We start from the raw sequence: 57,671 nt of genomic DNA, 5'->3' as shown, positions 1-57,671 counted from the left end.
CTATGATTAGTGGAATGAACCGGATTGTAAAAGATATTCCTCCTTACGTTTTAGTCTCGCGGGAACCTTTGTCTTATTGTGGTTTAAATGTAGTTGGACTAAAAAGGAGAGGTTTTGAAGTTGATAAGATTAACGAGATAAAAGATATTTACCGAGTCATTTTTCTGGAAAAAAGAAATACCACAAGTGCTTTAAATTTAATTGAACAAAATTTTGAACGAACAATAGAGCGCGATGTTATTCTAAATTTTATTAAAGAATCCAAACGTGGAATTATTAAAGGATTTTTTGATTAGATAAACGCGTTTTAAGTAGCATGAGTAATCTGATTTTCTAAAATCAGAAATCAGATTGAGTCAAAAAAGATTTGCTTGTGCTATTTTGAAGCATCCTGAAGTTAGCTTTTTTCGACAAATTTCACGAAAAGTGTGATAATGTATTAAGTCTAGCCATTTTGGGAAAATTCCACAGAAATATATCTAAAAATATTAATATTAAAATATATTTTTGTAATTGTGTTTTTTACATTTATTTATTTTGAAATAATTTAAAAGAAAATTCTATGAAATTTATAGTATGCGAAAAACCGCAAGAGTTTATTCTAAGAGAGAAGACAATTCCGGAACCAAAAGAAGGTGAAGTTTTATTGAAGATTAAAAGAATTGGAATTTGTGGTACCGATATTCATGCTTTTGGAGGGACACAACCTTATTTCGAATACCCAAGAATTCTAGGCCATGAACTTGCTGCAGAATATATAAAAGGAAATGCAAAAGGTTTTGAACCGGGCGATAAAGTAACTTTTATTCCATACTTTAATTGTGGAAAATGTGTTGCCTGCAGAAACGGACTAACCAATTGTTGTGTTAATATTAAAGTTTTTGGAGTTCATATTGATGGTGGTATGGCAGAATATGTAACCATTCCGGAGCAATATTTACTTCACGGTCAAGGCTTGGATTATGATCAATTAGCATTAGTTGAACCATTAGCGATTGCAGCGCACGGAGTACGAAGAGCAGCAGTCAAACCTACTGATGCCGTTTTAGTAATGGGTGCTGGTCCAATTGGTATCGGATTGATCCAGTTTGCTAAAATTGCCGGGGCTAAAGTAATCGTGATGGATATCAACGAATATAGATTAGGTTTTTGTAAAGACGAACTAAATGCTGATGAAACTATAAATCCATTACACGATGATGTGGCTCAAAAATTAGCAGAAATTACAAATGGCGATATGGCTAATGTTGTGATTGATGCAACCGGAAACCAAAAAGTGATGAACAGCGCTTTTAACTACATTTCTCATGGTGGCCGATTTGTTTTGGTTGGACTTCAAAAAGGTGAATTGAGTTTCAGTCATCCTGATTTCCATAAAAGAGAATCCACTTTAATGAGTAGCAGAAATGCCACCATTGAAGATTTTGAATATGTAATGGAATGTCTTAAAAACGGAAAGATTGATCCGAAAAAATACATTACACACAGAACAAGTTTCTCAGAAATGATTACTGATTTTGGACAATTAATTGATCCAAAAAATAATGTAATTAAAGCGTTGATTGAGATAGAATAAAGTATTATCTACAGGATATCCGACAGATTTTTTATCCCGAGGTTTCGGGACTGTCGGGTTTCACTAGACACCTTAATAACCACAAAAATGGATTTAAATTTAAAAGATAAAATTGTTGTCGTGTCGGGTTCGGCAGGAAAACAAGGCAGTATTGGAGAAACTATTATTAACCGATTGGCTGATGAAGGTGCAATTCCGGTATTAGTAGACAGAAATAGCAGAGGTTTTGGTTATGCTCAAGCTCTTCAAAAGAAAGGAATAGATGCTTTGTTTGTACAAACAGATGTTACCGATCCTGTTGAAATCGAAAACGCTGTTAAAACTATAGTTACAAAATACGGAAGAATCGATGCTGTAATTAACAATGTTGGTGTAAATGACGGTGCTGGTTTAGATTCGACATACGAGGAATTCATGAATTCTTTGAAACTAAATGTAGTAAGTTATTTTCTTTTAGTGAAATACGCACTTCCTTATCTAAAAAAATCAAAAGGAAATATCCTGAATATTGGTTCTAAAGTTGCTTTGACCGGGCAAGGAGGAACTTCAGGTTATGCTGCTGCTAAAGGTGGAGTTTTAGGATTGACCAGAGAATGGGCAGTTGATTTAATTCAATATGAAATTCGTTCCAACGCCATTATTATTGCCGAAAGTTATACTCCAGCATATGAAGACTGGATTAAAACATTACCGGATGGAGAAGTTGTTTTGAAAAAAATCAATAAAAGTATTCCGTTAAAAGGAAGAATGACCCAGACAGAAGAAATTGCAGATACAGCACTTTTTATTATTTCTGATCGTTCATCGCACACAACAGGACAATTTGTTTTTGTTGATGGAGGATACGTGCATTTGGATCGCGCTTTAATCAATGATGTACATTAAATAAGACGAATAATCGAATTGATGCACATTAACATTTTTGAAAATTCGACCCTGCAAGAGGCAATTGGATTGACTAAACTATGTAGAAATTGAAGAAAAAGTAACCATTTATTAAAAGCTCCATAGGAGAGAAGTGTTTAAATCTCAAATATAAAATCAAAAAACTCCATTAGCAATAATGGAGTTTTTGAATTATATATGTTAATTTAAGTCTTTTCATATGTCTAACTTATCCACGTTTCCCATTTTGTAATGATCTTCCATTTTCTATTTATTTTTTTCAAATAAATAGCCTTTCCACTTCCACAAAGGCGTCCACAATGATAGCCTAATTGAACATATGCTTTTTGTTTGTCAAGAGAGAAAACAGGAATAGTCATTTCATAAAATCTAATTCGCTGACCTTTTTTATACTGTGTTTCTAATTTTTCAATTGTAATAGTGTTTACTCTATTAATAAAATCCTTTTCAATTTTTAGTTTTTTCAGATTTGAATTTTGTTTTAATAGATATAAAGAATCTTTAGATGAAAAAAAACTTTCTCCTTTTATCGTACTATTTATTAACTCGGTAATATACATATCTGGAGGAGGAGGAGGTGGGGGAGTTAATCCATCATTCCTTTTTTCTGGAATATAGATATTTAATCTCCTAAGTTCGTTACAAAACATTGTAGAATCTTCACTTTTAGAAAATACATTCAAACTGTCCTGAATTATTATTGCTTCAACAATTTCATTGATATTTTTAATTTCTTCAGAAGCAATATTGGTTTCTTCTTTTTTTTTTGACAGTTAGAAAAAGCAAAAACAAAAACGATATAAAGAATTATTTTATTCATCTATTCTGTTTAGAGTAAATATTTGTATTAAAGTAAAAGTAAAGAATTTAATTATAAACTTATGTTTTTATAATAAGTCATCTCATAAACCAAAAAACACTCCATTATCACTAATGGAGTGTTTTACTTTAGAAGATGTTCTTATTCATATTTCAAATACTGCAAAACATCAGTTTTTGTAGCTGAATAAGCTCTTGAAAGTACAATGATTAAAGTCAGAATTAATAAAATGATGAATCCGAGAATAAATGGAAATATGCTAATGTCTATTCTAAAAGCAAAATTCTCCAGCCATTTGTTCAGTAAATAATAAACAGGAAACAACGCGATTATAAAGCCAATGGTACAATACAAAATATATTGTTTGGATAATTCTTTTAGTAGAACATTTGTGTCGGCGCCGAGCGTTTTTCTGATGGCGATTTCTTTCATTCGTCTTTGTATCGAATACGATGCTAAGGCGAATAAACCAAAAAGCGCAATTAGAATTACCACAATGTTTAGCAGTGAAAACAAGTTTTTTTGCTTTACATATGATTCATAGGTTCTCGCATATTCTTTATCTACGAAATCATATTGAAATGGATATTCGGTATCGACTTTCGACCATAATTTTTGGATATCGGCAATCGTATTTTCCAGATCATCCCGTTTTAGTTTTGCATAAACTTTGTTAATGTTCTGCGTCATACCAAACATTTTGATATTGTAAAAAGCAATTGGCGGCGCTTTTGATTCAGGACTTAATAAGCTAAAATTCTGTACAATACCAATTATTTTTAATTTCTGTTCTCTAATTACAAGTTCCTTGCCAAGAGGATCTTTAAGGTTCATTAATTTTAATGCGCTTTCGTTTATGATCACAGAATTTATAGTGTCTGAAGCAAGTTTTCTATCAAAATTTCTCCCTTTAATTATTTTGATGTTCAACATTTCAAACATGCCAAAATCTAAAGGGATAACGCGTTCTTTAAAAAGTTCATCATTGTATAAAACCCCGGATATAGAATTGTCTGAACCATCAAACGCAATAAGGCCAGTGGAGATTTGTTCGACTCCTTTAATTTTGCTGAGCTGCTGTTTTATGATGTTGTATTTGTCGTAAATATTTTGGGCTGCATTTTCTCCCTGGTAATCAATCGATGGAAAATTTAAAGAAAGCGAAATTACCTGATCGCCCTTAAAACCCAAATCTTTAGTCTGTAAATATTTAATTTGCTGGTATACGATATTGGAGCCAATAATAAAAAAGGCAGCAATGGCAAACTGAAAAATAAGCATTCCGTTACGCAGCCAGATACCGTTTTTACTTCTTCCGAAATTTCCTTTCAAAACTTTAAAAGTTTCGAAATTGGATATATAAATGGCTGGAAATAATCCTGCCGCCAAAATTGTAATGATAAAAATCAATAGCAATTGTATATAAAACTGACTGGCAAGAAGTACAATGTTTTTGTTTAAAAAGTTGTTGTAATATGGCAAAGTCAACTCTACAATTACTAGCGCCAGTAAAATAGAAAAAGTCGTGGTTAAAACCGTTTCAAAAAGAAACTGACTAACAATATCGCCTTTTGATGCACCCGAAATTTTACGGACGCCAACTTCTTTCGCTCGTTTTACGGCATTAGCAGTTGCGAGATTGATGTAATTCACAATCGACAAAATGAGAATCAAAAGAGATAAACCCATCATGATCATCAAAAACTGATAGTTTCCTCGTGCTTCAGGATAACCATCTGTTATCGAATTTAATCTGGCTTTTGATAAAGGTTCAAGAATAACTGTAAAATGCCCCACTTTTTTAGTCATAACTTCGACTGTAAAACCAGCTTCTTTGGCAATTTTCGCAATAAAATCGTGGTTATAAAGTCTTTCGAGTTTCTGTCTTGTAAGGTCAGCTTTTGATGGGTCTTTTACTTTTAATAATAACTTTAAAAGAAACGGACCAGTCAATCCGGCAGTTGTATATTGTTTCATTCTATTGACGATGACATTTGGCGCAATCGAAGAATTTCCTGGAATATGGTACACGGCCCTTACAGAAAACAGCTGGTCAAAACATTTTATTTGTTTTCCAATGGGGTTTTCATTTCCAAAAATCCTTTTAGCCGTAATATCTGAAATAGCAATGCTCGAATCATCTTTTATAGCTGAAATGGAATCACCTTTAATAATTTTGAAAGGAAAAAAAGAAAAGAAGTTTTGTTCGACATTAATAATTTTATCTACAAATTCCTTTTTTCCTTTGTAAATAATTTTATCCTTTTGATACCAGGAATCAGCATATAGTATAGATTTAACATTTGGATCCTGGTCTAAAGTCGGTTTTAGGAATAAGGCACAATCTGACCCGACGGGTGTATCGCTTAGTTGAACCAAAACCTGATAAACATTCTCTTTTTCAGGATTCCAGGCATTGTAACTTTGTTCGTCGTTCCAGTAAAGTAATGCGAATATTAATCCCGCGATTCCTATTGATAATCCTAAAACATTTAAGGCCGTAAAGAACTTGTTGTTTTTGAAGTGATAAATAAATATGTTGATCCAGTTTTTTAGCATTTTACTCGTATTTTAAGTATTTAAGAACATCAATTTTGGTTACCTGGTAAGCTTTTGCCAGTACAATTGTTAAGGTTAGGAGCATTAACGCAATAAGGGCGACAAAGAAGGGGAGTGCAGGAATGTCAATTCTGAAAGCAAAATTTTCAAGCCATTTTCGCAATAAAAGAAAGGCGGGAATTATTCCGATCATAAAACCAATCAAACAGAAAATCACATATTGTTTAGATAATTCTTTCAGTAATATATTGGTTTCTGCTCCTAAAGTTTTTCTGATGGCAATTTCTCTCAATCTTCTTTCCATAGAAAAGGAAGCTAAAGCAAACAATCCGAAAACGGCAATCAGAATTACAATTCCGTTTAAGAGTGAAAATAACTGACTTTGATCCTGATATTTTTTATAAGTCCTGGCAAAGTTTCTGTCGACGAAGTTGAATTCGAATGGATATTCCGTATTGACTTTAGTTGTCCAGAATTTATCGATGGCAGCGATCGTCTCGGGCATTTCCTGAGGTGCAATTTTTACAGAGATATTTTGTAAATCTTTCTCCATTCTTTCGATTGCCGTGATATGTAAAAAAACCATGGGAGAAATTTGGTTATCAAGCCCAAAATAATGGAAGTCTTTTACAATCCCAATCACTTTGAATTTTTGACCATCCCAAAGAACTTCCTTGTTTATTGGATCCTTTTCCAACAATGTTTTAGCCGCAGTTTCATTCAGTAAAATACTGTTGATACTGTCTGAGGCAAATTTGCTTGACAAGTCTCTCCCTTTTATTATCGGAATTCCTAAAACATCGAGCATTCCAAAATCAATAGCCATTTGTTGCGTTATAACTTCCTTATTGGTTTTATAATGTAAACCAGACCAAGAATTAATATTCGTTCCAATAGAAAATACTCCTGCAGACACAGCCTGAACACCTTTTATTTTTAAAAGTTCTTGTTTGATTGTTTTGTATCTTTCAAATTGCTTCTGACCTCTTTTAGGTTTAAAAGAAATATCCATCACTTGCGCTCCTTTGAAACCTAAATCTTTCTGCGCCATAAAGTTTACCTGTTGGTACACAATAAAGGATCCAATGATAAAAAAGGTCGCAATAGCAAATTGCAAAACGAGCATTCCGTTTCTGAGCCAGATTCCATTTTTACTTCGCGAGAAGTTTCCTTTTAAAACCTTCAAAGGTTCAAAATTTGAAATATAGATGGCAGGCAAAACTCCGGAAACTAAGATGACAATTACAAAAATGAATATCAGTTGCAAATAAAACTGAGAACCTTCCAGAATTAGATTCTTGCTTAAAAGTGAATTGTAAAAAGGCAATGAAAGTTCAACGATTACCAAGGCCAATAAGAGCGAAAACAATGTAATTAAAGTAGTTTCAAATACAAATTGGGTAATAATTTGTGGTTTTGTAGCACCCACAATTTTTCTTACTCCAACTTCTTTGGCACGTTTTATAGCATTTGCGGTAGCGAGATTAATATAATTTACAATCGACAGCAACAAAATAAGAATGGATAATCCCATTAAGATCCTTAAAAATTGGAGATTTGCAGTTCCTTCTGGAAAAGGGTAATTTCCCTGAAAAAGTCGTGAACCGGCAAACGGAAGTAATTTCGCTTTGGTGACGTATCCATACTTTTTTAAATACATTTCATAACTAATACCTTCGTCCTTTGCCTGTTTTTTGTAGTTATGCTCGACGTAGATTTCATTTAGATCTTTGAGGACAGCAGTCGTATCGCTTTGCTTTTTTAATTTTAGCATTAAACCGTAGCTAAACCCCCAGTTTTCTTTGTTTCTTTCCAGGTCTTCCTCGATTATAGAGGTAACAGCAGCCGGCATTACAGAAGATTTTTCAGATAAGCGATAAACGCCACGAACAACGAAATATTTCTCAGCGTATTTAACCTGTTTGCCCATTGGGTTTTCATTTTTGAACAAACGGGAAACTGTTTTTTCAGATAAAGCGATACTGTTACGATCATGGATAGCACTTTTTCCGCTTCCCTGAATAAATTCAAAAGGGAAGAAAGAAAAGAAATTACTTTGTGCCGAGAAAATTTTATCTACCAGTTCTGTTTTGCCATTACATTGTATCGTTTCTTTAGTGTAAAAAGTATTGAAATAGCAATATTCCTGCAAAGCAGAAGAAGTTGATTTTAAGATTGGAGCTGGTATAGGCGAATTTACAGCCCAAACATTACCACTGCCAATGTCATTTAAAACAGCATAAATTTTATCTTTTTCCGGATTCCATTCATCGTACAAATGTTCCTCATTCCAATACAGAATAGCGAAAATCAATCCCGCAATTCCAATTCCCAAACCCAAAACATTCAAACTTGTAAAAAGCTTGTTGTTTTTGATGTGGTATATAAATATGTTAGTCCAGTTCTTTAGCATGTTACTCGTATTTTAAATATTTTAATACATCGACTTTTGTAGCTTGATAAGCTCTGGTAAGTACTACAAGCAAGGTTAAGAAAAGCAAAATCACGAATCCTGCTAGAAATGGATAAATAGATATGTCAATTCTAAAAACAAAATCTTCCAGCCATTTGTTCAATAAATAATAAACAGGAAAAAGTGCAATCAAAAATCCAATGAGACAGAAAATAATGTATTGTTTGGAAAGCTCTTTGAGTAAAACAGTTGTTTCGATGCCTAAGGTTTTTCTAATGGCAATTTCTTTCATTCGACTTTGTATTGAATAAGAAGCCAGAGCGAAAAGTCCAAAAAGTGCAATAAGAATTACAATTACATTCAATAATGAAAAAAGGTTTTTCTGATTTATATACTCCTTATAATGTCGGGCATAGGCCTTATCTACAAAATCATATTTAAAAGGGGAATCTGCATCAATATTTTTTGTCCAGAATTTTTCGAGTTCCGAAATAGTATGCTGCATTTCGTTTGGACCTACTTTTACAAAAATATGATTGACATTGACATTCATCCAATCGATAGTGTTAAGATGAAAAAACACCATTGGCGGAATTTCAGCTTTTGGTCCCCAAAGATTAAAATCTTTTACAACACCAATAATTTTGAGTTTATGATCATTCCAGTTTATAATCTTACCAACCGGATTTTTTTCATTCATTTGTTTCATGGCCGTTTCATTAATCATCATGGTATTTATACTGTCAGATGCAATTCGGTTATCAAAATAGCGGCCCTGAGTCATTTTGATCTTTAGCATTTCGAGCATTCCAAAGTCAACAGCCATATTATAACTCTGGATATTTTTATCATGATAAGTAAAAGTTGCTGAAGTAGCACCTCCGGTTACAAACGAAAAGGCTCCTGTACTTACTTGAGAGACGCCTTTAATTTTGGCAATTTCTTGTTTAAGCGTTTCGTATCTTCTGTATAAATTCTTTTCTGCTTTTGGATCATTAGGATCAAAATTTGGCTTTTTGTAGTTGATTTCCAAAACCTGATCGCCTCTAAAACCTAAATCTCGTTGATTTAAATAGTTTACCTGTTCAGATACAATGTAAGATCCTACAATAAAAAAAGAGGCAATTGAAAATTGTAAAATCAGCATTCCATTGCGGAGCCAAATACCGTTTTTGCTCCTTCCGAAATTTCCTTTGAGTACCTTCAAAGTTTCAAAATTCGAAATATAAATGGCTGGAAATACACCGGCAAGAATTACAGTAATAACAAAAATGACAATTACTTCAAGAAAAAATTCATTTCCGGTAATGCTTAATTTTTTTTCTAAAAAATTATTATAGTACGGCAGCGATAATTCTACAATGACTAATGATAACAGTATGGAAAATGAAGTAATTATAACGGTCTCAAAAATAAATTGAAGTACAATATTGGTTTTTGATGCGCCAATGATTTTTCGAACTCCAACTTCTTTCGCTCTTTTTATAGCGTTTGCAGTTGCTAAGTTTATATAATTAAATATCGATAAGATTAAAATCAAAACAGATAATGCCATCATAATTATCAAAAATTGATAATTGCCCAGTCCTTCGGCGTATCCATCTACAATCGAATGTAAACGGGCTTCCTTTAAGGATTCCAGAAATATTTTTATATCGCTGCCACCATTTTTTTTCTCCCATTCAGCAACAGTAAGTCCCTGCTCGCGGGCAAATCTTACAGTACGGTTTTGGTATAATAGATTTTCCATTTTATCTATTACTTTTTGTTTGTCAGCAGGATTTTTTAATTTCAATAATAATCCGGCAGTAAAACTTCCCCAACTGTCTTTTTCAAGAGGCAATCTTTCGTCTATAAGATTGATAACAGCTTCCGGAGCTAAAGACGATTTTCCAGGAATGGTATAAATACCCGTAACAACCAGTTTTTTATTGTCATAGGTAACGGTTTTGCCAATTGCATTGGTATTTCCAAAGAGATTTATGGCGGTTTGCTCAGAAATAGCAATGCTTGTTTTGTCTTTTAATGCAGTCCTGGCATTTCCTTTTAGAAAAGGAAATGGAAACATTTCGAAAAAAGTTTTTTGAGCATCGATGATTTTAAAACTGCCTTTTTTGTTTTCGTATCGAAGCGGTTTTTCGTTATACCAACTGTCCAAATAACAATAACTTTCAATTTCTTTGAAATCGGTTTTAAAGTAATCTTCAAATGAAGCGACATTGCTTGCCCAAAAATTAGTTGGACTCACCTGGCTTATAGATTGAAAAACGACTTCTTTATTCGGATTCCAGTCATTATAACTTTGTTCCTCATTCCAGTACAAAATGGCAAAAATCAGTCCGGCGATTCCAATACTCAAACCCAAAATATTCAAAGCCGTAAAAAGCTTGTTGTTTTTGATGTGGTAAATAAATATGTTGATCCAGTTTTTTAGCATGATTCTAGTTTTTTGAAGCAGCTACCAAAACGTCAACATTTCTATTGTTAGTTTTTTCTGAAAGTATAATTCCGTCTTTCATCAAAATGGTTTTTTGAGAAAAAGAAGCATCGTAATCGGAGTGTGTTACCATCAAAATGGTTGCCCCGTTGGCGTGTAAATCGGTTAGTAATTCCATTACTTCATTTCCGTTTTTACTGTCCAGGTTTCCTGTTGGCTCATCTGCCAAAATAATTTTCGGATCGTTAATTAAGGCTCTTGCAACCGCCACACGTTGTTGCTGACCTCCTGAAAGTTGTTGTGGGTAATGTTTCAAACGGTGCGAAATACCTAATTTGTTGGCAATCTCGTTTACTTTTTTCTTTCTTTCAGCCGATGGAACATCGTTGTAAATCAATGGCAATTCAATATTATCAAACACCGATAGTTCATCAATTAAATTAAAGTTCTGAAAGATGAAACCGATGTTTTCTTTTCTGGCTTTTGATTTTGCTTTTTCTTTAGTGCCAATCATTTCCTGACCTAGTAACTGATAACTTCCGCCTGAAGCACTGTCCAACAAACCAATTATATTTAGTAAAGTTGATTTTCCGCTACCTGATGGTCCCATGATGGATACAAAATCGCCCTGATTGATGTTTAATGAAATTTCGCTTAATGCATTTGTTTCTATTTCTTCAGTTCTAAAAATTTTTGAAAGTTTTGTAATGCTGATCATAATTGTTGTTTTAGATTGATGTTTTTAATTGATGCGCATAATTTATATTAACACATAGAAACATAGATTTTGTAAACTTAAAAAAGGCGTTTCACTTTTTTTAAAACACATAGCGCTGTCTATGTGTTGGAAACAAGTTTCTTTCAATTTTCTTTTTAGACAAAGAAAAACTATGTTTCTATGTGTTAAATATTATTTTACGAATTACACGTACCGGTTTCTGTTTTTTAATAATTTTTATTGCCGATGTAATAGAAACAAATTCGAAATTAAGATAATTCACAATATAGTTGTTAGCGCTCTATTTTTGTTACTTTTACCAGCAATAATGTTTCACATATTTGATGATTTGTTAGTCTTAATGTGATTTTCGTGCCAAAAATTTAAAGCTTGTAACTGCCTTATTTTTAAAATTTTATTTTTTAAAAGAAATTTAAACTGTCCATTTTTGGACAGCTTTCGTCCAAAACTGAACAAAAATGAAAAAGACAAATGCCTCAATATTAATCATCGACGATCAGGAAGACATCCTTTTTGCGTCGAAAGTGTTCCTGAAAAAGTACTTTGAAGACATTTATACACTCAATAATCCGAAAAATGTTGTCGAATTATTGTCGAAAAAAACAATTGATGTCGTTTTATTGGACATGAATTATAGAATAGGTTTTGAAGATGGAAGGGAAGGATTGTATTTGCTGAAAGAAATAAAAACGCTTTCGCCGAAAACAGTTGTGATTTTAATGACAGCATTTGGAAAAGTAGAAACAGCAGTTGAAGGTTTAAAAAATGGTGCTTTCGATTATATTCTCAAACCCTGGGAAAATAAGAAACTTTTAGAATCTGTAAAACAGGCTGTTGATAAAGCCAGAAAAGACCAAAAGAAAACCAAGAATGTCGAAATTGAAAATGATTTTTTTGTGGGAACTTCTGAAATTATAAAAAAGGCCTATTCTCTGGCTGATAAAGTAGCAAAAACAGATGCTAATGTTTTAATCTTGGGTGAAAACGGAACCGGAAAATTTGTTTTGGCACATCATATTTACAGTCAGTCTGAAAGAAAAAACAATCCTTTTATAGCAGTCGATTTAGGATCTTTAAATTCGAATATTTTCGAAAGCGAATTATTCGGTTACGCAAAAGGGGCTTTTACCGATGCTAAACTTGATACTCCAGGACGCTTTGAAATGGCGCAAAACGGAACCATATTTTTAGATGAAATAGGTAATGTTCCGTTGCATTTGCAATCTAAATTGTTGCAGGTAATTCAAACCAAAACTGTAACAAGATTGGGAGAAACCAAACCGAGACCTTTAAATGTTAGAATTATTACGGCAACCAATTTAAACCTGAAACTTGAAGTTACTGATAAGAATTTCAGGGAAGATTTGTATTACCGAATTAATACGATGGAAATTGTCTTGCCTCCTTTACGCGAGCGAAATGAAGATAAAATTCCGCTGGCCGAATATCTTCTTGAAAAAATGATTGCGAAATACGGAAGAGACGAAATTACTTTCGACAAAAAAGTATTGGAACAAATTGAAAAACATGCGTGGAATGGGAACATCCGCGAAATGGAAAATAAAATTGAACGCGCCGTTATTCTTTGTGAAAACAATAAAATCACTGTTTCTGATTTGGATTTAGAAATCATAACGACTTATGAAGAAACTCCGGATGATATTCAGCTTTCTTCTGTAGAAAAAGCTGCGGTTGAAAAAGCTTTGCTGAAAAACAATAATAACGTTAGTAAAACGGCTGAAGAATTAGGTTTGTCAAGAGGTGCTTTGTACCGTCGTTTAGAGAAATATAATATCAATCTTAATTAGTATGTTTAAAACATTTCAAACGTATAAAATGTTGTTTTTGAGATTGATACTGATTGTTGGAATGATCGAAATCTCTATTTATTTTTTTAAAACCGAATTGCTTTTTACCGGTGTGTTCGGGCTCTTTATTGTCTTTTTGCTAGTGCGCGAAATGTATTTTTATGTTCGGAATTTTGTTTTGCTTTACGATAAAACGATTGCTTCGATCCTTCAGAATGATTTTACTTCGGATTTTTCGAATCATAAATTCAATAAAAGCTACAATGATTTATTTCAATTGTATGATGTATTGAAAAATAAACAAAACGAACAGGTTTCAAAAGACATTATTTACCGTTCGATTCTGAATAATATTGAAACCGGAATCATCATTTTACAAAAGCAGGATACAGATTGGGATGTCTTTTTAATGAATGACTATTTTTCGAAACAATTTAATGTTCCAAAGGTTTCAAAATGGAAATATCTGAAAAATCAATTGCCATCGTTATGTGAAATTATTGAAGAAGATGATTTTCAGGAAATAAAAACTTCAGTAGAAATTAGTATCAACGAACAGAACAAACAAACCTTTGTTTTGCAGGCTTCAAGAACAGAGATTTTCGAAAAGGATTATTTTATTGTTTTACTGGATTCAATTCAGAATGTAGTTGAGAAAAAAGAGAAAGATGCGTGGGTAAATCTGATGAAAGTGATTTCGCATGAACTTTTGAATTCGATAACACCAATTCGGTCGATTTGCCAGAATTTACAGGATTTAGTAGAACAGGATTCGTTGTCGGCTGAAGATTTAGAAGATGTGAAAAACAGTGTCGAAACGATGTTGAGACGAAGTGATCATCTACAGAAATTTGTAGAAGGGTATCGTAAATTGGCCATGTTGCCTTCACCAAAAAAAGAAAAAATAGAATTACAGCAGTTGATTGATAATGGTATTCAGGTTATGAATCCGTTATTCAAAGAAAACGGAATTGAAGTTGTAAACGGAATTACTTTTAAACGTTGGATTGAAGTGGATTCGCAGCAGATCGAACAGGTTTTGATTAATCTTCTAACCAATTGTATTCATGCTTTAAAAAATGTTTCTCAAAAGAAGATTTTTATTTCGGCGGAAGCCAAAGAAAATAGAACTTTCATAAGAATAACAGATAATGGAACCGGAATAGAAAAAGAAATTGAAGACAAAATATTTTTACCATTTTTCACTACCAGAAATGAAGGCGCAGGAATTGGTTTGACTTTATCTAAAAATATTATTGAAGCGCATGGGGGTTATATTTCGTATAAAAGTGAAGTAGGAAATACTGTTTTTGAGATTTGTTTGATTGATGAATGATATTTTATAAAGCTTTTTCTAAAACATTTTTTGAAATAAATTTAATTCTATATTAGCAATTACAAAAGTAAGTTAGCATTGCAAGAGTAGAATGATAACTAGTAGTAAAAGAAGAAACTATCTAAATCTGTATCAAACTTAAATACAAAATGAGGACATCAAATATTGAAAACAAAATTTCTAAAGACAGAAATATTCTTATTGTTCTACAAGAAAACGTAGAACTAAACTCGGAACTTCATTATTTGAGCCAAAATTTTTGTGGGGAAGTAGTAAAAAATATATCAGAAATTAAGACTTCTTTAAGTAATAAAAGAATTTATGTTTGTGGAGATATAGATCAGCTTAAAAATGAAAGCCAAGTTTTTTATGCAATTAAAGAGCTTTCTGTGAATTACGAAAATTATATTGAGAAAAATATTAACGTAATAACACTCGGCAAAGTTCCTATTGTTGTTAGTAACGCTGGTATTTATTTTAGAGATATGTTTGATAATGGTGATTATTTTAATATCATCAAATCAGAACATACATTTCAGCATTTAACAGAGTCGAACAAAGATTCCATGGCTTTAAGAACAGGAATTTATTTGACTGAAGTATCAAAAGAAAAAGTCGAAGCTGAGGAAATATTACATTATCGACTTTTAAGATGTTCGAGTAATTTTACCGGACCAACAGATAATTTTCGCGATACAGATCATGTTATAATCAATTCATTAAACGATGCGATTGGATTTACTTTTGAAGAAGAAACAAAATTAAATCATGTTTTGGTTCAGATTTATGAGAATAAAATGAAAACAGAAGTGAATGCAAAAGAGGTAAAATCGAAAATAAAAGCACATTCTGATAAAACTAAAGATATGCCAAAAGATGGTATTATTGCCTTTTGCACCTTTTATGATAAATTTAATTTTGACAAATTATCGCCATCAAAAAATGACAGATATGATTGGTGTTATAAACATACCAGCGGACTAACAAGACTGCAGTTTAAATTGAAAAATACAGTCAATGATCCGGCTTTAGCAAAAGAATTCAGCGTTACATTATATCCAAATTCAGCATTTTTAATTCCGCTTTCTACTAACAGATTATACACACATGAAATTAAACCTTCAGTATTAAATGTAGATCAAATTCCAATTAGAATGGGATATGTTGCACGTTGTTCAAACTTGGAAGCGTTGCACAAAAAAGGTCAGACTTACATTAAGGAAAATGGAGAATTAGTGAAACTGGAGCAAATGACTCTGGAAACTATGACCAATTTGCGAAATTCTTATTATGAAGAAAATAGGAGCGAAAAGAATGTTGAATACGGAAAAATTCATTTCAGTATGAATTTAGGTGATTATGAAAAACCAATCTATTAATCTGAATTTATATAATGAATAACTCTGGCTTTTATAAAATTACGCTTCCTTTAGAGAAAGATTTATTTAAAGAATTATTAGAATCTGCAGATTTTGAAAATGTCGCCAAAGGCAGAATCGGAAATCATTTGGTTAAAGTAGGAGAGAAAGGCATTCCAATTGTGAGAACTACAACAATGTATGAAATACCGGCAAATAATTTTTCTGCTATTCACAATCAAATAATAGAATCTCTAAATATTGAAAATCAGAATGGTAATATTAATTTGCCATTATTAGATTTTGATAATGCTTTGATAGAAGTATACGATTGTAATTATAAGACAATGAAATACCATTCAGATCAATCTATGGACTTAGAAGCTGATTCTTATATTGGACTTTTTACTTGTTATGAAAACCCAAATGAACTAACGGAAAAAAATATTCGAAAACTAAAACTTAAAGACCGAATAACGGATGAAGAATTTGAGATTTCGTTAACGCATAATTCGGTTGTTTTATTTTCTCTGGAAACCAATGCAAAGTTTCTCCATAAGATTATATTAGAATCGGTTCCAAGCATAAAACGATTAGAAAAAGACAATAAATGGTTGGGAATTACCTTCAGAAAATCAAAGACATTTATCCAATTTAAGGATAACGTCCCTTATTTTTCTGGTGGAGAATTATTGACACTGGCCAATGAGGACCAAAAAAGAGATTTTTTTAAATTAAGAGGGCAGGAAAATAGTGTTTTTAACTTTACTTATCCCAAATTATCGTACACACTTAGTGTTGGCGATATTATTTTACCCAAAATATGATATTAGCATTTGACACTTATTACTTCGACGGAAAAGCAAAAACAGTTTGTCTTGAATTTACAGAATGGAACCAAAGTGAAAACTTTAAAATTCATACCGAAATAATCGATAATGTAGCAGAATATATTCCCGGAGAATTTTACAAAAGAGAATTGCCTTGTATTTTGAGTTTATTAAATCAAATTGACTTAAAAAAGGTGGAAGCAATTATTGTGGATGGATTTGTCTATTTAGATGATGAAAAGAAGTACGGTTTAGGTGGTCATTTATATGAAAAACTGAATCAGGAAATTCCAATCATTGGTGTTGCCAAAACTAATTTTGCTTCTATCGAAAAAGACAAACGAAGTCTGTTTAGAGGTGATAGTCAAAAACCGTTATACGTTACGGCAATCGGAATCGAGTTGGGCGATGCTTTTCAGAAGGTAGAAAGCATGGCTGGTGAATTTAGAATGCCAACTTTGCTAAGAGAAATGGATCGATTGACGAAAGAGTAGTGCTTTTTTAAGAAATTCAAATAAAAATCGTGAAAATGATATTGTATTGTAAATGAGTGTTTTGATTGAAATAGTTTCTTAAATTTGTGAAACTACAATCAAAAAAGCTAATTATGGAAGACTCAAAAAAACAATCAGACAACTCAGGTTCTGATAAAACACCAAAGGTGACAGGAATTGGCGGAATTTTCTTTTTTTCAGATAACCCAAAAGACACAAAAGATTGGTATGCTAAAAATTTAGGACTTGATGTAAACGATTGGGGTTCGACTTTTGAGTCCAGAAATATTAATAATCCGGATGAAATAGAAGCACTTCAATGGAGTACTTTCAAAAAAGGAGATGATTATTTTGCCCCGTCTAAAAAAGAGTTTATGATTAATTATAGGGTTCAGAATCTTGAAGGGCTTTTGGAAAAATTGAAACAAAATGGTGTTAGTATTTTAGATGAAGTTGCCGCTTATGACTACGGAAAATTTGTTCATATTATGGATGCCGATGGTAATAAAATTGAGCTTTGGGAACCGATGTAAAAAGAATATAACTTCATATAATGTCAATAAGAAACTCCATTCACCGCGGCGAATGGAGTTTTTGTTTTACACAATTTCAATGGAGCTTTAATTACCTTATATGAAGAGATTTTCTATAAAATAATTTTAAAATTCACTTCGAAAATTAATTTATTCTTGTAATAAAATTAGTCCTATATTAGCCTTAATTATAATTTGCAAACGTCTTTAATTAAGTCATTGAAATCAATTGAAAAAGAAATAGAACAGCCTTAATGAACACAATACTTTGGAATGAGGTTTTAAAATTTGAATTGGATAATCCAAACGATCGATATGGATTTCTAACGAGATTAGCGGTTGAAAATAAATGGACACTTTATTTTGCTAAAATGGCAATTCTTGAATATAAAAAGTTCATGTATCTTGCCGCTGTGACCAATGAAATGGTTTCGCCCTCGCAGACTGTGGATATTGTCTGGCATCAGCATTTAATTTTTACTTCATCTTACGCTGATTTTTGCACACTTTTGTCTAAAAGAATAGAACATATTCCGTCGACGCATAACCCGTCAGATGCCGAAAAATTTCATAAAGCGAAAGAAAGAACAAAAGAATTGTATGAGCATCACTTTGGCAAACAGCCTAAAGAATTTTGGGAGTACAGCAATGAACTCGATTCTTTGAATTTAAATAAAAGCAAGATTGAACTAGAGACACTAAAAAGAGTGTTTTTAGGATTGTTTGCAATTTGTATTTTTCCAATTTATTATATAATCAAACCCATTCTAATACAAATTGGAAATCCTGATTTTCTAATAATGTATATTTTATTGTTTGCAGCGGTAATTGCTTTGTTAATGCGTTTTACAAAAACAGCCTTCGCATCCTTTTATGAACATATACAATCAAACGTCATTTTACGAAATCTGACGCCTTTTGAATTGGTTTTTCTCCAGAATAACAAGCTGGAATTTGTTATTCATGGTGTGGTAAATAATTTAATCAGAAATAAAAAGATCGTAGTTTTAACCAATAATAGATTAGAACTGATTGATTATAGGTTGACGGATGATAAATACGAAAATTGTGTTATAGAGATCATGAAAGAATATGAGCCAATGCCGTATCCTCAATTGTTCAGAATAGTAGCCCGAAATCCAATATACGAGCAGATCGAAAAATCGGTTGGCAGAATCAGGAAAAGCATTTTGGACTCCAAACAATTTATGAAGATTATAAAGATTGTGCTGCTGGTTTTTGGTCTATTTTTAAGTATTGGATTTAGCAGAATGATTTCGGGAATTTCAAGAGATAAGCCTATAACTTTTTTATTATTTACGCTTTTTGCTCTTTTAATTGTAACAAAAATTTACTTTAAGAAAATAGTAGATTATCTGTTTAGCAGTACAATACCATTGGTTTTTACAACTGAAAAATTGAAGTCAGATGCTCAAAAAGACTGGCATTGGAATTATTTTCTATATGGGGAAGTGCTATTGGTCAGTTCTTTTCTTCCTTTAACGGGATATTTAAACAGAAATGCAGATTCTGGCAGTGGATCAAGTTGTGGGAGTTCTTGCGGAAGCTCGTGTAGCAGTTCTTGTGGGAGCTCATGCGGGGGATGTGGCGGAGATTAATTGTATCATCGAGAAAGTGTTAAGGGAAAATTAATATCAACAGTATCAAATTATGAATAGAAGATTACTTGTTTGTTTACTATTTTGTGCATCATTTAGTTTTGCACAAAAAACAACCTTCAAAATTAAATATTCTGAACCGTTGGCTGTTTTTATTTTTTTGCAAAATCTTTCTGAAAATTATCCTGAAAATGTTTTCAAAACTGAATTTCAAAAATCAAAATACAATACGGATTACTATAAAAATATAATTTCAAAATATGATAAATTAACTATTGACTACAGTTATCGTTTTGAAGAGTTTCCATATGGATCAAAAAAAGGTGTTCAAACAGAGGATCTTTTGAAAAAAAATCTAATTGAAACAGAAAATATAGAGGAATTTAAACTTCGTTCGAACGGAATTATTCCGAACAAAATTTTAAGCGATTTAGCGCAATGTATATCTGAGTTTACACCTATTTACAACGAATTAATTTATAACCCGAATAAAGAAAAATTTGAAAAACAACTTGAAGAAATTACAAAATATTCTAACGAGCACCATATAGAAAACTATTTCGAAATGGGGTTGTTGTTTTATAATTCAAATTGGGATAATGCAATTCCTTTCAACATCGCTTTTTATCCATTGCCTAATTCTAAAGGTTTTACAGCGCAAGCATTTTGCAATAATTTTATAAGTGCCATTCAAACCGATTTAAAATCGTATAAAGTTTTGTTTAGTGTTATGCTGCATGAGACCTTTCATATCATTTACGATGAGGAATCACTTGAAGTAAAAACACAAATTGATACCTATTTCAGGGAAAGCAAATCAAAATATAGTAATTATGCCTATCAAATTATGAATGAAGCCTTGGCCACAGCACTTGGAAATGGCTATGTTTATGAGCAATTAGATGGGAAAATTGATACACAGGATTGGTATAACAAAAAATATATTAATGGGATCGCAAAGCAAATTTATCCGCTGGTTACGGAGTATATTAGTCAGAAGAGATCAATTGATAAAAATTTCATTGATAATTACATCAGGATTTATGAAACGAATTTTCCGAATTGGATAAATGAACTAGATAATATAATGACGTATCGATATGTGATCTCTGAAAATGAAAAAGATTTTGCCGCAATAAATCAAATGTTTCGTTATCGCTCCAGAACAGAATATGAAGATCAAATCACGGAAAGCAGTATTGAAAAAATGCAGAAGACACCATTGACTAAAGTGATTATCATTTCAAAAAATAATGCTGAAAAACTGAAGCTGGTAAAAAGTAAATTTGCGGCATTAAAAAATTGGCACTTTAAAGCGGATAAAGAGTTTACAGAGAAAATATTTTTAGAAGATAAAAGTCAATTGATAATTGTGAACCAAAAGAACTCTACACTTGAAGCATTATTCAAGCTGATAAAGTAGAGAAGGTTTACCAACTGAAATCGTAATTTATTTGTAGTAAAAATATTTCCTATATTCGCCGGAAGACTTTCCTGAAAACAACACTGAAAAAATAAAATGCTTAATGGATAAGATTAATTTATTGGTTACAATTTCTATAATAATAATTTTCATCGCATTATTTTTATCCTTGTTTTTACTGACCGTCAAAACATCACATAAGTTAAGTAATCGTCTTTTTGGTTTTTTTCTGGTTTTGACTGCAATTGATATCAGCGCAAATCTTGGCGATTTATTATCGATTTCATTAAATGGGAGAATTTTTATAAGTTCCTTTTTTTTCCTGCAGCTACCCACTTTTTATTTATATGTATTATCTGTCTGCTATTCTGATTTTAAATTAAAGCCAAAGCATTTAATTCATGGTGTTATTTTTTTAATTGCCAACTTAATATTGATACCCCGCTTTTACGCAGTCGACACGGATTCTAAAATCAGTTTTCTTTCAAAAATAGGCAGTAGGCCAGAAGTACAGTTCAATCATGTTTTGATGCATATTCAAATGTTATTTTATATTGTAGCCGCTTTTATGATCTTGAGAAAAGCGAGAAAAATATATCTTGAAAATTATGCAGGAGCAAGCATTGAATCCCTTAATTGGTTGTTTCAGTTTACTGTGGCTCTTTCCGCTTTTTATTTTATTGCGCTAGTAAAAAACATCTTTAAATTTACCGAATATCCTAACATTTCAGCAGGATTGAAAATTGGATTGGTCTTATTTGAACTGATCATTATTTTTTGGTATTTGTATAAAGCACTAAATAATCCTGGTCTTTTTAGAACTATTGATTCAAAATTAAAACTGGTACAAGATATAATTTCCGAAGAAAAAAATAGTGCGCAATTCGCTAATGAAAAAGAGCATCATAATGAAGAGTTGTTGAAATTGCGACAATATATGATGAAAGAAAAACCATTTCTTAGTTCTTCTTTAACCATTCAGGATATTTCTGCCACTATTGAAATTCCTGTGCGAGACTTGTCTCTTTTAATTAATCATACCTTAGAACAGCATTTTTACGATTTTGTTAATGCTTATCGTATAGAAAGTGCGATGGATATTTTAAAAGATAGTACAAAAAGTAAGCTGACTATTTTAGAAATTTTATACGAAGTAGGTTTTAATTCAAAATCTTCTTTTAATACTGCTTTCAAAAAACACACTGGTTATACGCCAACAGCTTATCGCAAAAGTCTGTAATACAATCTTTTGTAATTACTCGTACTTATGTTTTAAACTACTCGTACTTATTTATAAAAACAAATGCGTTCGAGTATTTTTATTCGGTCGCGTAGCGATAATTTCTCCCACATCTTTGTATCGAAATAAATCATTAACCTAAACCTCGATACAATGAAAACTTCATTAAAATTTTTAGCAGCCTTATTAATAACAAGTACATTTTCTTTTGGACAAGACTTTACCAGAAAAATTGATTCCATAATAAAGGATAGTTATCAAAAAAATCCTGGTGTAGGGATTAGTGTCGGTTTTGTCCAAAATGATAAAGAGTACTTTACAGCTTATGGTAATTTAAGTAAAGACAGTCAAATTAAAATTGATAAAAATTCCCTATTCGAAATTGCATCTATCACAAAAATTTTGACGTCAAATTTAATGGCGCAGGCAGTTCTCGAGAACAAAATAAAAGCAGATGATTATATAGATAATTTTCTTCCGAAAGATTATGTGTTACAGGAAAACCTTAAAAACAAAATAAAAATTTCAGACCTGGCATCGCATCAATCTGGTTTGCCTGACATCGATTTTGGAAAGTTAATCGAACTAAATCCACAGCAACCCATAAGTAGTGTAACTGAAAAAACATTGACCGATCTGGTTAATAATTGCAGTGAATTGAAAGACTATGGTAAATATCGTTATTCTACAATTGGATATACTTTGTTAGGACAAATATTAGAAACAGTGTATGGCAAAAGTTATGAGGAAATTATTAGAAATAAGATTACGAAGCCTTTAAAGATGACAAACACATTGACTAAGAATTTTAATGTAAAAAACAGAACAACAGGTCATAATTCAGAAGGTGGTGCTCAGGAATTCTTAACCTGGAATGTTACAGCTCCGGGAGGGTTAGTAAAATCTAATGCAATGGATATGATTACCTATTTAAAAGCGGTTTTAAATAAAGAAACAGAAATAGGTAAAGCAGCTATTATTACAGAAAAAATATTCTACAAGGCAGATAATAGAGAATTGGGATTGGGAGTAAATATAATGACAGATGAAAAAAATACCATTTATCAAAAATCTGGTGATTCTATGGGACAATCTTCTATAATATGTTACAATAGGGCTAAAAATTGGGGTATTATAATATTGCTGGATCAAAGAAATTCAAAAATGAGACAAAACCTGTTGAATGAGATTTATGATACTGTTTTGAAATAAATAAACTGACAGTAAACTCCATTAGAAATAATGGAGTTTTTTTATGAATTAATTTGATACTATATTGAAACGGGAATGACCTAAATAATACCTGAAAAACATAAAAAAACTCCTTAATTTTTTAAGGAGTTTTAATACTATTGATAGTGATTATTCTTTTGCCTTTTTCGCTATTATTCTTTTACCAACAATGTAGCAAACCAGTAATATTATAAAATGAATCAAATAAGACTTAGGTTCGCTATTCCCGTTTACGACAGAGAAAATACGATTCCATCTTACTTTTTTAATTCCCTTTGCATCCTTGTCCCAACTGAACCATATAAATACCGGTTTCCCTATTACGTGATCAAAAGGAACATATCCCCAAAAACGCGCGTCTAGAGAGTTTTGACGATTGTCTCCCATCATCCAGTAATAATCTTGTTTGAATGTATAGCTTGTACTTACTTTTCCATTAATTACAATCTGTTGGTTCTTTACTTCTAAAGAGTTCTTTTCATATTCCTGTATAATTCGTTTATAAAAAGGAAGTGTTTTTATATCTAATTGAATAGTAGCTCCTTTTTTAGGAATATATATTGGGCCAAAGTTATCTATATTCCATCCTAAAGATGAAATATGTGGAAAGGTACCTTCATCTTTTCCTTTGGGAGATAAATATTTCTTAACACTTTTTACTACTGGATTCCTACCTATGGCAGCTGCTTCTTTGTCCGTCAATGTCAAAAAATATTCTCCATTTCTTGTTAAGGCAAAATCTCCGTTTGGATATTTCATGCCTTCTTTGGCATTATAAAAATTCACAAGGATTTCCTGATTTATTTCCTGTCCTTTGGTGTCTACAAAAAAGTTAAACTGAGGTTTTGCACTCTCTGGCAACGTACTTATTTTTCCGTTAATGTAGATGTCTCCATCCCTAATTTCAAGAGAATCTCCCGGTATACCGACACATCTCTTTACCAAATTTGTTTTTTTATCAATTGGCTTGTAATAGTTTCTGTCCGGATGAAAATTATCCATATTGCGCAGCGTGTCTGCGGGTTGATTAAATACGACAATTTCGTTACGTTCAATTTTTTCTATAGAAGGAAATCTAAAATAGGGCAGTTGCAACTTGTTTAATAGTGATGTTTCTTTTTTTGTAACATCATCGTTAAATAAATATGATTTTGTTCCTAATAAAGGAATAGAATCATGAACCATTGGCAAAGCAACTGTAGTCATAGGAGTTCTTGCCCCAAAGTTAATTTTGCTCACAAATAAAAAATCTCCCGTTAATAAGGTTTTTTCTAAAGATGAAGACGGAATCGTAAAAGGCTGTATGATATAAGTATGAACTAATGTGGCGACAATAACAGCAAATAGGAGAGAGCTTATAGTGTCACTTGCTTTTGTGGGAGAAGTCAGATCTCTGTTCTCAATATAGGTTAGTTTTTCACCGCTATAATTTAAATAAGTAATGTAAAAGCCGAATGTTAGTAAAACCAATATAGTGTCAAATCGGGAGTTTTTTCCAAAACTTCTGATTGTTTCTACCCAAATTACGGGAATCATTATCAGATTAATTATCGGAATAAAAAGTAAAATTACCCACCAACGAGGGCGATTTATAATTTTCATCAGGATTAATAAATTATAAATCGGTATAAATGATTCTACCGGTTTTCTTCCCGCTTTTAAATAAAGTTTCCAGGTAGATAAACCATGAACAAGAAGCATGATTAAAATAAAAACAAGCCATTCTGATAAATTCATATTTTAGATTTTAGTAAGTTACTTTTAGAAATTGAAATGTTATTGAGAAAAACGGTGTGTGAATTTATATTCTTCTGTATAGGTAGCTTTTTTATTTATATGTTACAGAATGTTTTGAGAGTTGTAGTTTTTTGCTAATTAATTTTTTGTTTTTTGTTAAATAATTACTGATTGGCTTTCTAAAAAGAAAAAGCCTCCAAAATCATTTAATTCTGGAGGCTTACAATTTTATATTTTAATTAAAAATCATATTCATGATTTTTAGAATCACTAGTTTAATGTCTTTTAAAAATTCCAAACGTGAAATTTTGAAGGGTCTCAAAAGGTGTTTTGTGATCAACGTTAAATGAGTTTATCATTTCAAAGTCACTTTGAAATTGCTCTTTTAAAGAATTTTCAGAATACTGTTTAATTTCAATACCGCTACATTTTGTGGGCCCTGTCTCAGAGAAAGTGCCTATTGCTATAATTCCGTTTTGATTTAACCCTTCTTTTACAACTTGCAGATATTTTTCGATGTCTTTTTCTTCAGTTAGAAAATGAAATGCAGCTCTATCGTGCCAAAAATCATATTTGGTAAGAGGTTTAAAGTTGGTAATATCGCTTACTATCCAATTTACTTTTGACGCTTTATCTCCTAAACGTTTCTTTGCTCTTGTAATGGCTTCTTCTGAAATATCTAAAACAGAGATATTAGAAAAACCCAATTTTAATAAATGATCAACAAGAAAACTATCACCTCCGCCAACATCAATAATATTTGAATTCGGAGCTATATTGTATTGTTTTAATAAGTCTAAAGAAGTTTGTGGAACGGGCTGATACCAGCTAACTTCTGTCAGTTCTTTTGTTTGGTAGATGTTTTCCCAATGTTTCTTCTTATCCATTTTTGTAATGTTTTTTAAATTCTTATTCCTACGGTTAATGACTAAGAAATAATTCTTCAGTAAAATAAGGAAATATTAAAATGATTTTGTGTAATAAAAGACACAAAAGAATTGCTCACTTTTTTTAAGCGTTTTTCAATTCTAGCTATTTGCTTTGTAGTAATTAGTCGAATTATGAATTTATTTTTGGCTTAAAATAGATCTCTTGTTTTTACAAATTATAAAAAGCATTCTCGATCCATATAATTTTCATACCTAAAACCGCACATTTTATACCTAATCCCAATTATAGTAGTGCCTCAGCGGCTTTTTGAATTTATTTTTGTTTTCAAATCTAAATTAAAAAATTCATGAAAAAACTGTGGTTTAAGAGATTGCTCTATGCTTTTGTGGTAGTGTTGCTTATTGTTATTGGTGTCTTTATTTGGGCAGATAATGAATTAAATAGTGTCTTGGGGAAATCTACAGAGGTTGTAGATGTTTCGTCAGTAATTAAAAAATTCAAAACAATTCAGATTAAAAATGTCAACATCCTTTCAGAAGACTGTAGCAGTTTTATAAAAAATCAAGATGTAACGCTTAAAGATGGCGTGATAATTCAAATTGGCAAAAGTCAGCTTCAGGACAGCAACACTGAAATTATTGACGGAACAAACAAATTCCTCATTCCGGGTCTTATCGACAGTCATGTTCATTTAAAAGAAAGTAAAAATGATTTGCTTTTATATTTAGTAAATGGCGTTACCTACGTTAGAGAAATGGCCGGAAGTCCTTTGATTTTAGATTGGAGAAAAGCAATACAAAAAAAGAGTATTGGACCACGAATGTTTATTACATCTCCGCCAATATTTAGTGAGAGCGGAGTGGCGGGTTATTACTACAGCTGGACAATGCATTCCATTAATTATTCGAATAAAGATGATGCCGAAAAAGCAATAAAAGCAATAAGCGAACAGGGCTATGATGCTATTAAAATGTATGGCTTTGTAAACCGCGAAATGTTTAAAACGACAATTCAAACTGCGAAAAAATATCATATTCCGGTTATTGGCCATATACCGTTGGTCGATTTAGAAACTTTTTATAAATCAGGACAAGTTGAGGTGGCACACATTGAGGAATTAACGATAAAAACGATTGATGATTTTGGAAAATCGATAGCTAAAAATCCGGAAGAATATCTCCGGTTTTTAAAATTGCGCTCAGTCGATATTGCAAAAAAAATGAAAGAGAATAACATTAGTGTTACTTCAACAGTTTGGTTGTGCGAAAGTTTTGCGGATCAACGATTTGACTTAAAGTCTAAATTGGCAGCAATAGAATTAAAATATGTCAACCCAAAAATAATTGAAGGAACTCCGCTTTATAAATTAGGTTGGCTTCCCGGTAAAAGCGGTTATGAATATGATGGGGAAGATAACCCTGAAGCAAGAAAATTATCTTTAACTTTTTGGAAGATTTATACCGAAGCTATTCATATTATGACAAAAGCATTAGTGGATAATAAAGTTACCATTATGGCCGGAACAGATGCGAACGTAGCGACTGTTGTTCCCGGATTTTCACTTCATGCTGAATTAGAATCTTTATCTAAATCCGGAATGACAAATACACAAGCAATTTACTCAGCCACTGTTGCACCAGGTAATTGGATGAAAAAGAAAACAGGGAAAATAAAAATAGGGTATAAGTCAGATTTAGTGCTTTTGACAAAAAATCCGTTAGAAGATATTAAAAACACAAAGGCTATCGAATATGTATTTTTTGATAAATACAGGATGGATAAAACTCAAATTAAAACTATTTTAAAAGCCATCGAAAAGGCCAATAATGAAAACAGAAGCATAAAAATAGACGAATACTTATAATTGAAAAGAAGCTGCCTCATGATTGAGACAGCTTCTTTTTTTATGGTCGAATTATTTTTAGATAAGCACTATAAGCGTTATCCTTAATAGAAGTTCGCAGATAAACTTCGTTTTCGTCTTTTGTTTTTAAGTCAAATTGAATTAAAGCAGCATCTGAATAATAAAACAAGGACTCATCAACCGGGAATTCAAAATTTGAAATAGGCTGAGTTGTTAATTTTGTTTCTGCTGCTATTTCACCATTTGTTATATCTAATTGAAAAAGTTTTGCTTTACGGGTATATCCCCAAATATTATCACTTTCCTCAATGATGTATTCGATAGTGTCCTCTTTAAAGTCAGTTTTCCATAACTGAGTTCCAGTTTTTGAGTCAACCGCGTATATTGAAGAAGCTGCCGGGCCTTGTGCGGCAAGGTATATTTTTTTGTCCTTGCAAAGTATGCGCTCCTTAACATTATGTTGATTTTCATCTAATTTAAATTGCCATAAAATATCTGGTGTATTCGGGCTTAAGGCAAAAAGCACATTTTTTTCATTGGCAATAAATACATTTTCACCATCTGTTACCGGTTTTCCATGCATAGTTTCGCCAAAGTCTTTTTGATAAATCAATTTTCCTGTATTGGCTTCGAAACTATATAAAAAGTTCCCGCTTTGGGTAAAAACTTTGTTGTCGAAAAACAGAACCGGAATATCATTATTTGGCGAATCGAGCTTATACTTCCATAGCAAACTTCCGTCTTTTATGTTAAGAGCATAAATATTTCCATTTTGACTCGTAATAAAAAGTTTTCCATCATTTATAACAGGAAGCTGATCTTTTAGTACAGTTTGATCTGTACTGTTACCAATTCTTGATTTCCAAAAAACAGCACCCGTTTGGTTATCAATGGCAAATATTTCACCATTAATAAACGGAACGTACAGAACGCCATCAATTAGTGTTACTTTATTGGCACACATTTCAGTATAAGCATCAGTCGCTTTTACAGTCCACGCAATGGTTTCCGATTCTAAATCAAATGTAAAAAGGGTACCATCATAATCATAAATCAGGATTAAAGCTTCATCTAACGGAACTTTCTTAACCGGACTTATGGCTTTATTATGGAGCACATCACTGATAGCCGGAATTGTATTAATCACAGTGCTAGTTTCGACAGGCGTTGGTGGGGTTGGCGTTTGCCCGAAGATATTTATAACCGTGAATAGTAATAAAAGAGATAGTAGGTTTTTCATTTTTAAAACTTGGGGTTTAATGAATTTTGTTTAGCAATAAAAGTTGCTAAACGAAACAATAGCTGTGTCAAATGTAGTAAAAAAATATTACTGCATTTTAGAGGTTGTTAGGTCGTTGCGTTGTGAATTACAGTTCAGAATTAGGAAGATTAGAAGATGGAAAGATGTTTGATTTACAGATTGTTTTTATGATGCTAAATTTTTGCTACATTAGCTAGTACAGATTAAAAATCCTAAATAAAATCAAATGGAAATAGATCAGATTATTGATCAGATACATCCGCTGCCAGAAAATTCTAAACTTAAAATTCAAAATTGTATTGATGAAGTTAGCTTTTCTAAAGGGCATATTTTGATTAGAGCTAATAAAATTGAAACAAGTATTTATTTTATTAAAAAAGGAATTGCAAGAGCCTATTCTAATCGGGATCATAATGAAGTAACATTTTGGTTCGGAAAAGAAGGGGACGTTCTTCTGTCGCTGAAAAGTTATGTTGCCAATCAAAGCGGATATGAAGATATTGAGTTGTTGGAAGATTGTGAATTGTATCAGTTAAAGACAGATAAGTTACAGGCACTTTTTGAAGAGGATATAAATATTGCAAATTGGGGACGCAAACTAGCAGAAAAAGAATTTATAAAAACAGAAGAACGTCTTATAGCAATCACGTTTCAGACCGCTACTGAACGTTATAAAGAATTGCTGCAAAATAATCCTACTTTGCTATTGCGTATACAACTGGGGTATATAGCCTCATATCTGGGTATAACACAAGTAAGTTTAAGCCGGATAAGATCTGAAATAAAATAATTCAATTTTTTATCATTTGTAAAATTTTCCCACTATTTCATTTCCGAATTTTGCATCAAAATAGTAAAGAAATGAATTGGATTTTATTAGTGATCGCAGGATTATTTGAAGTAGCTTTTGCCTTTTCTCTGGGAAAAGCAAAAGAAAGTACAGGAAATGAAATGTATTTATGGTATTTGGTTTTTGCCATTTCCATGTTAGTTAGTATGGGGCTTTTGATAAAGGTGTTACAAACTTTACCAATTGGAACTGTTTATGTCGTTTGGACAGGCATTGGTGCAGTTGGAACTGTTTTACTGGGAATTATTATATTTAAGGAACCGGTAACATTTTTCAGAATGTTTTTTCTGCTTACTTTAATTAGTTCTATTGTTGGATTAAAAATGGTTTCTCATTAATATGAGGTTGTAATTTTGTGTCTAAGAGAATCAAGAATAGATTCTCAAGGGTAAACAAAATAAATTTTTAGAAAAATAAAGCATAGCAAAAAGCTCCTTAATTCTTTTAAGGAGCTTTTTTATTATGCTTTATCAACCTGCTTGTTTATAAATTATTTTGCAGCTGATTTAAAAGATAGTTTCAATAAAATATTTCTAAATGGGCTATAAATTCAACTTTAAAAGTTATTTGTAGTAATAATATTTCATATATTGGCTCGAAATCAATCAATCAATCAATCAATCAATCAAATGAACAAACAATTTTTCTTAATCTTTATAGCGTCAATCTTGGCGAGCACTGTTTCAGGACAGGAAATAAATGATTTCTTTACAACACTTAATAAAAATAATCTCTTTAATGGCAGTGTTTTAGTTTCGAAATCAGGAGAAAATACTTTTTCTAATTTTTATGGATTTTCTAATATCGAAAAGAAAGAAAAAATCAATGAAAAATCTCAGTTTCCAATTGCATCTGTGTCAAAAACGTTCACTGCGACAGCAATTCTTCAGCTTAAACAAAAAGGAAAATTAAAGCTCGATGATCCTGTTCAAAAATATCTTCAGGATTTTCCGTATCCAAATGTTACCATAAGACATCTGCTCAGCAATACTTCCGGATTGGCGGAATACTATCACCTATTTGATAATGTAATAAAAGAACAACCGGAAAAAATCATTTCTAATGGGGATATTATACCGACATTAATTCAGAATAAAACACCTCTGTCATTTTCGCCCGGAGATAAATGGGAATATAACAACCTTAATTTCTGTCTTGCGGCCTTAATAGTGGAAAAAATATCTGGAATAACTTTCAGAGAGTATTTGGAAAAGAATATTTTCAAACCTGCAAAAATGAAAGATTCATTTCTTCCGGAGAATAGAAGATTTAAGAAACCGAATCAGGTAGAATTATATTCTTATCCGAACTTGTATTCCACTACTTTAGTTAATGTTGGAAATTTGAAAGATCCTTTTTTAATATCTGAGAAAAGCAATTTTTATGGAAATGGAGGTATTGTAAGTACGGCTTTAGATTTGCAGAAGTACCAAAAGGCATTATTTAAGTATCACCTTTTGGATAAGAAAGAATTAGAAGAAGCCTTAACACCATCAAAGCTCAATGATGGAAAAATTGCCTCTTATCGTTTTGAAGAAAAAGAGATAGCCTACGGTTTGGGTTGGGAAATGTATACTGATGAAAGTAACGGAAAAATCGTTTTTCACGATGGCTCTATTACCGGGCTGACCTCTATTTTGATGCATAATATTGATAAAAACCAAACTGTAATACTTCTGTCTAATAATGCAGCTCCCATGTTTACCTTATCCAATGCAATTTCACAATTAATAAATAATAAGCCTTATGTAATCCCTGTGCAAAATCTTTCAAGAGTATATGGCAGTTTGCTTGAAAACGGAAGTAGAGAAAAAGCAAACCAGCTGATTGAAGAATATTTGAAAAATCCAAAGAGTTATAACGCATCAGAAAGAGATTTTAACAGCTTAGGGTATCAATTTCTCAGGCTTCAAAAAAACGAAAATTCTTTACAAACATTCGCTTCAGCGGCATTAATTTTTCCAAATAGTTCCAATATATATGATAGTTATGGTGAGGCATTACTGCAATGTGGTAAAAAAGAAGAAGCTATTAAGATGTATCAAAAATCTATTGAATTAAATCCGGATAATGAAAATGGTAAAAAAGTATTAAAGGGATTGCTCTAATATGCTACAAACCCATTTCTAATTCAATTTCAAAAAGTGATTAATTTGTAGTAATAATATTTCTTATATTCGCCTTCAAAACGCTATTAACCCTAACTATACCACAAAAAAATAATGAATGATAAGATTAATGTATTGCTTATTATAACTGTAATTTCCTTGTTCATTTCGTTATTATTTGCCTTTTTTCTGGTAACAGTTAAAACAAAATATAAAATAAGCAATTATCTTTTTGCTGCTTTTTTAATCATAACGGCACTAGAAGTTAGTTGGCCTCTATTTGAATTAGTTTCGGATGGTCCTTCAAATTTGGGAATGTTAAGAAACACACTTGCCTTTTTACAAATTCCTTTCTTTTATCTCTATGTTTTATCGGTTTGCTATTCCGATTTTAAGTTTAAATCGAAATATATCCTGCATTTGCTTCCTTTTTTAATTGCTAATGTTGTTTTATTGCCTCGTTTTTATGCGGTAGATAATGCTTCTAAAATTAATTTTATTATGCATCGTCAAAGTATGATAGAATTGCAGTTCAATCATATTCTTTTTCATCTTCAAACTGTTGTATATGTTTTTGCTGTCTTTATATTATTGCGAAAAGCAAAAAAACTATATCTTGAAAATAATGCTGGCACAAGTATTAATTCCTATAATTGGCTTTTTCAGTTTACCACTGTCCTTTCAATTTTGTATTTAATTGTTATTATAAAAAACATTTTTAAATTTTCTGATTATCCATATATCTCTGAATGGATCAAAATTGGAATTTTGGTATTGCAGCTCTTCATTATTTGTTGGTATTTATACAAAGCATTAAATCATCCGGATTTATTTAGAAATATCGATTCAAAACAAAAGCTCGTTGCTGATATGGTTTTAGAAGAAAAAAATAATAAACCAGAAGCCCTAAGCGAAAAAGAATATAATGCCTCATTAACAAAATTGAAGCAGTATATGGTTGAAGAAAAACCATTTTTAAATCCTTCGTTGACCATTCAGGATGTCGCTGTGGCTATTGAAATTCCAGTTCGTGATTTGTCTCTTTTAATCAATCATAAATTAGAACAGCATTTTTACGATTTCGTTAATACGTATCGAATAGAAAATGCAATGGATATTTTAAAAGATGTTACTAAAAGTAAAGTAACGATTCTTGAAATTTTGTATGAAGTTGGATTTAATTCCAAATCTTCTTTTAATACCGCTTTTAAAAAATACACAGGATATACGCCAACTTCTTATCGTAAGCAAGTGTAATTTAGTCTTTTGTAATTATTCGTACTTGTTGTTGAAATGATTCGTACTTATTTTTTCAGACAAATGCGTTCGAATCTTTTCATTCGGTCGCGCAGGAATGGCTTCTTCCACATCTTTGTATCGAAATAAACTTTTAACCAAAAATCGATACCATGAAAAATCTTATTTATTTACTAGCACTTCTTATAGTAACAAATTCAAATAGTCAGACAAGTCATAAAGCATTGCCAAAAAAAGCAAACTATAGCTTCCTGACAGATAGTTTAAAGATTGATGAGCAATTAGAAAAATACAAACTTGCCGGATTTAGTCTTGTAGTTTTTGAAAATTACGAAATTGTATATTCAAACCAATTTGGTGTAAAATCAATAGACTCTAAAGAAAAAATAGACCAGAATACTGCTTTTTCTACAGCCTCAATTTCAAAACCAATCACGGCGCTTGTTTGTTTTATGCTTGAAGAGAAAGGACTAATTAATTTAGATGATCCAATTGAGCCTTTCTTAAAACGCTGGCAGTTACCAAAAAGTAAGTTTACCGAAAATAACAGTCCAACATGGAGACAATTTCTAAATCATACCGCTGGAACAAATCAGGGAGGTTTTGAAGACCATTATGAGGGAGAAGCAATCCCGACACTAAAACAAAGTCTTTTAGGGCAGATCCCGAGATATGATAAAGAAATAGGATTTTTGTTTACACCAGGTACTAGTTGGGAATACAGTGGAGGTGGTTATACCATTATTCAAATGGCATTAGAAGACACATTTAATAAATCTATGGCAGAGCTTGCGGCAGCATATGTTTTTTCGCCTCTTGGCTTGAAAAACACTACAATGATTCAGCCAAATGAAAGTGGCTTTCCAACAAATGTAGCTCTGGTTCATGATAAAGATGGAAAAGTGATTAAAACAGGTTTGCCAATCACACCACAAGTTGGACCATCAGGAATGTGGTCTACGCCAACTGATTTAGCTAAACTTGCCATCGAAATGCAAAATGCCTTACGCAATAAAAACAACAAAGTGATTTCTCATAATGTGGCAAAAAAAGTAACAGCAGTAACCGCTCTAAAAAATGCTGTTGGAGGCTGGAGCTACGGATGGCAAAAGTCTTTTGGTTACAATAACTATGAGTGGTTTTGGTGCAATGGTTCCAATACCGGAGTCGGGGGTACTGTTGCTGCTACCATGACAGATGGGAATGGCTTTGTATTTTTTGCTAATGGAGAAAAACCCAATCGTTTTCCTGTAATGGGGCAAACTCAAAAAACGATTCTGAAGTTGATGAATTGGAACAATGAAACAACTACTGAAAGCATTCAGGAAATGCCTTTATCTCTAAAAGAAAAACTAATTGGAACTTATGACGATTTTCTTTATGGGCAGGGTGTAGAAACCAAAATAGTAGAAAGAAATAACCGTCTTTATGTTGAATCTATGTTATTGGAGCATTTTAAAGGGAAAAATGATAACGAGTTGGTGTATTTGAAAAATGGTTTATTTAAAATTATTGATTATCCAAACTTGTTGCAATTTGAATTTATTGATGGAAAAGCAACTACTGTAAACTTGAAGAGAGGGGATTTGAATACTAAAGTTGAACTTACTCGTAAAGAAAAATAAATAATTCAAAAATCAGGATCTATAAGCATTCTGGTGACATGCGTATATCTTGAAAATTAGGTAAAAAAAACTCCTTAAAAATTAGGGAGTTTTTTTTGATGATCCTTATAAACCTGAGCAAGCCAATAATAAAAAAGCACTGAAAACCAATCATCTTCAGTGCTTTTTTGATTCTTTATAATTTATTTATGTTATTTAAGTTGAGTAGTATCTACTCTTGATGGCGTATCTTTTCCACTAATAATTGAAGAAGAACTTAAGGCTATTGATTTTATTATTTGGGTCATGTTATCAATATCTAACGTTTCAAATTCATCGTCGGCTGTGTGATACGTTAGTTCATTATCCATTTTTGAAGTAGAAATGGTATGAGCAGGAACTCCAAGTTTGGCTAACGTAGCGTTGTCTGAGCGGTAAAATAATTGTTGGTCGGGATAAGGATCTGAATAAAATGTAAAATTCGTTCCTTTTAAATTAGCTTGTAAAATTTGCCCCATATTCGACTTTTCGAAGCCTGTAATGTAAGCAGAGTTTTTACCCCATTTAGATTCTGTTCCTATCATTTCAATATTGAACATCGCAATCACTTGTTCTGGCGCAAGCTGTTTAGAAAAATATTTGGCTCCATAACCACCTAATTCTTCAGCTACAAATGTGGTAAAAATAATAGTACGCTCGTTATTATTTAGTTTTTTAAAATATTTTGCAAGCATAATTACTGCTGTTGTTCCGGCTGCATCATCATTAGCACCATTATAAATAGAATCTGTTGCAGGATGCGGAGCACCTTCTTCCGGAGAGCCTACTCCTAAATGATCATAATGTCCTGAAAAAATCACATACTCATTTGGTTTCGTTTTTCCGGGTAATACTCCAACAACATTATTCAGTGTTTTTTTGGAGATTGTATTTGTTAATTCAACAGAGAAAGTGGTCGCTTCGATCGTGCCAAAAACAAACATAATTGTATTATTTCCAGGATTAGAATTTATTCGATCAATATGTTGAATATTCGGTAAAACTTTATCAAATGAAGAGTCAACGAGTACCAAAAGATTTTTTGGACTTTTATAATACTCATTAAATTTCTCGCCAATGTTATCCCCTTTATTGATTTTTACAATAGAAATATCACTTTTTTCAGTTAAAGAAACCTGAGGAAGGTATGAGAATGTTACAACTTGATTATTATTTATTTCTTTGCCATCAATAGTAATTTTTGAAGAAAGGGCGCTAGAGGCAGTCATCGAAAATTCTTGTCTGTAATTCGTTGCAGCATTGAAAGTTTGCAAACCAATTGCTTTAAACTCTGATTCTATAAACGCAGATGCTTTGTCAATACCGGGAGTAAAAGTTCTCCTGCCCTGCATATCATCAGCCGAAAGTATTTTCTCTATACGAGTTACTTCTTTGTTCGTAATAATTTTATCAATCGATTGCCCATGTACATTAAAACATTGACTTAGAAGAAACATACTTACAATAATTTTTTTCATATTTTACTTTTATAAATAACATTTTGGTTTAAACCAAAAGTACATTAATTATTTGCAAAACGGTTCTGTCGCATCTGCCAGAATCAAATATAAGGATTTAAGTAAAAATAGGTTTGAAATTGTGAAATACAATAAAGAGTCATCAAATAATAGATCACGTAATGTTGGAACTAAAATTTTTTCTGTTAAGATTTTTTCATTTATTATGGTATTGTATTTGTAATATTCGATTGAATCAAAATCAATAAATAATAATCTGAAATTAAATGGAAAAGAAAATTAATATACCTAAACCTTGCAATCAAAATTGGAATTCAATGATACCAAATAAGGATGGAAAATTCTGTAATTCGTGTAATAAAACGGTAGTTGATTTTACAAAAATGGAAAATCTTGAAATTCAAAATTATTTAATTCAACATTCAAGCAAAGAAAGTATATGCGGACATTTTAAATCGAATCAGATCGAAACCAAAAACAATATCAAATATTATAATTTGAGAAATAGAATAAGCGGAATTAAGATTAAGCCAATTAAAACATTTGCATTATTTTCATTGAGTCTTCTTTTTTCTTTAACAAGCTGTATGGGAAAAGCAACAATAGATGGAGACCCAGTTGTAATTGATAATGATACAATTAATGACAATGAAATAATCAAGAAAGAACTAGATACTGTAAAACAGAATGATTCTATAAAAAGTGAAGTTATTCAGCTGAAGAAAAGAAAATAACAGATTTGAAGAAAATTTCCTTGCTGCCAGAAAGCATCCCCCTCGTGAGCACGAAGGTATTTGCGAAATACAAAACATACATTCCTTATTTTTTTAAGGAATGTATGTTTTTTGTATAAATAGGTCTTTCATTTTGAATTTTGGTGTAAATTTACACCAATTTAAATTTATTATTATGACACGCCAAAGTATATCATTAACAGCTCTTAATGAAGAGTGGTTGAAAAATCAGGTTAAAACAGAAGAGTTTAGTAGTAAAAGTGAAGCTATTAACTATTTAATTAAACAAGCTCGTTCTAAAGAAGAATATTATGAGTTTGTGAGAGCTAAAATAGATAAAGGAGAAAAAAGTGGTTTTGCAAAAAAACAAACCAGAGAAGAAATGTTAGCGGAATTTAAAAAAGATTTGCCTAATGTATAGCTATTATTTAAGTAGCGAAGCCAAAGAAGATTTAAGAAGAATTTATTATTATGGTGTTAGTAAGTTTGGCATTGATCAGGCGGATAATTATTATAATATGTTTTATGATTGTTTTGATAAAATAGAAGAAAATCCTTTTTTATTTCCATCAGCCGACCACATAAAAAGAGGATATCGCTATTGTGTTTGTGGTGCTGATACTATTTACTATCAAGTCAATGGAGATAAACGGATAGAGATTATTACGGATCAATCTCAAAACCTGGGGAGGAAATGTCAAAATAAAATAAGAAATTAGCACTCTAAGAATTTGAGATGACCCCTATAGATCTTTTAAAATTTATGCTCCCTGATTTTTTAGTAGACCACTTTGAAGTAGTTTCTACCACTAACACAGAGGAAGTATTGCACCTTTATTTTGAGGAAAAAATCAAGCCTCCACAAGAGTTTACTGCCTTTGAATTAGTGTCAAAAGGTTTTTTAGACGAGATTACTATTCAGGATTTCCCGCTCAGAGGTAAGTTCGTCTATTTGCATATCAAAAGACGCCGCTGGACCAATAAAACCAATGGGGAAATTATTAAAAGAGATTGGACATTAGTTGCCAAAGGAACCCGCATGACTCAGGAGTTTGCGGCTTTTTTAAAAGAAATTAATAGATAAGAGTGCTGCCGATTGTCATACTATTGGAGGTTTTTTCGGTGTCAATGGAAAGAAACTTCAAAGGCAATATAAGAAACATCTAAGTTCCTTCAGTACATGGGCCCCGCGCGAACATGCGCATCAGTGGATTATTTATCCTGAGAATATGGGTACACATTTATCAATTGATGAAGTGGCTTTATCTCAGGGAGAACTTTATACTATTGTAACCAATAAGAAATTCAAAGGTAAAAAAGGCTCCTTAGTAGCTATTGTTGCCGGAACCAAAGCCGAACAAGTTATAGAACACCTCTCTAAGATTGATTATAAAAAGAGATCTTGTGTGAAAGAAATAACACTAGACATGGCTAACTCCATGAAGTTAATCTCAAAGAGATGTTTCCCAAAAGCCGTACAGGTTACCGATAGATTCCATGTTCAAAAATTAGCGCTTGAAGCTTTACAAGAGATCAGAATCAAACATCGATGGGAAGCTATGGATTTTGAAAATCAATTGATATTACATGCAAAAAGAGAAAATAGAGCATATCTTCCCGAGCTATTACCCAATGGAGATTCTGTAAAACAGCTATTGGCAAGAAGCAGATATTTACTTTATAAATCTCGAGAAAAATGGACTCAGAGTCAAAATGAAAGAGCTCAAATGGTATTTGAACTGTATCCTGATATAAAAACAGCCTATAATCTAAATCAACAACTTCGCAGTATTTACAATAACAACAATGACAAACATATTGCAATGACCAAATTGGCACATTGGTATAGAAACGTAGAGGAATCGGGTTTTAAAAACTTTAATATTCTGCTCAATACTATAACAGTTAATTATCAGTCAATCTTAAACTATTTTGACAACAGAAGTACTAATGCATCGGCCGAATCTTTCAACGCAAAAATAAAAGCATTTAGAAGTCAATTTAGAGGAGTGAGAAATATTGATTTCTTCTTGTTCAGATTATCTAATCTTTTTGCCTAATCCCCAGGTTTTGCAACTGATCCATTATTACCATAATTGGGAGGCAGGACTTTTAATAGCAAATCCGATAGCGCGGATTTGCAATCCGTGCCCGCAACAGCGAGTCAAAAGAAAATATAGCAAAAAAAACTCCTTAATTTCTTAAGGAGTTTTTGGTGGGCGATGAGGGGTTCGAACCCCCGACCCCCTCGGTGTAAACGAGGTGCTCTGAACCAGCTGAGCTAATCGCCCTATTTTACTAGGTTGCTATCATTTCGTGATTGCGAGTGCAAATATACGCTAGTTTTCGAGTTCTGCAAAGAAAACACACTAAAAATTTAAAGTTTTTTTAATGTATTTTCTATCTCATTGGGGTAGAATTTGTTATGGGCATGAATTTTTAGGTTAAATTTCTATTTTGATAGCGACGGAATGTTCCTGTAGATGTAATCGCTGTGTTTTCCGGTAAAAGATTTTTCCAATTCATCAAAAAAAGCATCCGCATCTTTTTCATTGGGCCAGGTCGATTTGATCAGTTCGTCTATTTTTTCGCTGGATTTTTCTAAATCGGCCAAAGAATCGTAGAAAAACGCTTCCATAAAGTCAGTACTATTAGAGCCCCACAAATGTCTAAACGGATAATAAGCTTTTATAAAGGGATCTTTGAAAGTGATTTTTTCATTAAACTCTTTTACATTTTTTCCCTTACCGTCCAGATTCATCTGAGATTTTCTAAGATAAACAATCATCGGTTTTTTAGTTTGGTCTTTATAAGGGATTTCACCAATAGAAGTAATGCTTTGGTAGATTTCATCGGAGTGCACGGGAGTATAGAATTTTTCATATTTGTCGAAAAAAGCAGTTCTGGCTTTCTCATCAGGCCAGCCTTTTTTAGTCAAATCATCACTGATCGCTTTTGCTTTTTCAATATCATCCCAGCTTTTGTAGACATTAACCAGAATAACTTCGGTATTGTCGTCTGTGTAATAATGGGTCATGAGTTCTGAACCAATGATGAGGTCGTTTTTGCTGGTTACTTTATCAAAGTATTCCTGTTCAGCAGCTTTCCAGTCTTTTGCTTTAACATCCATACTCCGATGCAAAGTGGTCATGGTAATAATTACGGGTTTTGCTTTTTCTTCTTTTTCTTGTGCGTTGCCAATGACGCACCCCAGGGTCATGCATAGAACGAGCCCCAGAAGTGTACTTCTTGTTTTCATGATTTAAATTTGTATTGGTTATTAAAAAACTGAACAAATTTAAAGCATTAGTAAACAGGTAGTTATGAAATAGTCGTTTAATCGATAAACGTTAAATTTTACTGTTTAACGGCAGTTCTGCGACTACAAAAGTGCTTCCGCCAACATAAATGAAATCGTCTTTCGTGGCATTTTTCTTAGCATCTAAAAAGGCACTTTCAACCGAATCATATTTTTCTCCCAATAAATTATACTTTTTGGCTGTATCCTGAAGAATTTCAGTGGATAATCCTCTGGACGAATCGGGTCTGCAGAAATAATAGTGCGCTTTTTTAGGAAAGAGCGGTAAAATCGAATCCAGGTCTTTATCATTAACAACCCCTAAAACAATGTGTAAATTTTCAAAAGTTTCTTTCTGAATCTGATTCATCACAACCGCCAATCCGTGTTTGTTGTGTGCCGTGTCACAGATTATTTTAGGATTTTCTCCCAACTGCTGCCATCTGCCTTGCAATCCGGTATTTTTTATAGTGTTTAATAAACCCTTTTTCAGGTTATCAATCGAAACTTTAAAATCGGTTTGTGAGTTTAAAACAACGACAACTTGCTGAACCGTTTTTTTATTATGAAACTGATAATCACCAAGCAAATCAGATGGGAAAACTCCGGAAATTAAATCAGCAGCAAAATAAATAGGCGCATTGTTTTCTTTCGCTTTCGCTAAAAATACAGCCTCCGTTTCCTCCGTATATTCTCCAATTACAACCGGAACATTTGGTTTTATAATTCCGGCCTTTTCTCCGGCAATTGCAGTAGTTGTATTTCCTAAAAACTGCATATGATCCAAATCTATGTTGGTAATTACCGAAACCAAAGGCGTGATAATATTCGTCGCATCCAGTCTTCCGCCCAAACCAACTTCAATAATCGCAATATCTGTTTTTTCAGAAGCAAAATAATCAAAAGCTAAACCAACCGACATTTCGAAGAAACTCATATCATTGGCTTCAAAAAAGCCTTTATGTTTCGCTACAAATTCAATAACAAAATCTTGAGAAATATCCTCCCCGTTAATTTTAATTCTCTCCCTAAAATCTTTTAAGTGAGGCGAAGTGTACAGTCCAACTTTATATCCCGCTTCCTGCAAAACCGAAGCCAGCATATGCGAAGTCGATCCTTTGCCATTAGTTCCCGCAACGTGAATGCATTTTAACTGATTTTGAGGATTATCAAGATGAGCCGCCAATAGTTTAATATTAGTCAAATCTTCTTTGTATGCCGAAGCGCCTTGAAGCTGATACATTGGGAGTTGGTTAAACATCCAGTTTGTGGTCTCTTGATAGTTCATTTATTTTATATAAAATGGTTGCGGATTGAAATAATTTTCGATTTTTTTAGTTTTATAAGGGAGTGAAAATTATCTTTATTGCAAATTTCAAATATTTTTTACAATTAATTATTAAAAACCAGAATTAATATATGTTTAGTTTTATTCAACAACAAACAGATACCATTGCAAACGCCGCATCAAACGTAGTAATCGAAAAAATTGCACCAAATACCGAAATCTCAGTTTTAGGATTTATCTTAAAAGGGGGTTTTTTCCTGATTCCAATCGCTATTTTATTGTTTTACACTATATATATCATTTTTGAACGCTATTTATATATCAGCAAAGCGTCTAAAATTGACAGCCGACTAATGCAGGATGTTGGTGATAAACTAAACGCAGGAAATATTGAATTGGCCAGAACAATTGTAGAAAGAAGCGATACTGCTGCAGCAAATATTCTAAAAGAAGGAGTTCTCGTAATCGGAAGACCAATTGCTGAAATCGAGTCCAACATGGACCGCGCCGCCGATATTGAAATTGGCGAAATGGAACGCCGTTTAGGACATCTGGGACTTATCGCCGGTATCGCGCCAACACTAGGTTTCATCGGAACAATTTCCGGAGTTATCAAGATTTTTTACAGCATCTCAGTTACAGAAAATATTAGTATCGGAAACATTTCCGGAGGTTTATACGAAAAAATGATCAGTTCAGGTTCAGGATTAATTGTGGGTATTATTGCGTATAGCGCGTACCACTTATTGAACGGAAAAATTGATGATTTTGCCTTAAAAATTCAGAAACAGATTTTAGAATTTGTCAATATAATTCAAAGAGCATAAGCTATGTCTATTAAGAGAAAAAGAAGATTTCATGCCGAAGTGGCGACGTCATCCTTAAGTGATATTATGTTTTTCCTGCTGTTGTTTTTCCTTATTATCTCAACGCTTGCAAACCCTAATGTTATTAAAATGACTTTGCCAAAAGCGAAATCAAATGAAAAAACAAACAAACAGCTTATTAGCTTATCCGTTACCGAAGATAAAAAATTCTATATCGACAAAGAACCCGTTGATTTCGAAAATCTGGAAACCAGTTTAATGACTAAAATTGGAACAGACAAAGATCAAACCGTTGTCGTTCGTATTCCATTTAATTTGCAAGTACAGGATTTAGTTGATGTATTGCAAATAGGAGTGAAGAACAATTTGAAGTTCGTAATTGCTACAAGTCCGAAGTAGATTTATCATCAGGGCGTGACCATACCGAGATAAGAAGACAAATATACTTTGCGTAAATACGCCTTCTTATCTCGGTACGGTCGGGCTATCCGCGCTACTTCGGTAGCTTGCTCCTATCCCTCACGCTTAGAAAATAGAGTATAGAGTGTAGAACATAGAATATAGATGAAAAGAGGCAAGAAGCAAGAGGAAAGAGAATAGATTGAAGAAAGAGTATTTATTGCGAGGAACGAATCAATCTCACTAGAATTGTAACCACAATCTTGTCATTTCGACCGAAGGGAGAAATCACATAAAGAGAAGACACTCAGTACGTCCATCCCGAGTGTGATTTCTCCCTTCGGTCGAAATGACAAACTAAACGAATAAAACATAAAAAAGGCTTTCTGATATTTCAGAAAGCCTTTTTTATAGAATCAAATTCGTGAGAATCCGTGACTCGAGCGATAGCGAACAGACGAAGTAAATCCATGTTTTAATTCAAACTAAAATTATAAATAATCTTCCCAGTTTGTTTTACAGGAGCGTTATCATCTGGTGCCCATTTTGTATTCATCGCAGCAATCCTTGCCTGATCTAATAAACAACTCGCTGTATTGGTTGTTCCTTTTATTCCGGCCGTTGCGCTAATTGTTTTTCCGTTTTGATCTACTGTAACTTCAACAACTACCTTTCCTTCTTCGTTACAAGTATATTTTGGTGCAGGTTTCGATAATGCTTTTCGATTTCCAAGAGAATATCCTGATCCGCCGCCAGAACCACCGCCGCTTCCGGCTCCGTAACCGCTTCCGGTACCAATACCATTTCCGGTTCCGTTTCCACCGCCAGTTCCGCCGCCAGAACCTCCGCTGCCGTAATAACCGTTAGAACCTAAACTTCCGTTAGCTTTTCCTTTGTTTCCTGCCACTTTATCATCGCCGTCTCCGCCTTTGTTCGATCCTTTCATAATGCTCGATAAAGCATCGTTGGTAGAATTCGAAACTTTAGGTTTTTGAGGAACTGGTTTTGTTTCCGGTTTTACAACAGGAGTTGGTTTTTTAGGCTTTTCCTTTACGGGAATAACAACATCGTTAGCATCATCTGCGCTATTTTCCTGTGTTATGATTGCCTCATCCGGAGTTGATTTGGCTGGAGTGGCTTTTGCCTGGTTTTTTACATTTAAAACTTCGCTTTTATAATTCGCTCCAGACCCTAAATCGCTGTCTCCAAAATTCACAGTCACGCCACCGCCACCACCGCCTTCAGCAAGTGCTACATTATTTTCCGGGTTGTAGGGAGGCCAAAAACGTATAAAAAACAGTAATACTAAAATAACTGCATATATCGCCGTGGTGAGTAGTAGAGATTTCTTTTTATCTGAAGAAATAGTGGAACTCATTATGATTCTGAATTTTGTATTGTATCTTATTAAAAACGTTTAAAAGTAGTAAAAATTGTTTAGAATCAAAGAAGGAATTTAACCGCAAGGTTCGCTAAGGTCTACGCAAGGAACGCTAATTTATTTCTCGCAAAGTCGCGAAGTCGCAAAGTTTTTCTTTTTTAAGTTTTTCTTTGCGCCTCTGCGCCTTTGCGAGATTAAAAACAAAAGCTATGCGTATATTTTTTGCACGCAGATTTGGCGGATTTTAGCAGATTTAATTTTAAAATAGATCTGCGCAAATCTGCTTAAATCTATTTTAAATCTGCGTGAAATTCTAACCACAAGCCAAAATCTGCTCAATCTGCCAAATCTGCGTGAAAAAATTAATCGCAAAGCATGAAATCTTTTAATCATTAAAATCTGTGGCAAAAAAAAACGAGCCAAAGATTATTTGACTCGTTTAAAAGAAAAGTATAAAAATATTATACTAATTGTTTCAATGCAATCTCAAAAGCAGTTGCACTGATATTTGTTTTTGATGGATTCAAAGCGTGTGCTTTTACAATCGCATTTTTTATAATTTCTGAAGTATCATTAAAGATCGCCTCATCTGTCATTTGCACTTTTTTCTCCATGAAATAAGCAAAAACTCTTGCCATTCCGCAGTTCGAAATAAAATCAGGAATCAAACTTACTTTATGATCTACTTCTTCCATGATCGATCCGAAGAAAATTTCCTTATCGGCAAAAGGAACATTCGCACCACAAGAAATAACTTCTAATCCGTTTGCAATTAAACTATCGATTTGAGTTTGTTGTACTAATCTGGAAGCAGCACAAGGAGTGAAAATTTCAGCACCTATTGTCCATATTTTAGAATTGATTTCCTCAAACGGAATCATATTGTCGGCAACTAATTTGTTTCCGTCCTTGTTTAAAAACAACGTTCTGATCTCTTCAAAAGAAAAACCTTCTTCGTTGATTAATCCTCCGTCACGGTCAATAATTCCAATTACTTTAGCTCCCATTTCAGCTAAATAAAAAGCAGCTGCAGATCCAACATTTCCGAATCCCTGAACAATTGCTTTTTTACCTTTAATGTCTCCACCATAAGTATTGTAGAAATGACGAACAGCTTCGGCAACGCCATAACCTGTAATCATATCAGCAACAGTATATTTTCTCGTTACGTCTGGAGAGAATTTTGGATTTTCAATAACCTTAATTACACCCTGGCGCAATTGACCAATTCTGTTGATTTTATCAGCTTCAGTTGGTTTGAAGTGTCCGTTAAAAACACCTTCCTGCGGATGCCAGACACCACATTCTTCCGTCATCGGAATAACTTCGTGAATTTCATCAACATTCAAATCACCACCAGTTCCGTAATAACTTTTTAATAAAGGTGAAACCGCTTTGTACCAACGTTGCAAAACACCTTTTTTACGAGGGTCATTTGGGTCAAAATTAATTCCGGATTTAGCGCCTCCAATTGCAGGCCCAGAAACTGAAAATTTAACTTCCATCGTTTTAGCCAAAGAAAGAACTTCGTTCATATCCAAGCCTTTTCTCATTCTTGTTCCACCTCCTGCGGCTCCTCCACGAAGTGAATTAATTACTGTCCAACCTTCTGCTTCTGTTTCAGAATCTTTCCAGTTAAAAACAATTTCAGGTTCTTTATTTTCAAATTGCTGTAATAAATCTTTCATTTTGTTGTGATATGTTTATTTTGCGTAAAAGTATAAAATAGAATAATGCGAATAATGTATTTTGCCTCAATTTTATTTAAAGAAAAAAAGAAAGCCGAAAACATAACGCTTTCGGCTTTAAAATTTTATGAAGGTTAGGAGATTATATTCCTAATAAATGCTTTTTTAATGCTTCGTCAACTGGTTTGTCTGATAACCAGATTCCGAATAATGCTTTTTTGAAATCAAATCCAGGAACTTTTCCTTTTACAACTTCATTTTTAATAACGTTTACCGTTTGGTCAAATGGATTGTACCATAATACAAAAACGTCTTTTTCTGTAATTGGGTCGCTCAACAATGTTTTGAACTGCTCAATTCTTGGTCTTAATTCTTCAAGATTACTTCCCGCAGATTTTTCAAACCCACTGTTCATTGCTTTAGTCAATTTGTTTGAAGAAACCATAGAAGAAGTAATTTCAATTCTGATCGCCATTTCAGTATCGCTATCAATAATGAATTTTGGATCCTGACTTAACTGCGTTAAATAAAGGGCCTGAACGTAAACTTCCAACCACATTTTTGATCTTCCGCCAGCACCGTTAAGTTGCATTGTTTTATTTTGTACTTCAATTTTTCTTGGAACTGTTACGCCATTAACTTCTAACTGAGTTTGGGCCGAAACGGTCGAAAATTGTAAACTTAAAAGGAATGTAAGTGCAAGTAAAATCTTTTTCATAAGCTGTCGATATAATAATTTTTAGGCAAAAATAATGTTAATTTCTTAATATTGAGTTGTTAAACGACATGTTTTTTCATTTGAAATTTTTATTTTTTATAACGTATAAGATTAACAATCAATTTAGTAAGAGTAATTTTACGTACAATTACCTGTTTTAAGAAGTGTTTAGCCTTTTTTGCACTATTTTTTTACTAAAACTTTTTAGTAAAGTACTTTTTATGTGAAATTTTATTCTTAAATTTTAGAGAAAACATTGCGGACTTTATGCTTGTAGGCTTAAAATGCAATAGTATTACGAAAACGTTATCGTAATTATTGCTGATCTATTAATTTTATATGCATGCATTGTTAAATTGACTTTTAAAAATTATCTTTGAAAGCCATTTCAACAAAAATTGGCAAGGAAAAACAAAACTAACCACTGACCTGACCAAAATGCCTAATTTTTGGTTCAAAAAACAATAAAATAAATTTAGACTATGGATTTCAATCTTACCGAAGAGCATTTAATGATTCAACAAGCCGCCAGAGATTTTGCCCAAAACGAATTGTTGCCAGGTGTTATTGAGCGTGACGAAAAACAAATTTTTCCGACCGAGCAAGTAAAAAAAATGGGGCAATTAGGATTCATGGGAATGATGGTTGATCCGAAATACGGAGGAAGCGGACTTGATGCTATTTCATATGTAATCGCAATGGAAGAAATTTCTAAAGTTGATGCATCAGCTTCTGTTGTAATGTCTGTAAATAACTCTTTAGTTTGTTGGGGATTGCAAGAATTTGGAACTGAAGAACAAAAACAAAAATATTTACCAGGTTTAGCATCTGGAGAAATTCACGGTGCTTTTTGCTTAAGCGAGCCTGAAGCAGGTAGTGATGCAACTTCTCAAAAAACGACTGGTATTGACATGGGCGACCATTATTTAGTAAACGGAACAAAAAACTGGATTACGAATGGTAACACTGCATCTGTTTATTTGGTAATTGTGCAAACGCATCCGGAGAAAAAGCATAAAGGAATCAATGCTTTGATCATGACGAAAGACATGCCGGGCTTTTCAGTTGGACCAAAAGAACAAAAAATGGGAATCCGTGGTTCTGATACACACTCTTTAATGTTTAGTGATGTAAAAGTTCCAAAGGAAAACAGAATTGGTGAAGATGGTTTCGGATTCAAATTTGCAATGAAAACATTGGCGGGAGGTCGTATCGGAATTGCGTCTCAGGCTTTAGGAATTGCTTCAGGGGCATATGAATTGGCTTTGAAATATTCTAAGGAAAGAAAAGCTTTCGGAACAGAAATCTGCAACCACCAGGCAATTGCCTTTAAATTGGCAGATATGGCAGTTAATATCGAAGCGGCACGTCATTTATGTATGAAAGCAGCCTGGGATAAAGATCAGGGCAAGAACTACGACGTAAGTGGAGCGATGGCAAAATTATTTGCTTCGCAAGTAGCAATGGATACAGCTGTTGAAGCAGTACAAATTCATGGTGGAAACGGTTACGTAAAAGAATATCATGTTGAACGTTTTATGCGTGACGCAAAAATTACTCAGATTTACGAAGGAACTTCTGAAATTCAAAAAATCGTAATTTCCAGATCCGTTATCGCAGGATAATTTTACGATCATTTATATAAAAATTGCCCTTTCAGCTTTAAGTTCGAAAGGGTTTTTTTATGAAATATTTTTTTTCCTCTTCAGAAGTTTATACTTTTAAACCAATTACTTAGCCTTCTAAAAAATTAAATCATGAAAAAACTTTGCTTTCTTCTTTTTTCGTTAGTTTTATTAAGTTGTAAATCGAATCCTTCCGCAACAACTGAAAAGGCAGCCCAATCAGATTCAAAACCTTTAGCCATTTCGTATAAAGTAAAAGAAGCTGATGTTTCCGATTTCTTAAAATACCTTTCTTCAGATGAATTGGAAGGCCGCGAAACCGGAACGAAAGGAATTGAAAAAGCAGCAGTGTTCTTAGAAGATTTCTTTAAGAAGAATAATGTAAAGCCTTATTTTAAAACGTATCGTGATACTTTGACCAATTTTAAATCGCCAGCATATAATATTGTGGGGGTTTTAGAGGGAACAGATCCGGAGTTAAAAAAGGAGTTCGTAGTTTTAAGTGCACATTACGATCATATTGGTGTGGAGAAAAAAAAGCAGGATGATGTGATTAATAATGGCGCAAATGACGATGCTTCCGGCGTAACGGTTGTTGCTGAAATGGCGAAATATTTTGCAGAGACAAAATCAAACAAACGTAGTATTCTTTTTGTGTTTTTCGCGGGAGAAGAAAAAGGACTTTTAGGTTCTAAAAGTTTAGTCGAGAAATTGAAAAAGCAAAATTTCAATATTTATACGCAGTTGAATATCGAAATGGTTGGTGTGCCAATGAAACGCGATTATCTGGCATACATCACCGGTTTTGATAAATCGAATATGGCGGAGAAAATAAATCAGTATACCGGAAAAAATACAATTGGTTTTTTACCAAAAGAAGCCGAGTATAAATTGTTCTACAGATCTGATAATTATTCTTTTTACGAAGCGTTCAAAAAACCTTGCCAGTCCATAAGTACTTTTGATTTCGAAAACTTCGATTTTTATCATCATGTTTCAGATGAATTCAAAGTGATGGATATTCCGCATATGACTTCTTTTATACAGGAATTATTACCGGCTGTAACCCAAATTTCATCGACACCAACAGAAGAAATTACGATGAAATAATAACCTTTCTTTTTATTGGATTTGCTTACTTTTGCTTCAAGAAATCGCCATGATTCCAAATAAAAATCGAGACTTAGAATGGCGATTCTATATATTCCATTAAAAAAAGAAATAGTATCTCCATATGAAAAATATTATCGTTACCGGAACAAGTAGAGGAATTGGATATGAATTGGCTTTGCAGTTTGCGAATGCCGGACATCAGGTTTTAGCTATTTCCAGAAAAGTACCTCAGACGCTTTTAGCGCATCAAAATGTTACCTGTCTTTCTGTTGATTTATCTGATGAAACTGCTTTACAGGAAGTGGAAGGTTTTCTTTCATCAACCTGGAAAAAAGTAGATGCCGTTGTACATAATGCCGGAGCTTTATTATTGAAGCCTTTTGCAGAAACCACTCAGGCTGATTTTGAAAGTATTTACAAAGTGAATGTTTTTGCAGTAGCCAATCTGACCCGCATTTGTTTACCTTATCTTCAAAGTGGAAGCCATGTCGTAACCATCAGTTCGATTGGTGGTGTAAGAGGAAGTTTGAAATTTGGAGGATTGGCCGCTTACAGCTCGAGCAAAGGTGCCGTTATTACCTTAACCGAATTATTAGCTGAAGAATATAAAGAACAGGGAATCTCATTTAATGTTCTGGCTTTAGGCTCCGTTCAAACGGAAATGCTGAATGAAGCTTTCCCGGGTTATCAGGCCCCAATTTCTGCTGAAGGAATGGCGACTTATATTTATGATTTTACGCTTAACGGAAATAAATACTTTAATGGAAAAGTGTTAGAAGTTTCTTCAACAAATCCATAAAATACAATACTTAGCCCCAAACCTTACAATCAAACTAATGAAAAAAAGAATCCTAATTCTTGTAATTGTTTTATTTACCGTTTTTTCTAATCAAATCATTTCCGCTCAATCCTATAAATCAGAGCATCTGAGTTTTTATAATTTTGTTTTTCCAGAGACTTATATTCCTAAAGATTATAGAACGTATACGGTAAAAATGAATCTTTCCGACAGGCCAATTGCTATTTTGATTGATGGTGAAAAAAAGGGAGGGCGTGGTCCGCTTACTTATAATGAATTTTTCAAAAAGGAATATTTAGTTCGTCCACTTGCGGGTACAGAAACAGAGGTAAATTATAAAGGTGAAGTTATTCCGTCAATTGCTGATTTAGGATACAGAAATGAATCGGCTGCTAAAGCTGAAGATCACCTTATACTTGATGTGCTTATTGATCATATCGCGTATGCTGCAGAAATACAAGAAGCAAAATCGGCAGAAAAACCTTTTGGATATGAAATGTATTATCAATACAATGTTTTCTTTAAATTTAAAAATAGCGTCACTGATAAAGTAGTTTTAGAAAAAACCATCTTTGTTAAACAGAGAATGAGTGGTACTAGTGCATCTCAGGGGACTATTTTTAATTTTAAAACCAGAGGCGAAGCGGTGAATTATTTAACTGAAAATGCAGATAAAAACCTGATTTATAATGAGCTTGTGACGGATATTCAGCGCTATATGAAAAGCAGGGTTGTTTCATGGATAGGAGTTGCTTATTATGAGGAAACTTATCTTTTCTCAAGAATTTCTAAAGAAGATAAAAATCCAATATTTGTGAAGTTAAATCAGGATGTTGATGCTATGGAAAACTGGTCCAAATCTAAGCCTCAGCCTACTGTAGATGATTCACTCTTAGCCGCAAATTCTGAATTTATTGAAAAAAATAATTTGACAATTAAAGATAATTCAGAAGCTTTTCATGGTGACGTAAATTTACGGGACTATAAAAACTTCATAAATAAAAAGCGAATTTTTACTGACTTCATTCTAAAAATGGAAGGATATTCTAAACAGTTAGACGCAAACGATAAAGGACAAAAGGCTGCTCTTTGGGCCTGTTATATTAATATTGCTTCAAGTTTTGGCGTTCTAAATAATTATAAAAGTAGTTTAGAATTTCTTCAAAAAGCCCGTTCTTTAGATTATCAGGAACGTAAAGTACAAGAAGTTGAAAAAGAAATAAAAGACAAGCAAACAAAACTAAATATTTTCTATGCTGCTGAAGGTGGTATTAAAAATGATGTAAACAGTAGTTATATAAAATATCTAACCTTGTAAGTATCATAGCTGTTTGTACAGGTTTTATAAAATGTTTTCTTAGATTTGTTTTTTGATTTATTAAACACGCAATCGATTTGAACGAAACTTTAGCAAGATATATACCCGAGCATGCTGTAAAGCCTGTTTTTGAATTGATTGTTGCCAATCAGGTTCATCTGAAAATTGTAAATGAGCGCCAGACGCGTCATGGTGATTACAGACGAGGACTTAGTGGTAAACATGAAATTACAGTAAATGCGAGCCTAAATAAATATCGTTTTTTGATTACCCTGATCCATGAGATTGCACATTTGGTAGCTTTTGAAAAGTTTGGACGAAATATCAAACCACATGGAAATGAATGGAAATTTACTTTTCAACGTTTGATGGTTCCTTATATTCGTCCTGAGATTTTTCCGGGAAGCTTACTGCCGTTGTTAGCAAGGCATTTTAAAAACCCATCTGCAAGTAGTGACACTGATACGACTTTGTCTCTGGCTTTAAAACAATATGATGCCGGAAATGATAAAAATTACGTTTTTGAGATTCCATATGGAAGTGTTTTCAGAATTAAAAACGGTAAAATATTCAAGAAGCTTGCGGTACGAACAAAACGTTTTGAATGTATCGAAATCAGTTCCGGTAAAACGTATCTTTTTAATCCTAATGCAGAGGTGGAGTTGATCAATATTAATGAGAAATTCTAATAAAAAGGAAATTCAATCTTTTGAATTCCAAGTATAAAAAAAATTCCAAATTCCAACCTTTGCAGTTTGGAATTTGGAATTTTTTTATTGAAATTTTAAAAGGTTTTAACCTTTTAAGTATGCTTCTCTTACTTTTTTAAACAAGTTTGATGAGTAAACAAACTTCACAATATCTTTATTATCGGTTCTAAAGATTTCTTCCTTAGTTCCCTGCCACGCTTTTACTCCTTTTTTCAGGAATACGATATTCTCTCCAATTTCCATAACTGAGTTCATATCGTGCGTATTAATTACGGTAGTAATATTATATTCTTCTGTAATTTCTTTAATCAGATTATCAATCAAGGTTGAAGTGTTTGGATCTAAACCAGAGTTCGGTTCATCACAAAACAAATACTTCGGGTTATTTACAATCGCACGGGCAATCGCAACACGTTTTTGCATTCCTCCGGAGATTTCTGATGGTAATTTTTTATGTGCATCAACTAAGTTTACTCTTTCTAAAACAAAATCAACACGTTCTTGGATTTTTGCTTTGTTATCATTCGTGAACATTTTTAATGGAAAAGCAACATTTTCAGCAACGGTCATTGAATCAAATAAAGCACTTCCCTGAAAAACCATTCCGATCTCAGTTCTTAATTCTCTTTTTTCATCCGGATTTAAATCAGAATATACACGTCCATCAAATTCAATTGTACCTGAATCAGGCGAGTGAATTCCTAGTAAAGTTTTTAATAAAACAGTTTTTCCGGATCCACTTTGTCCAATTATTAGGTTGGTTTTTCCAGTTTCAAAAACGGTCGAAACGCCTTTTAAAACTTTACTGTCGCCAAATGATTTTTCTATGTTTTTTACTTCGATCATTATCCTAATAGTAATTGAGTTAATATATAATTGAAAAGAATAATACAAACAGATGTCCAGACAAATGACACTGTACTAGCCTTACCAACTTCAAGTGCACCACCTTTCATGTAATACCCGTGGAAAGATGGGATTGTCGCTAATAACATTGCAAAAATTAAAGTTTTAATGAAAGCATATGTAATATGAAAAGGAATAAATTCCATTTGAGCACCCTGAATAAAGTCCTGACTAGTTGAAAAACCTCCATAAGCACAAGCAAGCCATCCTCCAAAGATTCCCAGGAACATACTAATTCCGATTACGAACGGATACATTAATAAGGCTACTATTTTTGGAAAAACAAGATAGTTTAATGAATTAACTCCCATAACTTCTAGTGCATCAATTTGCTCCGTAACACGCATTGTTCCTATACTTGAAGTGATGTAAGATCCCATTTTTCCGGCCATAATTACCGAAATAAAAGTAGGAGCAAACTCTAGAATTACAGATTGACGTGTAGCAAAACCAATTAAATATTTTGGGATTAATGGGTTCGTTAAGTTTAATGCAGTTTGAATGGCGACAACTCCTCCAATAAAAAAGGAGATAAAGCAAACGATGCCAAGAGAGTCGATTATTAAGTCATCGATTTCTTTGAAAATCAATTTTTTCATAACAGACCATTTTGTCTGTTTATTGAAAATTTCCTTCAACATTAAAAAATATCTTCCTATTTGAGATAAATAACGAATTAGCATCATAATTTTTGAAATATTGGCTAAGGTAAAAAGAAGTTACGAGTTTTGGGTTATGACTTTTGGATTTTCGCCTGTTTTCCGAATCAAATTAACTTTTCTTTCATTTTTTTGAAACGATAATTTCGGATAAATTTGCCTTGTTCCGATGTAACTAATAACGGTGTTTTTGCATTTTTAGCTTTCCAGAATCCTCTGATATAGTCCAGAAACAGAAATGGTTTTTTCTTCATCATAGCCAATTTAGCTGATGCAATTGCCGTGATCCAGAAACCGTATCCTAAAGTATAAAAAGCTTCTCCTTGTTTGTAACGTGCTGTTTTATTATAATTGGCACCGGTTGGTTTAAGATGTTTTACATGCAAAGATTCATCTGTAACAACTTTCCAGTCATAATATTTACAAAGCAATTCATCTACTGTATCCCAACCCATAGCAGGTTTTAACCCCCCAATTTGTTGGAACGTTGCTTTTCTATACGCTTTCAAAGCACCGCGGATATGGTCTTTGTCGGTTAGGTTTTCTAAAACCCAGTCGCCATTTTTTTCGATGTAACAAAATCCACCCACCATTCCGATTTTTGGATCGGATTCAAAGTGTTTTATGATTGTTTCGAAATAGTTGGGCGGGAAAATTAAATCGCCGTCAATTTTTACAATAATATCGTATTCAGAATCCAGTGTTTCAAAACCTTTTTGAAAAGCCTGAATTACTTTGCTTCCCGGCATGTGAATAGCATCTGAAGTTTTGTTTACAACAGAAATATACGGATTGTCTTTAGCAAAACCCAAAACAACTTCTTCTGTTTTATCTGTAGAATTGTCGTTTACCACTACAATTTTTGAAGGCAAAACGGTTTGCGAAACCAAAGATTGCAGGGTCAGGCCGATTAAATCTTGCTCGTTATGTGCTGGAATGACGATATAGTACTTCATATAAAAATTTTAGATTTTAGATTTTAGATCTTAGATTGGTTTTACTATATCTAAAAATCAGAAATCAGAAATCGTTACTCTAAAATCTACAATCTGAAATCTAAATTTTTTCAGCGTAAACAATATAATATCTATTTGTAAAACTGCGTAAAAATGGTCTTAAACCAAACTTCTTTACAGGATTGGTCCATTTTTGTCTGTCGATGATTTTCCAGCCTGTTTTTTCTAAAAGCCAGTCTAATTGCCAGTCTTCGAATTCATGGTAATGTCTGTCCCACATATCTGTTTTAGAACGATATGCTGGAGAAAACCACAAACGCATCGGAATTGAAATTAACAGTTTGTCTGATTTAATTTCATTTAAAATTGTGAACGGATTTAATAAATGTTCGAAGATTTCGAAAGCCGTTACAACGTCTTGGTTGTCTGTTTTTAAAACGTTTTGATCCAAATCTAAATCTTCGCCAGTGGTGTTTTTTACTGAATAACCAGCTTCTTTCATGATTTTAGAAAACGGATTTTCAACTCCCAAATCAAGGATTGTTTCAGAGGTTTTGATATGCTTTTGTAAAAATTCTAAAGTAAGTTTGAATCTTTTATTTGGAAACGTTTTTTCGTACATAGTCTTTGCGAGGAACGAAGCAAGCTATCGTTCTTGATTTTATATTAGGTCGCAAATATACAAAGATTACTTCTTTTTTTGAGTTTTTTAATTTGAATGAAAAATGAAAAGTCCGTATTTAAAATGTTGTTTTTAAATACGGACTTAAATAATTTTTATAGCTATGGAAGAGCGTAATGTTTATAGGTTAATTTGAGCATCAATTTTATAGCTCCATCGGAGCGATATTTTTAATTGTCGGATGCCGCTCCGATGGAGCTTTTTCCGAAACGCAATTATTATGCTATAAACATGACGTCCCAACGGGACTTCTTAATCGAACTTAGGATTAATGTCTGTATACAAAAGCATTAACATTCATTCCCGCTCCCACAGAAGCAAAAATGATGACATCGCCTTTGTTGATTTCATGACCTTCGATTTTTCCTTTTAGGATCAAATCATATAAAGTTGGAACGGTTGCTACACTGCTGTTTCCTAAATCATGAATACTCATTGGCATGATATCTTTAGGGGCAGTTTTATCGTATAATTTGTAGAAACGTTCGATAATCGCTTCGTCCATTTTTTCGTTGGCCTGGTGAATTAAGATTTTCTTCACTTCGTCAATTCCGATACCGCTTTTGTCTAAACAGCTCTTCATGGCACATGGAACCTGGCTTAATGCAAATTCGTAAATTTTACGACCGTACATTTTAATGTATTTGATATCCGGATCTAAATCTGGATTGTATGATTTACCGAAGTATAAAAAGTTGGCTTCATCATTCGCAAAAGTAGCGCTTTCGTAAGATAATAATCCCGATTCGTCCTGTGATCCTTCTAAGATCGAAGCCCCGGCGCCATCAGAATAAATCATGGAGTCACGATCGTGATCGTCAACCACTCTTGATAAAGTTTCGGCACCAATTACCAGAACGCGATTTGCCATTCCGGATTTAATGAATGCGTTAGCTTGTAAAACACCTTCGATCCAGCCCGGACATCCAAAAAGAATGTCGTAAGCCACACATTTTGGGTTTTTGATGGCCAATTTGTTTTTTACACGAGTTGCTAAACTTGGTAAAATATCTGTTTGATGAGTTCCTGATTTTACATCGCCAAAGTTGTGGGCGAAAATGATATAATCTAAAGTTTCGCGATCGATTCCTGCGTTTTCAATTGCTTTTTCAGCAGCGAAAAAAGCTAAATCGGATGCGTTATGTTGAGTTTCGGCATAGCGGCGGTTTTCGATTCCGGTGATGCCCTTGAATTTTTTAATTACAACTTCATTTGGGTAGCCAAAAGGAGTTCCGTCTTCATTTAAAAAAACATGTTTGTCAAAGTCAGTATTGCTTACTTCTTTATTCGGAATGTAACTTCCGATACCTATTATTTTTATTTTCATTATTCCTTAATTATCCAATAAATTTATTGCTAAATTATATAAAAAATTATGATAACTATCATAAAAAATACTATGCATGCATATAATTGTCAAATAATAATTATTTGTTGGATATATTGTTAATTTTTTAATGAAATTTAAGTTTTACCGAGATTTCAAACGTTTGAAATGGAATTTTGAGGAAAGTTTTTTTTGTTTCAGGTTTGAGGTTTGAGGTTTTTGCGTGACGTATAATTCGCGATTTCCCGTGTCCTCGTTCCTAGAAATGACAGTACCTTATGAAAATGTGAGTGTGATAATTTTTCAAAACCTATCGTTTCTTCCGCGTGAGGGATAGGAGTAAGCTACCGAAGTAGCATGGATAGCCCGACAGTATTTAAGAAAAGGCCACATAAGCGCAAAGTTGATTAGGCCTTTTTTTAAATACTGGCACGCCTTGATTATAAAGGTTTAAAGTTTCAGGTTTAAAGTTTCACGTTGCGGGCAAACTTGAAACATGAAACCTGAAACAAAAGAAACCAAAACGAAAAACCCGACAGGTCTTAAAATCTGTCGGGTTTTGATATAATTAGAAAAACTTATTTCTTAGTTTTCCATGTAAGCTTCGATTGGTGCACAGCTGCAAACTAAATTTCTGTCACCGTATGCGTCATCTACACGACGAACAGATGGCCAGAATTTATTTTCAGCAATGTACTCTAATGGGTAAGCTGCTTTTTCTCTAGTGTAAGGGAAAGCCCAGTTATCAGTAGTTAACATTGCTAGTGTATGCGGTGCATTTTTCAATACGTTGTTTTTATCATCAGCTGTTGCTGCTTCGATCTCTTTTC

51 protein-coding genes and 1 tRNA gene (2 of these 52 only partly in view) are annotated in these 57,671 nt (G+C 32.9%); 31 read left to right on the top strand and 21 right to left on the bottom strand.

Features of this window, described 5'->3' with window-relative positions; translation table 11 throughout:
• The 3 genes from lpxA to AC3ITQ_RS02690 form a co-directional block, all read left to right on the top strand.
• A protein-coding gene (gene lpxA / locus AC3ITQ_RS02700) for an acyl-ACP--UDP-N-acetylglucosamine O-acyltransferase (RefSeq protein ID WP_489236713.1) crosses the window boundary here: on the top strand, nt 1-296 show its end. It extends 481 nt beyond the left edge of the window; only the last 296 of its 777 coding nucleotides appear in the window; its start codon lies beyond the left edge, outside the window; its stop codon occupies nt 294-296.
• Between the two features lie 266 nt (nt 297-562).
• Complete coding sequence (locus tag AC3ITQ_RS02695; RefSeq protein WP_489236712.1) at nt 563-1,576, top strand: zinc-binding alcohol dehydrogenase family protein; 1,014 nt, start codon at nt 563-565, stop codon at nt 1,574-1,576.
• An 87-nt stretch (nt 1,577-1,663) separates the two neighbouring features.
• Nucleotides 1,664-2,461: an SDR family oxidoreductase gene (locus tag AC3ITQ_RS02690; protein WP_489236711.1), complete on the top strand. Its 798-nt coding sequence runs from the start codon at nt 1,664-1,666 to the stop codon at nt 2,459-2,461.
• A 224-nt stretch (nt 2,462-2,685) separates the two neighbouring features.
• Here AC3ITQ_RS02690 and AC3ITQ_RS02685 read toward each other — a convergent pair whose 3' ends face one another.
• From AC3ITQ_RS02685 to AC3ITQ_RS02665, 5 genes are all read right to left on the bottom strand, one after another.
• Complete coding sequence (locus tag AC3ITQ_RS02685; protein ID WP_489236710.1) at nt 2,686-3,132, bottom strand: hypothetical protein; 447 nt, start codon at nt 3,130-3,132, stop codon at nt 2,686-2,688.
• 311 nt (nt 3,133-3,443) lie between these two features.
• Complete coding sequence (locus tag AC3ITQ_RS02680) at nt 3,444-5,861, bottom strand: ABC transporter permease (protein WP_489236709.1); 2,418 nt, start codon at nt 5,859-5,861, stop codon at nt 3,444-3,446.
• 1 nt (nt 5,862) lies between these two features.
• On the bottom strand, nt 5,863-8,274 hold the full coding sequence (locus AC3ITQ_RS02675; protein WP_489236708.1) for an ABC transporter permease: 2,412 nt from the start codon (nt 8,272-8,274) through the stop codon (nt 5,863-5,865).
• Between the two features lies 1 nt (nt 8,275).
• Nucleotides 8,276-10,711, bottom strand: a complete 2,436-nt coding sequence (locus AC3ITQ_RS02670) for an ABC transporter permease (RefSeq protein ID WP_489236707.1) — start codon at nt 10,709-10,711, stop codon at nt 8,276-8,278.
• 4 nt (nt 10,712-10,715) lie between these two features.
• Entirely contained in the window at nt 10,716-11,429 is a 714-nt protein-coding gene (locus AC3ITQ_RS02665) for an ABC transporter ATP-binding protein (RefSeq protein ID WP_026983055.1), read from the bottom strand.
• A gap of 479 nt (nt 11,430-11,908) precedes the next feature.
• Here AC3ITQ_RS02665 and AC3ITQ_RS02660 point away from each other — a divergent pair, with 479 nt between their 5' ends.
• The 10 genes from AC3ITQ_RS02660 (at nt 11,909) to AC3ITQ_RS02615 (ending at nt 23,303) form a co-directional block, all read left to right on the top strand.
• Complete coding sequence (locus AC3ITQ_RS02660; RefSeq protein WP_489236706.1) at nt 11,909-13,258, top strand: sigma-54-dependent transcriptional regulator; 1,350 nt, start codon at nt 11,909-11,911, stop codon at nt 13,256-13,258.
• 1 nt (nt 13,259) lies between these two features.
• Complete coding sequence (locus tag AC3ITQ_RS02655) at nt 13,260-14,594, top strand: sensor histidine kinase (protein ID WP_489236705.1); 1,335 nt, start codon at nt 13,260-13,262, stop codon at nt 14,592-14,594.
• Between the two features lie 149 nt (nt 14,595-14,743).
• Nucleotides 14,744-15,973, top strand: coding sequence for a hypothetical protein (locus AC3ITQ_RS02650; RefSeq protein WP_489236704.1), 1,230 nt, complete (start codon nt 14,744-14,746; stop codon nt 15,971-15,973).
• Between the two features lie 14 nt (nt 15,974-15,987).
• Nucleotides 15,988-16,779 (top strand): hypothetical protein, encoded by a 792-nt coding sequence (locus AC3ITQ_RS02645; protein WP_489236703.1) that lies wholly within the window; start codon nt 15,988-15,990, stop codon nt 16,777-16,779.
• Nucleotides 16,776-17,276: an endonuclease V gene (locus tag AC3ITQ_RS02640; RefSeq protein WP_489236702.1), complete on the top strand. Its 501-nt coding sequence runs from the start codon at nt 16,776-16,778 to the stop codon at nt 17,274-17,276. The genes AC3ITQ_RS02645 and AC3ITQ_RS02640 overlap by 4 nt, the downstream gene beginning before the upstream one ends.
• Nucleotides 17,277-17,389: 113 nt before the next feature.
• Nucleotides 17,390-17,809 (top strand): VOC family protein, encoded by a 420-nt coding sequence (locus AC3ITQ_RS02635; protein WP_489236701.1) that lies wholly within the window; start codon nt 17,390-17,392, stop codon nt 17,807-17,809.
• A 254-nt stretch (nt 17,810-18,063) separates the two neighbouring features.
• The gene (locus tag AC3ITQ_RS02630; protein WP_489236700.1) at nt 18,064-19,428 is read left to right on the top strand and encodes a glycine-rich domain-containing protein; all 1,365 of its coding nucleotides are present in this window, start codon (nt 18,064-18,066) and stop codon (nt 19,426-19,428) included.
• A gap of 52 nt (nt 19,429-19,480) precedes the next feature.
• Nucleotides 19,481-20,851: a hypothetical protein gene (locus AC3ITQ_RS02625; RefSeq protein ID WP_489236699.1), complete on the top strand. Its 1,371-nt coding sequence runs from the start codon at nt 19,481-19,483 to the stop codon at nt 20,849-20,851.
• Nucleotides 20,852-21,392: 541 nt separating this feature from the next.
• Nucleotides 21,393-22,091 (top strand): helix-turn-helix domain-containing protein, encoded by a 699-nt coding sequence (locus AC3ITQ_RS02620; protein WP_489236698.1) that lies wholly within the window; start codon nt 21,393-21,395, stop codon nt 22,089-22,091.
• A gap of 153 nt (nt 22,092-22,244) precedes the next feature.
• Entirely contained in the window at nt 22,245-23,303 is a 1,059-nt protein-coding gene (locus AC3ITQ_RS02615) for a serine hydrolase domain-containing protein (RefSeq protein ID WP_489236697.1), read from the top strand.
• Nucleotides 23,304-23,453: 150 nt separating this feature from the next.
• Here AC3ITQ_RS02615 and lepB read toward each other — a convergent pair whose 3' ends face one another.
• Both lepB and AC3ITQ_RS02605 read right to left on the bottom strand, forming a co-directional pair.
• The gene (gene lepB, locus AC3ITQ_RS02610; RefSeq protein WP_489236696.1) at nt 23,454-25,061 is read right to left on the bottom strand and encodes a signal peptidase I; all 1,608 of its coding nucleotides are present in this window, start codon (nt 25,059-25,061) and stop codon (nt 23,454-23,456) included.
• A 275-nt stretch (nt 25,062-25,336) separates the two neighbouring features.
• Entirely contained in the window at nt 25,337-25,948 is a 612-nt protein-coding gene (locus AC3ITQ_RS02605) for a class I SAM-dependent methyltransferase (protein ID WP_489236695.1), read from the bottom strand.
• A gap of 350 nt (nt 25,949-26,298) precedes the next feature.
• Between AC3ITQ_RS02605 and AC3ITQ_RS02600 the strand changes: the two genes are divergently transcribed.
• Nucleotides 26,299-27,816 carry an amidohydrolase family protein gene (locus AC3ITQ_RS02600; protein ID WP_489236694.1) on the top strand — a complete coding sequence of 506 codons (1,518 nt, stop codon included), beginning with the start codon at nt 26,299-26,301 and terminating at the stop codon, nt 27,814-27,816.
• Between the two features lie 40 nt (nt 27,817-27,856).
• Here the strand turns inward: AC3ITQ_RS02600 and AC3ITQ_RS02595 are convergent, their stop codons facing one another.
• Entirely contained in the window at nt 27,857-29,056 is a 1,200-nt protein-coding gene (locus AC3ITQ_RS02595; RefSeq protein WP_489236693.1) for an outer membrane protein assembly factor BamB family protein, read from the bottom strand.
• A gap of 247 nt (nt 29,057-29,303) precedes the next feature.
• On the opposite strand from AC3ITQ_RS02595, the gene AC3ITQ_RS02590 reads away from it, so the two are divergent.
• The 5 genes from AC3ITQ_RS02590 (at nt 29,304) to AC3ITQ_RS02570 (ending at nt 34,917) form a co-directional block, all read left to right on the top strand.
• Nucleotides 29,304-29,867, top strand: a complete 564-nt coding sequence (locus tag AC3ITQ_RS02590) for a Crp/Fnr family transcriptional regulator (protein WP_489236692.1) — start codon at nt 29,304-29,306, stop codon at nt 29,865-29,867.
• A 71-nt stretch (nt 29,868-29,938) separates the two neighbouring features.
• The gene (locus AC3ITQ_RS02585) at nt 29,939-30,265 is read left to right on the top strand and encodes a DMT family transporter (RefSeq protein WP_489236691.1); all 327 of its coding nucleotides are present in this window, start codon (nt 29,939-29,941) and stop codon (nt 30,263-30,265) included.
• A 291-nt stretch (nt 30,266-30,556) separates the two neighbouring features.
• The gene (locus tag AC3ITQ_RS02580; RefSeq protein ID WP_489236690.1) at nt 30,557-32,035 is read left to right on the top strand and encodes a serine hydrolase; all 1,479 of its coding nucleotides are present in this window, start codon (nt 30,557-30,559) and stop codon (nt 32,033-32,035) included.
• 114 nt (nt 32,036-32,149) lie between these two features.
• The gene (locus AC3ITQ_RS02575) at nt 32,150-33,292 is read left to right on the top strand and encodes a helix-turn-helix domain-containing protein (protein ID WP_489236689.1); all 1,143 of its coding nucleotides are present in this window, start codon (nt 32,150-32,152) and stop codon (nt 33,290-33,292) included.
• Nucleotides 33,293-33,444: 152 nt separating this feature from the next.
• Nucleotides 33,445-34,917: a serine hydrolase domain-containing protein gene (locus AC3ITQ_RS02570; RefSeq protein WP_489236688.1), complete on the top strand. Its 1,473-nt coding sequence runs from the start codon at nt 33,445-33,447 to the stop codon at nt 34,915-34,917.
• 191 nt (nt 34,918-35,108) lie between these two features.
• On the opposite strand, the gene AC3ITQ_RS02565 is transcribed toward AC3ITQ_RS02570, so the two are convergent.
• Nucleotides 35,109-36,413, bottom strand: a complete 1,305-nt coding sequence (locus AC3ITQ_RS02565) for a M20/M25/M40 family metallo-hydrolase (protein WP_489236687.1) — start codon at nt 36,411-36,413, stop codon at nt 35,109-35,111.
• A gap of 317 nt (nt 36,414-36,730) precedes the next feature.
• On the opposite strand from AC3ITQ_RS02565, the gene AC3ITQ_RS02560 reads away from it, so the two are divergent.
• The 5 genes from AC3ITQ_RS02560 (at nt 36,731) to AC3ITQ_RS02540 (ending at nt 39,207) form a co-directional block, all read left to right on the top strand.
• Nucleotides 36,731-37,147 carry a hypothetical protein gene (locus AC3ITQ_RS02560; RefSeq protein ID WP_489236686.1) on the top strand — a complete coding sequence of 139 codons (417 nt, stop codon included), beginning with the start codon at nt 36,731-36,733 and terminating at the stop codon, nt 37,145-37,147.
• 175 nt (nt 37,148-37,322) lie between these two features.
• Nucleotides 37,323-37,568: a ribbon-helix-helix domain-containing protein gene (locus AC3ITQ_RS02555; protein WP_489236685.1), complete on the top strand. Its 246-nt coding sequence runs from the start codon at nt 37,323-37,325 to the stop codon at nt 37,566-37,568.
• Nucleotides 37,561-37,866: a type II toxin-antitoxin system RelE/ParE family toxin gene (locus AC3ITQ_RS02550; RefSeq protein WP_489236684.1), complete on the top strand. Its 306-nt coding sequence runs from the start codon at nt 37,561-37,563 to the stop codon at nt 37,864-37,866. The genes AC3ITQ_RS02555 and AC3ITQ_RS02550 overlap by 8 nt, the downstream gene beginning before the upstream one ends.
• Before the next feature lie 17 nt (nt 37,867-37,883).
• Complete coding sequence (locus AC3ITQ_RS02545) at nt 37,884-38,231, top strand: ISAon1 family transposase N-terminal region protein (protein WP_489236683.1); 348 nt, start codon at nt 37,884-37,886, stop codon at nt 38,229-38,231.
• Nucleotides 38,224-39,207, top strand: a complete 984-nt coding sequence (locus AC3ITQ_RS02540; protein ID WP_489238880.1) for an ISAon1 family transposase — start codon at nt 38,224-38,226, stop codon at nt 39,205-39,207. Before AC3ITQ_RS02545 ends, AC3ITQ_RS02540 begins: the two co-directional genes overlap by 8 nt.
• A gap of 153 nt (nt 39,208-39,360) precedes the next feature.
• On the opposite strand, the gene AC3ITQ_RS02535 is transcribed toward AC3ITQ_RS02540, so the two are convergent.
• The 3 genes from AC3ITQ_RS02535 to AC3ITQ_RS02525 all read right to left on the bottom strand — a co-directional run bounded on the left by AC3ITQ_RS02535 (nt 39,361) and on the right by AC3ITQ_RS02525 (nt 41,733).
• Nucleotides 39,361-39,438 (bottom strand) — tRNA-Val (locus AC3ITQ_RS02535).
• Nucleotides 39,439-39,599: 161 nt separating this feature from the next.
• Nucleotides 39,600-40,406, bottom strand: coding sequence for a hypothetical protein (locus AC3ITQ_RS02530; protein ID WP_489236682.1), 807 nt, complete (start codon nt 40,404-40,406; stop codon nt 39,600-39,602).
• Between the two features lie 91 nt (nt 40,407-40,497).
• Complete coding sequence (locus AC3ITQ_RS02525; protein WP_489236681.1) at nt 40,498-41,733, bottom strand: bifunctional folylpolyglutamate synthase/dihydrofolate synthase; 1,236 nt, start codon at nt 41,731-41,733, stop codon at nt 40,498-40,500.
• A gap of 131 nt (nt 41,734-41,864) precedes the next feature.
• Between AC3ITQ_RS02525 and AC3ITQ_RS02520 the strand changes: the two genes are divergently transcribed.
• Both AC3ITQ_RS02520 and AC3ITQ_RS02515 read left to right on the top strand, forming a co-directional pair.
• Nucleotides 41,865-42,560, top strand: coding sequence for a MotA/TolQ/ExbB proton channel family protein (locus AC3ITQ_RS02520; RefSeq protein WP_026983009.1), 696 nt, complete (start codon nt 41,865-41,867; stop codon nt 42,558-42,560).
• A gap of 3 nt (nt 42,561-42,563) precedes the next feature.
• Entirely contained in the window at nt 42,564-42,959 is a 396-nt protein-coding gene (locus AC3ITQ_RS02515) for an ExbD/TolR family protein (RefSeq protein WP_072974900.1), read from the top strand.
• 475 nt (nt 42,960-43,434) lie between these two features.
• Here AC3ITQ_RS02515 and AC3ITQ_RS02510 read toward each other — a convergent pair whose 3' ends face one another.
• The 3 genes from AC3ITQ_RS02510 to AC3ITQ_RS02500 form a co-directional block, all read right to left on the bottom strand.
• Nucleotides 43,435-44,337, bottom strand: a complete 903-nt coding sequence (locus tag AC3ITQ_RS02510) for an energy transducer TonB family protein (RefSeq protein ID WP_489236680.1) — start codon at nt 44,335-44,337, stop codon at nt 43,435-43,437.
• Between the two features lie 464 nt (nt 44,338-44,801).
• Entirely contained in the window at nt 44,802-46,028 is a 1,227-nt protein-coding gene (locus AC3ITQ_RS02505) for a Glu/Leu/Phe/Val dehydrogenase dimerization domain-containing protein (protein ID WP_026983006.1), read from the bottom strand.
• Between the two features lie 142 nt (nt 46,029-46,170).
• Nucleotides 46,171-46,746, bottom strand: a complete 576-nt coding sequence (locus tag AC3ITQ_RS02500) for a chalcone isomerase family protein (RefSeq protein WP_489236679.1) — start codon at nt 46,744-46,746, stop codon at nt 46,171-46,173.
• Between the two features lie 482 nt (nt 46,747-47,228).
• Here AC3ITQ_RS02500 and AC3ITQ_RS02495 point away from each other — a divergent pair, with 482 nt between their 5' ends.
• The 5 genes from AC3ITQ_RS02495 to AC3ITQ_RS02475 all read left to right on the top strand — a co-directional run bounded on the left by AC3ITQ_RS02495 (nt 47,229) and on the right by AC3ITQ_RS02475 (nt 52,290).
• Nucleotides 47,229-48,371: an acyl-CoA dehydrogenase gene (locus AC3ITQ_RS02495; RefSeq protein ID WP_489236678.1), complete on the top strand. Its 1,143-nt coding sequence runs from the start codon at nt 47,229-47,231 to the stop codon at nt 48,369-48,371.
• A gap of 132 nt (nt 48,372-48,503) precedes the next feature.
• Nucleotides 48,504-49,481, top strand: coding sequence for a M20/M25/M40 family metallo-hydrolase (locus AC3ITQ_RS02490; protein WP_489236677.1), 978 nt, complete (start codon nt 48,504-48,506; stop codon nt 49,479-49,481).
• 124 nt (nt 49,482-49,605) lie between these two features.
• The gene (locus AC3ITQ_RS02485; RefSeq protein WP_489236676.1) at nt 49,606-50,283 is read left to right on the top strand and encodes an SDR family NAD(P)-dependent oxidoreductase; all 678 of its coding nucleotides are present in this window, start codon (nt 49,606-49,608) and stop codon (nt 50,281-50,283) included.
• Nucleotides 50,284-50,320: 37 nt separating this feature from the next.
• Entirely contained in the window at nt 50,321-51,601 is a 1,281-nt protein-coding gene (locus AC3ITQ_RS02480) for a hypothetical protein (protein ID WP_489236675.1), read from the top strand.
• Between the two features lie 77 nt (nt 51,602-51,678).
• The gene (locus tag AC3ITQ_RS02475) at nt 51,679-52,290 is read left to right on the top strand and encodes a SprT-like domain-containing protein (protein WP_489236674.1); all 612 of its coding nucleotides are present in this window, start codon (nt 51,679-51,681) and stop codon (nt 52,288-52,290) included.
• Between the two features lie 105 nt (nt 52,291-52,395).
• On the opposite strand, the gene AC3ITQ_RS02470 is transcribed toward AC3ITQ_RS02475, so the two are convergent.
• The 6 genes from AC3ITQ_RS02470 to gcvP all read right to left on the bottom strand — a co-directional run.
• Nucleotides 52,396-53,157, bottom strand: a complete 762-nt coding sequence (locus tag AC3ITQ_RS02470) for an ABC transporter ATP-binding protein (RefSeq protein ID WP_194657309.1) — start codon at nt 53,155-53,157, stop codon at nt 52,396-52,398.
• Entirely contained in the window at nt 53,157-53,903 is a 747-nt protein-coding gene (locus tag AC3ITQ_RS02465) for an MlaE family ABC transporter permease (protein WP_072974880.1), read from the bottom strand. Before AC3ITQ_RS02465 ends, AC3ITQ_RS02470 begins: the two co-directional genes overlap by 1 nt.
• A gap of 80 nt (nt 53,904-53,983) precedes the next feature.
• The gene (locus tag AC3ITQ_RS02460) at nt 53,984-54,832 is read right to left on the bottom strand and encodes a glycosyltransferase family 2 protein (protein WP_489236673.1); all 849 of its coding nucleotides are present in this window, start codon (nt 54,830-54,832) and stop codon (nt 53,984-53,986) included.
• A gap of 100 nt (nt 54,833-54,932) precedes the next feature.
• Nucleotides 54,933-55,454 carry a class I SAM-dependent methyltransferase gene (locus AC3ITQ_RS02455; RefSeq protein WP_489236672.1) on the bottom strand — a complete coding sequence of 174 codons (522 nt, stop codon included), beginning with the start codon at nt 55,452-55,454 and terminating at the stop codon, nt 54,933-54,935.
• A 328-nt stretch (nt 55,455-55,782) separates the two neighbouring features.
• Nucleotides 55,783-56,841 carry a 3-oxoacyl-ACP synthase III family protein gene (locus AC3ITQ_RS02450; protein ID WP_375033749.1) on the bottom strand — a complete coding sequence of 353 codons (1,059 nt, stop codon included), beginning with the start codon at nt 56,839-56,841 and terminating at the stop codon, nt 55,783-55,785.
• 585 nt (nt 56,842-57,426) lie between these two features.
• Nucleotides 57,427-57,671, bottom strand: the final stretch of a protein-coding gene (gene gcvP / locus AC3ITQ_RS02445; protein ID WP_489236671.1) for an aminomethyl-transferring glycine dehydrogenase. 2,605 nt of this gene lie beyond the right edge of the window; the window shows 245 of its 2,850 coding nt (coding positions 2,606-2,850); the start codon falls outside the window, past its right edge; it ends in the stop codon at nt 57,427-57,429.

This window comes from Flavobacterium sp. KH_001 (assembly GCF_057840745.1).
Note: the sequence above shows the minus strand (reverse complement) of the source record. Positions and strands in the feature narration are given on the sequence as shown.

What these genes read in the sequence shown, in the direction of transcription:
- AC3ITQ_RS02695 (WP_489236712.1), top strand. Translation starts at nt 563, where the DNA reads ATGAAATTTATAGTATGCGAAAAACCGCAAGAGTTTATTCTAAGAGAG.
- AC3ITQ_RS02690 (WP_489236711.1), top strand. Translation starts at nt 1,664, where the DNA reads ATGGATTTAAATTTAAAAGATAAAATTGTTGTCGTGTCGGGTTCGGCA.
- AC3ITQ_RS02685 (WP_489236710.1), bottom strand. Translation starts at nt 3,132, where the DNA reads ATGTTTTGTAACGAACTTAGGAGATTAAATATCTATATTCCAGAAAAA.
- AC3ITQ_RS02680 (WP_489236709.1), bottom strand. Translation starts at nt 5,861, where the DNA reads ATGCTAAAAAACTGGATCAACATATTTATTTATCACTTCAAAAACAAC.
- AC3ITQ_RS02675 (WP_489236708.1), bottom strand. Translation starts at nt 8,274, where the DNA reads ATGCTAAAGAACTGGACTAACATATTTATATACCACATCAAAAACAAC.
- AC3ITQ_RS02670 (WP_489236707.1), bottom strand. Translation starts at nt 10,711, where the DNA reads ATGCTAAAAAACTGGATCAACATATTTATTTACCACATCAAAAACAAC.
- AC3ITQ_RS02665 (WP_026983055.1), bottom strand. Translation starts at nt 11,429, where the DNA reads ATGATCAGCATTACAAAACTTTCAAAAATTTTTAGAACTGAAGAAATA.
- AC3ITQ_RS02660 (WP_489236706.1), top strand. Translation starts at nt 11,909, where the DNA reads ATGAAAAAGACAAATGCCTCAATATTAATCATCGACGATCAGGAAGAC.
- AC3ITQ_RS02655 (WP_489236705.1), top strand. Translation starts at nt 13,260, where the DNA reads ATGTTTAAAACATTTCAAACGTATAAAATGTTGTTTTTGAGATTGATA.
- AC3ITQ_RS02650 (WP_489236704.1), top strand. Translation starts at nt 14,744, where the DNA reads ATGAGGACATCAAATATTGAAAACAAAATTTCTAAAGACAGAAATATT.
- AC3ITQ_RS02645 (WP_489236703.1), top strand. Translation starts at nt 15,988, where the DNA reads ATGAATAACTCTGGCTTTTATAAAATTACGCTTCCTTTAGAGAAAGAT.
- AC3ITQ_RS02640 (WP_489236702.1), top strand. Translation starts at nt 16,776, where the DNA reads ATGATATTAGCATTTGACACTTATTACTTCGACGGAAAAGCAAAAACA.
- AC3ITQ_RS02635 (WP_489236701.1), top strand. Translation starts at nt 17,390, where the DNA reads ATGGAAGACTCAAAAAAACAATCAGACAACTCAGGTTCTGATAAAACA.
- AC3ITQ_RS02630 (WP_489236700.1), top strand. Translation starts at nt 18,064, where the DNA reads ATGAACACAATACTTTGGAATGAGGTTTTAAAATTTGAATTGGATAAT.
- AC3ITQ_RS02625 (WP_489236699.1), top strand. Translation starts at nt 19,481, where the DNA reads ATGAATAGAAGATTACTTGTTTGTTTACTATTTTGTGCATCATTTAGT.
- AC3ITQ_RS02620 (WP_489236698.1), top strand. Translation starts at nt 21,393, where the DNA reads ATGTTATTTTATATTGTAGCCGCTTTTATGATCTTGAGAAAAGCGAGA.
- AC3ITQ_RS02615 (WP_489236697.1), top strand. Translation starts at nt 22,245, where the DNA reads ATGAAAACTTCATTAAAATTTTTAGCAGCCTTATTAATAACAAGTACA.
- lepB (WP_489236696.1), bottom strand. Translation starts at nt 25,061, where the DNA reads ATGAATTTATCAGAATGGCTTGTTTTTATTTTAATCATGCTTCTTGTT.
- AC3ITQ_RS02605 (WP_489236695.1), bottom strand. Translation starts at nt 25,948, where the DNA reads ATGGATAAGAAGAAACATTGGGAAAACATCTACCAAACAAAAGAACTG.
- AC3ITQ_RS02600 (WP_489236694.1), top strand. Translation starts at nt 26,299, where the DNA reads ATGAAAAAACTGTGGTTTAAGAGATTGCTCTATGCTTTTGTGGTAGTG.
- AC3ITQ_RS02595 (WP_489236693.1), bottom strand. Translation starts at nt 29,056, where the DNA reads ATGAAAAACCTACTATCTCTTTTATTACTATTCACGGTTATAAATATC.
- AC3ITQ_RS02590 (WP_489236692.1), top strand. Translation starts at nt 29,304, where the DNA reads ATGGAAATAGATCAGATTATTGATCAGATACATCCGCTGCCAGAAAAT.
- AC3ITQ_RS02585 (WP_489236691.1), top strand. Translation starts at nt 29,939, where the DNA reads ATGAATTGGATTTTATTAGTGATCGCAGGATTATTTGAAGTAGCTTTT.
- AC3ITQ_RS02580 (WP_489236690.1), top strand. Translation starts at nt 30,557, where the DNA reads ATGAACAAACAATTTTTCTTAATCTTTATAGCGTCAATCTTGGCGAGC.
- AC3ITQ_RS02575 (WP_489236689.1), top strand. Translation starts at nt 32,150, where the DNA reads ATGAATGATAAGATTAATGTATTGCTTATTATAACTGTAATTTCCTTG.
- AC3ITQ_RS02570 (WP_489236688.1), top strand. Translation starts at nt 33,445, where the DNA reads ATGAAAAATCTTATTTATTTACTAGCACTTCTTATAGTAACAAATTCA.
- AC3ITQ_RS02565 (WP_489236687.1), bottom strand. Translation starts at nt 36,413, where the DNA reads ATGAAAAAAATTATTGTAAGTATGTTTCTTCTAAGTCAATGTTTTAAT.
- AC3ITQ_RS02560 (WP_489236686.1), top strand. Translation starts at nt 36,731, where the DNA reads ATGATACCAAATAAGGATGGAAAATTCTGTAATTCGTGTAATAAAACG.
- AC3ITQ_RS02555 (WP_489236685.1), top strand. Translation starts at nt 37,323, where the DNA reads ATGACACGCCAAAGTATATCATTAACAGCTCTTAATGAAGAGTGGTTG.
- AC3ITQ_RS02550 (WP_489236684.1), top strand. Translation starts at nt 37,561, where the DNA reads ATGTATAGCTATTATTTAAGTAGCGAAGCCAAAGAAGATTTAAGAAGA.
- AC3ITQ_RS02545 (WP_489236683.1), top strand. Translation starts at nt 37,884, where the DNA reads ATGACCCCTATAGATCTTTTAAAATTTATGCTCCCTGATTTTTTAGTA.
- AC3ITQ_RS02530 (WP_489236682.1), bottom strand. Translation starts at nt 40,406, where the DNA reads ATGAAAACAAGAAGTACACTTCTGGGGCTCGTTCTATGCATGACCCTG.
- AC3ITQ_RS02525 (WP_489236681.1), bottom strand. Translation starts at nt 41,733, where the DNA reads ATGAACTATCAAGAGACCACAAACTGGATGTTTAACCAACTCCCAATG.
- AC3ITQ_RS02520 (WP_026983009.1), top strand. Translation starts at nt 41,865, where the DNA reads ATGTTTAGTTTTATTCAACAACAAACAGATACCATTGCAAACGCCGCA.
- AC3ITQ_RS02515 (WP_072974900.1), top strand. Translation starts at nt 42,564, where the DNA reads ATGTCTATTAAGAGAAAAAGAAGATTTCATGCCGAAGTGGCGACGTCA.
- AC3ITQ_RS02510 (WP_489236680.1), bottom strand. Translation starts at nt 44,337, where the DNA reads ATGAGTTCCACTATTTCTTCAGATAAAAAGAAATCTCTACTACTCACC.
- AC3ITQ_RS02505 (WP_026983006.1), bottom strand. Translation starts at nt 46,028, where the DNA reads ATGAAAGATTTATTACAGCAATTTGAAAATAAAGAACCTGAAATTGTT.
- AC3ITQ_RS02500 (WP_489236679.1), bottom strand. Translation starts at nt 46,746, where the DNA reads ATGAAAAAGATTTTACTTGCACTTACATTCCTTTTAAGTTTACAATTT.
- AC3ITQ_RS02495 (WP_489236678.1), top strand. Translation starts at nt 47,229, where the DNA reads ATGGATTTCAATCTTACCGAAGAGCATTTAATGATTCAACAAGCCGCC.
- AC3ITQ_RS02490 (WP_489236677.1), top strand. Translation starts at nt 48,504, where the DNA reads ATGAAAAAACTTTGCTTTCTTCTTTTTTCGTTAGTTTTATTAAGTTGT.
- AC3ITQ_RS02485 (WP_489236676.1), top strand. Translation starts at nt 49,606, where the DNA reads ATGAAAAATATTATCGTTACCGGAACAAGTAGAGGAATTGGATATGAA.
- AC3ITQ_RS02480 (WP_489236675.1), top strand. Translation starts at nt 50,321, where the DNA reads ATGAAAAAAAGAATCCTAATTCTTGTAATTGTTTTATTTACCGTTTTT.
- AC3ITQ_RS02470 (WP_194657309.1), bottom strand. Translation starts at nt 53,157, where the DNA reads ATGATCGAAGTAAAAAACATAGAAAAATCATTTGGCGACAGTAAAGTT.
- AC3ITQ_RS02465 (WP_072974880.1), bottom strand. Translation starts at nt 53,903, where the DNA reads ATGATGCTAATTCGTTATTTATCTCAAATAGGAAGATATTTTTTAATG.
- AC3ITQ_RS02460 (WP_489236673.1), bottom strand. Translation starts at nt 54,832, where the DNA reads ATGAAGTACTATATCGTCATTCCAGCACATAACGAGCAAGATTTAATC.
- AC3ITQ_RS02455 (WP_489236672.1), bottom strand. Translation starts at nt 55,454, where the DNA reads ATGTACGAAAAAACGTTTCCAAATAAAAGATTCAAACTTACTTTAGAA.
- AC3ITQ_RS02450 (WP_375033749.1), bottom strand. Translation starts at nt 56,841, where the DNA reads ATGAAAATAAAAATAATAGGTATCGGAAGTTACATTCCGAATAAAGAA.